The following is a 56,257-nucleotide window of genomic DNA, read 5'->3' as shown; positions in this document are numbered from 1 at the left end:
AACGATTCGCCCTACGTGAACATCCTGGTCGCGCGCCCGGACAACAAGGACTCGGCCGACATGCAGAAACTGGCCGAGGCGCTGCACTCGCCGGAAGTGAAGCAATTCATCAGCGAGAAGTACAAGGGCGCGGTGATCCCGGCGTTCTGAAGCTCGGTTGCACTGCTCACGCGCCTGCGTGAGCAGTTCCCCTCAGCGCTCGGCGTCGGCCGCCGCGCTGACCGCCACAGGCGCCGGCTGGTCCAGCGCGTTCAACGCCTGATGGGCATGCCCACCTTCCACATATTTGCCTACCAGCTCCGCCAGTGCCTGGGGTTTGAGCGCCTTGCCGTCCACGCGCCAGCCCGCCAGCAACACGGTGATCATTCGCGTCTTGGGCTTGAACTTGGCATCGGGCTCGAAGAAGCGGGGCTTGCGGAACAGCGGCAGCGGCGCCTCGTCATCCAGCTTGAATTGCACGCCGACGCCACTGCCGACCAGCAAGCGGAAACCGTCGATCAAATGCAGCGGTAACGGCTCCGGGGCATTGGCGAAGCGTACGGTGTGCGCGTCGAAGATCAGCGCGGGCGTGTCTGCGCGGCGCACCAGACGCCAGCCCATCGCGGCGAACAGCACGCCCAGCACGAACAACGTCCCGCCCAGGATATGGAAGAACGTCAGCAACGCGGGTTTGGCGGTAGGCGCGTGGGGCCATAGCGCCACGGCCAGGCCGCCGATGCCGAACGCCAGGCTGAACGCCATGACCAACCGCCCGCGCACCTGCGCGCCCTCATGCAGCACGCAGCGCGCCTGCACCGCCTCAATCCGCGCTTGCAGGTTCTGGCGCAGCTCCGAGCGGTTCTGCACCAGGCGCTCGCCCAACTCGACGCTCAATTGCCGCGCCAGTATCGGCGCGCCGGGCAGCGCCTGTTCGAGGGTGGCCAGGGCCGCCTGCGGCACCACCGGACGCAAGCCGTTGCCGGCGTATACCGCATCCAGCCCCAGGCCCAGCGCCTGGATGCGCTGGATGGTCGGCGGATGCGTGTCGCTGGGGTGGGGCAACTGGGTGTCCAGCTCGCCCTCGGGCAAGCGCGGCGGCTGCGTGGCCAAACGCTGCAACAGGGCCTGGAGCACGTCTTCGGGCCAGGCTTCGGGCTGTTGGCACCAGTCGTCCAGGCAAGCCTCCACCACCGCGCCCAGGGCAGTGGTGCGCACCAGCGAATCGACCACGGCCTGGGCGCCCTCCAGGCGCGCCGCAGTGGCATCGGCCAACAGTTCGCGGTTGCGGCTCCAATGGCTGACGGCCCGGTCGAAGCACTGCATGAAGTGCACCGCTAGGCCGTATGCCGGCATGGTCAGCAAACCTTGCAGGAAGCCGCCTTCCATCCGCTCGCCCAATACCCCGACGCTGCGCCAGGCACCGTCGTAGATGGGCATGAAGCGGATGCTGTAGTCGGTGTCCTGGCCCGAGAAGTGCGCCAGCTCATGGCCGATCACCGCATCGGTTTCGCGGGCGTCGAGCAGCGCCAGCAATGGCAGCGGCGCATACAGAGTGCGACCTTGCAGGCGCTGCCCACTCGGGCTCAGCTCGACGTCGCTGGAGGTCACGTAGAAGCCGTCGAGGTAGCCCACCACGATGTGGTCCGGCAGCAGCGCATCGAGGCGCGTCGCCAACCCGCGCACCCGCGCCCACAGGGCCGGTGCCTGGGCCTCGGTCAAGGACGTGCCGAAAATGGCGTGCGGCTCGCTGTCGAACACCTGGCTCATGGCCTTGAGCTGGCGCGGCAGACGGTACAGCGGCCAGAGCATGGCGATCATGACGATGCCCACCAGCATTTGCAGCTTCATCACCCCCGACGAGCTCTGCTCGAGCGTGAACAGCCACAACGCTTCATAGGCGATTTCCAGCACGACCGTGACGGTCAGCAGCAGCATCAAGGCCAGCAGCACCGTCGGCAGGACCTGCCGGCCCACGTAGAACAGGCTGACCAGGCGATCCCTGGAATGCAGCGCGGCCTTGCCCGCCCAGTGCAACGCCAGCAGCGACGCCGCGCCGAGCAGCAGCAACAGGCCCGCAAAGCCTTGCGAGACGCCCGGTAGCCAACCGCCGATGCGCGCGATGGTGACCTCGCGGTCGACCTGGTGCAGCTTGCGTTGCGCCAACGCCTCGGCCAGCGCCGGGGAATGCGCTTGGCCGCCGATGTCGATGCGCTGGCGCGAACCCTCGGCCTGCAACTGCTGCATGTTGAGCACGAAGCCTTGCAGCTCGCTTTGCACCTCCAGGCTTTCGGTGCGCGAGGTGTCGGCGCGATGGCCTTGCCACAGAGCCATCAGGAATAGCAACAGGGGTAGCAAGACTAGCCGCCAGCCTAAGATCCGTTGATCACGCGTCATGCCTACAACCCCCTTATCCTTGCCAACTGCCATTTCATGTACTGCTCCTTTTTTGAGAACCGACTACGCAAGGAGAGCAATGATAATGCAATTGAATAGATCGAAGAGATTCGAACGTTTCGAGCACTGAGCAAGGCGCGTCAGGCATCGATTGAAACAGGGCAGACGACAATCGACTCCCCCGTTGTCGGGCACGCTCGTTCCGATTCGGAAAGGGTCGTCGTAAGTATTAAACTCTGTGAGCTTGATATGATCATTAAATGCTAAGCAATCCCTATACAGTTGGACGCTTAGCGCTGCACAGCGTTTTATTTATTTTCCCTGATAGATTTTAGTCGACTGTATATCCAGTAGGAAACCTTCCCCCTCCAAACTTCAGGAATATTCTTATATAATTTAATTCCATATCTCTTACCATCACTGAATGCATCGAAGTATTCTTTTATTCCTTGCCGATAGATTGATGCACTTTCCGGATTAATTTTGTTAGGTATCTCCTTCTGAAGAATAGCTAGCAAACTATCTTTTTCTTCAACAGTTATTGGATTATTCCACCTCGTGCGCTTACGACTGCCTCCGGCCACGAGCGAACGTTTTGTAGAGCTGCTGGCCAATAGGCTGGGGCCGGGTGTTGGGCTAGGCGGACCTCCTTGGAGAGGTGGGGTAGCAATACGGGAGTTCGTGCTAGGCGCAGGCGCTTGGGAAACTAAGAGAGCGGCAGGAGCAGGTGCGTGCGTAGACTCTTGGAAAGTAGTCTCCCAGTCCGGGGTTACCATCGGCTCGGTCATGAATAGCCTAGTGCCATTTTTACGCGGGGGTGATGGCGTTGATAGACGTGACGATGGTGTGGTCCAGTTGCGATTCGGCATATGTCCACTGTGATCGCTGCTATTGACAGGATCGCCTGCACAATATGCATAGCTGTTCATCGTCATGAACGGGCTTAATGAATCGGGTGAGCAGAACCGCATAAGAACAGGGTTATAGAGCCGGTAACCATTACCGAGCAGATACCCCATTAAAAAATCGTTTCTGACCGCCCCGGTAAAGCCGATCCAGGAGCGTAACCCCTCCTCCACGCCATAGGGGGTATAGACCGCCGCACTTGGACGTTCGTCATCAGCTTCGAAAATCGGTGAGGCTTGCCGGTCGCTTCCCAACAAAAGTGTGCTTTGGGACGCGCCCTGCGAATCGCTCTGCGCGAGTACCGAAAACCCCGCTCTCAAAACCGTTGAGTCACGTTCGCTCTCTATGAGACTGTGTGCATCGTCGTTCTGGTAAAAAATCTTCCGCCTGTTCATGAGGGGCTCCAGGGTGAGGCGATTCCTCACCTTCCGGATTATCCGGAGCCGCCACAACTGGCAAAAATGCCAGCTGGCGGATCAGTCTTGCATGACCAGTTCAGGCAGCCGCTTCACCAGCTTCTCACTACTGAACGGCGCCCGGACGAACCCCCGCTGCCGCCCGTCCGGCCCGACCAGCGCCAGGTTGCCGCTGTGGTCCACGGTATAGCCGGGCTTGCGCGTGTCGGCGGGGATGAACGGAATGCTCAAGGCGTTGGCCAGCGTCTGCGTGTCGCCAATCGACCCGCGCAGGCCGATGAAGTGCTCGTCGAAATAGGCCAGGTACTGCTTGAGCTGGGTAGCGGTGTCGCGCTCGGGATCGACGCTCACCAGCACCACCTGCAAGCGCTCCAGCGCCCGCTCGGGCAGTTGCCGCTTCACCTCGCGCAGCTGCGCCAGGGTGGTCGGGCAGATGTCCGGGCAATAGGTGTAGCCGAAGAACACCAGCGACCACTTGCCCTTGAGCTGACCAAGGTTCACCGGCTGGCCGTTCTGGTCGGTCATGCCGACCTCGGGCAGCGCACGGCTTTGCGGCAGCAGGATGATGCCGGCCGCGGTCAGCGCTTCGGGATTGAGGCGTGCCTTGCCGTTGAGCGCCTGATTGACGATCAGGCCGGCGATCAGCGCCGCCAGGGCGACCAGGACGATGACGGTTTTCTGGGTTCGGCTCATGGCATGGGCTACCGGAAGTAAGGGACGCGCGACACGGTACCTGAGCTGGCCACGGCGGGCCAGGCAGGAGTGCGCAGAGATGGCTAGCGAAAATACCGCTGAAAAAGGAAGTAGGGTGCACCGGCCGGTCTTAGGGCTGCCTGCTCGTAGAGGGAGAAGCGGCTCGCTGACACAAAACATGTTTCAAAACGGTGTACCGTTTGTGAACAAAGCCATCCAATCGCGTGGGCAAGAATGGTTCTCAGCCGTTGGAAGATCGATTGCAGGCCGCATGTTTGCTAGGTTTCAGCCCAAAGGGGGCAACGCTATATATCCCAGCACCTAAATGGTGCAGGGCGTTATGACTAATCGGTCTTAAGCATTTGGTATACCGAGCTACCTTAGTGGCTTCCGTATGTCCTGCCCTACCCCTGGAGTTGTCATGAACATTGCCGCTTTACGCGAGCAGATCACCCAAGCCCACCAACACGAGCGCCAGACCGGCCAGCTCGAGCAACGTCTGGAACAGCAACTGCCCCATTTGCACCCGCTCATCCAACTGCCCGAGCAAGACCCTCGCGGTACACTGGCACGCTTCGTCAGCGCCTACATCGAGCAGGTCCCCGAGTTGCTCGAGGCCGCATACGCAGTGTCGCGCGAAGCGGGTATCGAAGCGCAGATCAAGCCGGTACTGAAGATCGCCGAGGCGTATTTCCTGTTGCCGCCGAGCGAAGTCGAGGGCCAGGTCGGGCTGCAATGCCTGCTGGACGAGGCTTACTTGGCGCACCGTTTGGTGGAGGAGGTCAACGACCTGTACATCCGCCATTTCAGCCAGCCGCTGATTCCGCTGGATACCACGGTCGCCAACCTGATCGCCCATCAGCTGATCGGCGAAACCTTCGCCAATCAGCTCGACGAGGTGGTGCACCACTCGGTCGAGCAGTTGCTCGACGAAGAAAGCTTCGCAGTGGAGTCGGTCGAGCAGTACCGCGACACGCTGTGCAGCCCGGAAACCGGCGCGGCCTGGAAGCGCTGGCCGTGCCTGTCGCGCCAGTGGGGCGTGGCGCTGGACCAGTCGGCCTGAGGTCCGATTGTCAGCCAGCGGCTAAACGGTCCGCAGGCTGCGCCCAAGTGGTAGACACCTGGCCTGGCGTGCAGCCTGACGGCCGTGGCGATCACCTCATGTGGCACCAACTCCGGTTGTCGGTCAGTCAAGGAGGTAGGCGCACCGGAGCGGTCGCACCTACCTGATCGGCTGACATCGGCCCTTTCTGCTTCAATGCCACCCTCGACGTCGATCAAGCACCTGCCGAGCTGCGCATCTGCCCTTCGATGCGCCGCTTCAGGCGCCGTTGCTCGATCCACAAGCGCGAGCCGTGGGCCTGGTTGCTGCGCCCCCAGTCCTCCAGCAGTTCCAGGCAGGCATGGTCGATGTAGCTGACATTGCCCAACGGCACGTGCAGCGTGGTGCCGGCCGGCACGGTTTCCAGCACCTGGGTCAACGCCGGCACCTTGAGGAAGGTCGCAGCGCCGTTCAAGCGCAGCTCCATGTGCCCGGGCCGGTCCAGTTCGACCAGGTTGATCTTCAAGCGCGCCGCTTTCAGCGCCAGGGTCAGCAGGGTCATGGCGAAGCCCAGCAACACGCCGGTCAAGAGGTCGGTAAAGATGATCGCCAAGGCGGTGACGGCGTAGGTCAGCATCGGCATGCGGCCGTACTGGCCCAGGCTGCGCAAGGCCTTGAAGTCCACCAGCTTGACGCCGGTGTACACCAGCACCCCGGCCAGGCTGGCGATGGGAATCTGTTGCAGCACGCTGCTCAGCGCCACCACGAAGGCCAGCAGCCACACACCGTGCAGGATCGCCGAGGCCCGCGTCTGCGCGCCGGCCTGGACGTTGGCCGAGCTGCGCACGATGACGCCGGTCATCGGCAACGCACCGAGTATGCCGCAGAGCATGTTGCCGACGCCTTGGGCCGACAGTTCGCGGTCGAAGTCCGAGCGTTGGCCGCTGTGCATGCGGTCCACCGCAGCGGCGGACAGCAGGGTTTCGGCGCTGGCGATGAAGGCCAGGGCGAAGGCGGCGACCAGCAGGGAAGGGTCGGCGAGCTTGAGCAGGTCGTCGAAGCGCAGCCAGTCGATCGCTTCCGACAGGTCCGCCGGCACCACCACCCGGTTGACGGGCAGGGCCAGCCACAGGCTCAGGCCGGTCATCGCCGCCACACCCAATAGAGCGCCCGGCACGAAACGCAGGCGCTGCGGTCGCCAGCGCTCCCAGCCCCACATCAGGGCGATGGTGCCCAGGCCCAACAAGCCGGCCTGCCACCCGGCGCCCGGGCTTTCCAGCGGCAGCGCCGCCATCACCGTGGCGGGGAAGCCCACGAGGTTCGCCATGCCCGAAGGCTGTGGGGAGGCGTCGAACATCACGTGCACCTGGGACAGCACGATCAGCACTCCGATGCCGGCGAGCATGCCGTACACCACCGCCGGCGCCGTGACCCGGAACCAGCAGCCCAGGCGCAAGCGCCCGGCCAGCAGTTGCAGCACGCCGGCCAGCAACAGGATCGGCCCGAGCATGGCCATGCCGTGTTCGCGCACCAGCTCGAACACCAGCACCGCCAGGCCCGCCGCCGGGCCGCTGACCTGCAGCGGCGAGCCGGCGATGAAGCCCACCACGAGGCCGCCGATGATACCGGTGATCAGGCCCTTGGCCGGCGGCATGCCCGAGGCGATGGCGATGCCCATGCACAGGGGCAGGGCCACCAGAAAGACCACGACCGAAGCCAATAACTCGCGCGGCAGGGCCGCTTTGATCTGTGTGACGTTCACCATGACGCTCCTTTCCTATCTCAATTTCCCGGCCATTCCACTGGCCAGTCGCACACAAGGTTCCCGAACGGCGCGCAGGCGCAAGCCGCCAGGGGGAAATCCGGCAGCACGAACAGGGTCGTTTCAGGGAAAGCGATGGCCGCGCCGTACCCCACGGGTACGGCCGGCTATCAAGGCATGTTCAGCGCGGGTCGCTTAGTAGCGGCCTCTCGGGGTGGCGCAAGGAATCGAATCGCCTTCGGTCAGCGGCAGGAAGCGGTCGCCGGCAGCATCGTAGGCTTCGATCTGGCTGGTCTCGATGTCGTAGATCCAGCCATGGATGTGCAGCTGGCCCGCAGCCAGGCGCGACGCCACCGACGGGTGGGTGCGCAAGTGGTGCAACTGGGCGATGACGTTCTCGCGGGTCAGCAGTTGCATGCTTTCGTGCTCGGTGCCGCAGGAGCAGTTGTCCTCGACCACGGTCCGGGCCACTTCGGCATGGCGCAGCCAGGCGGACACGGTCGGCATCTTGGCCAGCGACTGCGGGTTGAGCACTGCGCGCATGGCGCCGCAGTCGGAGTGGCCACAGATGATGATGTGGTGCACGCCCAGGGCCATGACCGCGTATTCGATGGCGCTGGAAACGCCGCCGTTCATCTGCCCATACGGCGGCACCACGTTGCCGACGTTACGGGTGACGAACAGGTCGCCCGGCGAGCTTTGGGTGATCAGTTCGGGCACGATGCGCGAGTCGGCGCAGGTGATGAACATGGCGCGCGGCTTCTGCGCGGTGGCCAGTTTCTTGAACAGCTCCTGCTGCTCCGGGAAGACTTCGGTGTGGAACCGCAGGAAGCCGTCGACGATGTGTTTCATCGCGCTTTCGGCGCTTTCGACCGGAGCGGCCGGAGCGGCCGGAGCGGCCTTGTTAGGGTCTTTGACGGGCATGGTTCATCCTCTAGGCGGTGGGCGTACAGTCCATGTTACCGGGGAAAAATGAGTGCTATGCGGGGATTTAGATGACACGCACAGGTAATTAATCACAGCCGCTTGGGACTGATTTCCTACGCTATAGAAGAAAACTTAACTGAAACTTAATTGCGACGGCTCTGGAACGTGCGTCCTAGAGCGCTTTGGCGGGAATTTGATAATAGCAAAAAAGTATCAGATGCCAAGGGGTATGAGTGGAATTGTTGGTTGGTAATAGTGCGAATGCAGGCATCAAGGTGACCCACTCAGACAAAACGGGATGTTGGGAAATACCCCACAAAGCGCGAGGTGGTTTTCCGATTTATAGCGGACTTTTCAACGCCCTAAGCTGACATTCCTTATTGCTCAGCCAAGCGTGAACTGCCATGACTCGATACGCCATCCTGCTTCAAGTCATGCTTTGCGGCCTTCCAGCCCTCGTGGTACCGCCCTTGGCCCATGCCGAGCCGGTCGACCTGTTGCACGTCTATTCACAGGCCGTGGTGCAAGACGCCCGGCTGAATGCATCGCGCCATCAGTTCCAGGCTCAGCGTGAAGATGTGGCACAGGCGCAGGCAGGCCTTCTACCTGCGCTTACGCTCGGCGCCACCGCCGAGACCGCCCAAGACGACCTCACTGCAGGCCCACGGACGCGCAGAGGCATTGGGTATCAGGCAAACCTGACTCAACCCCTGGTTCGTCTCGACCGCTGGTATGGCCTCAAGGCCGCCAAAGCCGCCACGAACCAGGCGCAACTGGAGCTTGCCGACAAAGAGCAGGCTTTGATCCTGCGAACGGCCGAACTCTATTTCGACACGCTCAGGGCCATCGATGCCCTGGCCGCCACTGCAGCCGAAGTCAAAGCGCTCCACCGCCAGCAAAGCCAGGCCCAGGCACGGCTGACCGATGGCGCTGCCAACATTACCGATGTGCTGGACGCTAAAGCGGCCTATGACAATGCGCTGGCCAACCATAAGCGCGCCGAACGCGAAGTGGCCGATGCATTCGAAGCACTCAACCGCCTGACTCGGCAGAACCACAGCGAAATCGTCGGCATCACCCACGCACTGCCCATCCAGCCGCTCGAACCCAGCGATCCCGGCGTCTGGGTCGAGCAAGGGCTGCGTGGCAATCTTGCTCTGTTGGCCAGCACCCAAGCCGTTGGCGTTGCCGAGCAACACATCCGCCAGCGGCAGGCAGGTCATGCCCCAACGCTCGATGCCGTAGTGTCGTGGCGCCAGAGCACGCTCGGCCAGCTCGGCTATAGCGACCCATTTGCCGAAACCCGCTTGGCCGTCGAACTCAACATTCCGATCTACCTCGGTGGCCTGACCGCTTCCCAGGTACGCCAGGGTACCGCGCGCCTTTCGCAGCGCCAGCAAGAGCATGAAGACCAGCGCCGCGAACTCGTTCTGCGAATCCGCAACCTGCACCGCGCAGTCAATGCCGATATCGAACAAGTACATGCACGCGGGCAAAGCATCCGTTCGAGTCAGGCGTCACTGAAAGCCAACCAAGTCGGTCGGGTGCTCGGCTCGCGCAACACCGCAGACGTGCTCGATGCTGAACGCCGCCTCTATCGCGCCGTGCGTGAGTACAACGATGCACGTTACGCCTACATCCTCGACACGCTGAGGCTCAAACAGGCGGCGGGCAGCCTCGCCCACCAAGACCTGGTCGAACTTTCCCGGCATCTGCGGGCGCATGGCGATCGCCCGCATGACCTGCTGCCGCCCCCTGCACAAACAGTCGAGCCGCCCGAAACAAGCCGTTCCGGCTAACCCGCCTTGGTTTTTCCTTTCGCCTACCAAACCGTACCGCCCTGCATGGACGTCTCATGACCCAAGATTCTACCGGCCCCCAAGACAGCGGCCTCGCCTGCCTGCTGATCCTGGCTCGCTTTCACGACCTGGCAGCCTGCGCAGACCAACTGCGCCATGAACTCGGCCTTGACCATGCCTGCCTGGACCTTGCGGGGCTGTTGACCGCAGCGGGCAAAGTCGGGCTCAAAGCCAAGCGTGTCCAGACCTGCCCGCGACGCTTGTCCACCACGCCCCTGCCTGCCATCGCTGTGGATCGCGATGGCCAATTCTTCATCATCGCTCGTTGTGAACAGCAGCAGATCCTGATTCAGGACCCGACAGCCCATGGCCCTCAAGTCATCGACCAGGCGACCCTGGAGCAGCGGTGGGCCGGCACGCTGGTGTTGGTACGAACCGAAGCGGCTACGCCTGGCGGACCGGCCTCGCGCTTCGACTTCACCTGGTTCATTCCCGCCATCGTCAAGCATCGCAAGCTGCTGGCCGAAGTGCTGCTGGTCTCGCTCGTGCTGCAACTGTTCGCCTTGCTCACGCCGCTGTTCTTCCAAGTGGTGATGGACAAGGTACTGGTGCACCAGAGCCTCACCACCTTGGATGTGATCGCCCTCGGATTGCTGGGCATCATGCTGTTCGAAACGGCCCTCAGCGGGCTGCGCCACTTCGTCTTCGCCCACACCACCAGCCGCATCGACGTCGAACTCGGCTCGCGCCTGTTCCATCACTTGATCCACCTGCCGCTGGCGTACTTCCAGGCACGTCGGGTCGGCGATTCGGTGGCGAGGGTCCGCGAACTCGAAACCATCCGCAACTTCCTCACGGGCAACACGCTGACGGTCATGATCGACGTGCTGTTTTCGGTGGTCTTCATCGGTGTGATGTTCCATTACAGCGGCTGGTTGACCCTGATCGTGGTCGTCTCGCTGCCGCTGTATGCGCTGATTTCGCTGTTGGTGACACCGGTACTGCGCCAACGATTGCAGGAGAGCTTCAACCGCGGCGCCGACAATCAGGCGTTTCTCGTCGAGACCGTCACCGGCATCGACACGCTCAAATCGATGGCGGTCGAGCCGCTGGTGCTCAAGCGCTGGGACGGTCAGCTCGCGGCCTACGTGGCGGCCGCCTTCAAGACCCAACTGCTGTCGAATCTGGTCAACGAAAGCGTAGGGCTGATCGGCAAGCTGGTGACTGTCGCCACCCTCTGGTTGGGCGCAAAACTGGTCATCGAAGGGCAAATGACCGTTGGCCAGTTGATCGCCTTCAACATGCTGGCAGGCCGTGCGGCGCAGCCGATCATGCGTTTGGCGCAGCTGTGGAGCAATTTCCAGCAGACCGGGGTTGCCGTGCAGCGCCTGGGCGACATCCTCAATGCCCGCAGCGAGTGCTCGACCTCGGCGCGCAGTGCATTGCCGCCATTGCAAGGACGTGTCGAATTCGACCAGGTGCATTTCCGCTACCGCGCCGATGGCTCGGAAGTCCTGCGCGGGGTAAGCCTGGAGATCTCAGCGGGCGAGGTGATCGGCATCGTTGGCCGCTCCGGGTCCGGCAAGAGCACCCTGACTCGGCTGCTGCAGCGGCTGTACGTGCCCGAGCGCGGGCGAGTGCTGGTCGACGGCATGGACCTCGCGCTCGCCGAGCCCAGTTCCCTGCGGCGACAGATCGGCGTAGTCCAGCAGGACAACATGCTGTTCAACCGCAGCATTCGCGAGAACATTGCTCTCAGCGCCCCTGGCCTACCCCTGGAGCAAGTCATGCAGGCGGCTCGTCTGGCCGGAGCACACGATTTCATTCTGGAGCTCAGCGAAGGCTACGACACGCTGGTGGGTGAGCACGGCGCGTCCCTGTCCGGGGGCCAGCGCCAGCGTATCGCCATCGCCCGCGCCTTGATCGGCGATCCGCGCATTCTGATTTTCGACGAAGCCACCAGCGCGCTGGACTACGAGTCCGAACGCATCATCCAGCAGAACATGCGCTCGATATGCCAGGGCCGCACCGTGCTGATCATCGCCCATCGCCTCTCGGCGGTGCGTGAGGCCCATCGCATCGTCGTGGTGGAGCGTGGACAGATCGTCGAGCAGGGCAGCCATGCCGAGCTGCTCGCCCTGGAGGCGGGCCACTACGCGCACTTGCACCGGTTGCAACATGCCGATGGGCCTGCGATGGCCAATGGGGTGCGCCCATGACATTCGACACCACACTCTGGCAGCGTTACCGCCTCGCCTGGAAACAGGCATGGGCACAACGCAAAACCGGCGCCGCACCCGCCCGGCTGCGCCATGAGATCGACTTCCTGCCCGCCGCACTGGCGCTTCAGGACGCGCCGCCGCACCCCGCACCGCGCGGGTTCGCCTGGGGCATCATGGCGTTCGCGGGCCTGGCGCTGCTGTGGGCGTGCCTGGGCCGAATCGATGTGGTCGCGGTGGCCAGTGGCAAGGTGGTTCCCAGTGGTCGGACCAAGCTGATCCAGCCCAGCGAAACCGCCGTGGTCAAAGCCATCCATGTCACTGACGGCCAACGCGTGGAAGCCGGTGAGTTGCTGCTGGAGCTGGACCCGACCACGGCCGATGCCGAAGTGCGCCGCAGCGAAAGCGAGTTGATGGCCGCCCGCATCGATGTGGCCCGAAGCACGACACTGCTCGACGCGATCGCCAATGGCCGGGCACCCCAAGCCCTGCAAGGCGATCTGTCCACGGTCGACGCCCCTCCGGCTCGCGATGCCCTGCACTGGGTACAAGGCCAATATCAGGAGTACCGCAACAACCTCGACCAGGCCGAAGCCGAGGTTCAGCGCCATGCCGTGCAGATCCAGGCGGCCCAGGCCCAAGTGGCCGGGCTGCGCAAAACGCTGCCGATCGCCGCGCAACTGGCCGAGGATTACCGTCACCTACTGGCGCAGCAATACGTCGCTCGCCACGAATACCTCGACAAGCAGCAAGCCCACCTCGACCTACAGCGCCAGTTGCAGCTGCAGCAAGACAGCGTGCGCCAGGCCAATGCGGCCCAAGCCGAAGCCCGCAAACGCCGCGAAGGTGTGGTCGCGCAGGCTAGACGCAACATGCTCGACCTGCAGCAAACCGCCACGCAGAACGTCGCCAGCCTGCGCCAAGCGCTGGCCAAGGCGCGCTACCACGAAGCGCGCACGCACCTGCTAGCGCCTGTGGCCGGCACCGTACAGCAACTGGCCGTACACACCGTCGGCGGCGTGGTCACTCCCGCCCAGGCGTTGATGGTCATCGTCCCGCACGACCAGCCGGTCGAGGTCCAGGCACTACTGGAGAACAAGGACGTCGGTTTCGTCCAGGCCGGCCAGACCGTGACGGTCAAGGTCGAGACCTTCACCTACACCCGTTACGGCACCGTCGAGGGCGAAGTGCTGAGCGTGTCGCGCGACGCCATCGAGGATGAGCGCAAAGGACTGGTGTACAGCAGCCGGATTCGGCTGGCGCAGGACCACTTGCAGGTGAAGGGCAAGGAAGTGCCGTTGGCGCCAGGTATGGCGGTAAGTGCGGAGATCAAGACGGACCAGCGCAGTGTGATCAGTTATTTCCTGAGTCCGTTGCAACAGCATGTGCAGGAGAGTTTGCGGGAGCGGTGAGCCCAATGAGCGCTTTATCTATGATCCTGGTGGTTTTGATCACATGTTAATGGTTATAGAAAAGCTGCACGCTACCCAAAGACATACACTTTAAGACTAAGGAGTTTCGGATGATCGAATACATACAATTTTGGCTGTGGATAATTAAAGGAACATTTCTTTGGCTGATATTACCTGCGCCGCTAGACATCCTGCAGCCGTTTGAGAAGATAGAAGATGCACGCGTAAGCAGCGCCGAATTTGTTGCACACAGGGAAAAACATTATGCGTTTTCTTTAGCGTTCGTTCGGCCTGACAAGATAAGCGACATCGACAAGCAAGAAAAGATCACCGGCACGGCTTATGAGCACGGCACTCCCATTAGTGTTCAAATCACGGTACATAGAAATAACCGAATATTTCTCAATCAAGAATTTTTTGTCGATGGCACTTACTGGACTCGAACTTATTCGCTTGGCGGACGTACATTTCATGCTGACATGAGGCTGGTCCATACAGTCAAGCTACCGCCTGGCGATTACAAAGTTGCCATGAGATTTACAGATAAAAACCTGACATTTGAAAATATCGAAATGTATGGCTTATACAGGAGCTTCCGTTCAAATAAAAATTAGTCCCAAATTACTTTCATTCGAGTAGGCATAGCATTCTCTCATAATAAAGGTGCGCCTCATAGATAATCGGCTCTCTAAAACTCTTGGCAGTTATGATTTATTTACGGCAAACGCCCGATCGTGAAGATTATTTTACAACATCTTAGTTGTATTGAATAAGGCAAAGGCTGAGACCAGCAATCTTGCTTTCAATTTCACCCACTCCCGAAGCTCTCTATAGGATCACTATGAAAACATAATTAGGTGCCATGACCGCTCTAACACGCACAACATACCAAAAACCAAAATCACGCACCTCAAGTATATCGACAACTCAGCACTTCAATCTTTGAAACCAGTTAATTGAGAATAAAATGAGCAAAGAAAGCCACTCTCTAACGATAAAAATAGCAACAATTGGAGCAAAATACGAACATCAAATAGACAGCGAAAAGCACAATAAAGGGGACGTAACCGAATCGACAGCTGGTCATATGTGGTACTCTTTTAATGATGGAGTAAGCTCGTCTGTAAGCTCCGGATTCCAATCTAAATCTGGAACTCCGTATGGCGCAGGAGATGTATCTATCTACGACGACCAAGCTTATCGAGAAACCGCGAAAGAAATAACTATCAGTATAAGTGCATCCCAATACAATACACTTATCGATTTCTCAAAACATCCAGAAAACTATGGATTTAATACCAACCGGTATAACGCCCTTACTAATAGCTGTATAGATTACACTTATGCCGCGCTTACCGCTATTGGGCTAAACCCCAAAAATGAGCAGGGTGACATACTTCCAGTCTTCAACGACGATAACATTAAAGAACTATTCTACACCCACGGCGCCAACATCATCCGTGACGACCTGGTTCGCCGGGGCGACTACTACGAAGATAAAGATGGCCAGAAATGCATCTGGCTCAATCAATCCGATGTACGCAAACCACCAGAGTCTTCCAGCCCGGTAGAGCTCGACATCACCCCTTCCCCCCAACCGCAGCAACGCATCGAAAACGAAACCCAAGCCCAGGACGACGTCGCCAGCGGCCACGTGTCCCGCTCCTCTACCCACCGTATTTCCGCCCCAGGCGGGCTGCTGAACGCGACCGACTTCGCCTCCACCCAAATGGCCGGGCTCGCCACCGGCGGGGTGCGTCCGGGGGAGGTCCAGCTTGATGAAAACGTGCGGCCCAACGCGCACTTGTCCTCGTTCTACACCACTCCAGAAGCGCAACAGCCCAACTTCGGCCTGCGCAATGCCATGGTCCTCAACGGCCTGTCGTCCATGGCGGCATTCAATACCTACGTCGACCCTTTACTGCTCGATCTCACCGGCGGCGGCGTGCACATGACCGACCTCACCGACGCCGTGCTGTTCGACACCGACCACAGTGGCACGCTCAAACGCAGCGGCTGGGCGGACCGCACGACGGGGATGCTGGTGATCGACGACGGTAGCGGGCAGATCGGCAATGTCAGCCAGATGTTCTCCGAGTACTACAAGGGCCAGGCAGGCGCCGAGGGCGCAGCGGGTGAGAAACGCTTCAAGCACGGCTTCGACGCCTTGGCCAGCGAAGACGGCAACCAGGATGGCGTCATCGACGCCAGCGATCCGATCTGGCAACAGCTGCGCGTGTGGGTCGACGCCAGCCACGACGCCAAGGTCGATGCCGGCGAATTCAAGACGCTCGACGAACTGGGCATCACTCAAATCAGCGTGCGGCCGGCGTCGACCGAGCAGCGAACGCTCGATGGCAACCGCGTGCTCGCCAGCGGCACCTTCACCCTCAACGGTAACCAGCAGGAAATACTGGCCGTAGACTTCCTCGGTGAGTCGATCAGCAACACGGTTGCCCATGAAGAAGGAGCCCTGCGCATCACCTCGACCACCGCGGGGGCCAACAGCCGCACCACCAAGGCCTTTTCCAGCCTGAGCGCTACCGGGGTTTCATTGGATGCGGCCGCGCTGGGTGTGGACAACCTGCTCGGCGGCCAAGGCGACGACACCCTGAATGCCGCGCCCGCCGGTAGCTGGTTGGCAGGCGGAGCGGGCAGCAACACGTACAACGGCGGGGCTGGAGATGACGTCTTCGTCATCAGCGCATCGGACGACCCGGCCAATCTCCACGGCAATGGCGGTCGCGACACTGCCATCGTGGTCGGCAAGCAGGGCGTCACGTTGAACCTGGCAAAAGCCGGATTGACCATCGCCCAAGGCGGCGATGGCAACGACAGGCTCATCAGCGGCGGCCATCTCGGTGTGTTCCTCAAAGGCGGCACGGGCCATTCGACGCTGATCGGTGGCGCCGGCACGGATGTGCTGGTGGGCGGCACCGGACACAACACCATCATCGGTGGCAGCGGAAAAGCGATCATCTACGCTGGCCCCAACGGCGACACCATCTACGGCGCGCAAAGCGGCAGCGTGATCCATGCCGGAGGCGGGGCCGACCAGATCTACGGCGGCGCCAGCGACGACGTGATCGAAGTGGGCCACGGCAATGCCAGCATCGACGGCGACGGTGGGATCAACCTGGTCACGTTGCACGGCACCCACGGCGAATACGAGATCACGCGCAGCGCCGAAGGTTATGTAGTGGCCGACAAAGTGGCCGGTCGGGACGGCACCGTCACCTTGAAGAACGTGCAGAAGCTCAATTTCTCGAACATTTCCGCCGTCGACTTGCAAACCCCCAACGCCATGCCGGTGCCGGACGTACTGAAGGTCGACCACGAAGGTGCTCCCTTCGAGCGCACACGGGCGCACCTGATCAGCGCGGCAAGCCTGCTGGCCAACGATTTGCTGCTGGGCAGCCAGGGCGGCCTGCGCCTGGAAAGCGTCGGCGAAGCCACAGGCGGGACGGTGAGCCTGAACGAGCAGGGCGACGTGTTGTTCACACCACAGCCCGGTTACACCGGCGCCATGAGCTTCAAGTACGGCATCGTCGATGCCCAGGGAAATCCGGCGGCCTCGGTGGTGGCGTTGAGCAATGGCGAAACCGCGCCGATGCGCGCCAGCGTCGCGCTACTGGATGCGCAGTTGCCCAGCGACCCTCTGGCAGCGCAGCAGTGGTACTTGAGCGACAGCAACATCCTGCCGGTCTGGCAGGACTACACCGGCAAGGGCGTGCGCATCGGCATGTTCGAACCGGGCGGCGAGTTCGCCACGGCACCGGAAATCTTCGACATCCAGCACCCTGACCTTGCCGCCAATGTCGACCAGGCCTGGCTCGCCTCGCAACGCGACAAGGGCGTGCTTCCCGCCCTGGCTTCCAACCACGCCACCATGGTCGCCGGGGTGATGGTCGCAGAGCGCAACGAACAGGGCGGCGTAGGCGTCGCCCATGGCGCGACTCTCGGCGGCTTCTACCTGGCCAACCGGGGCGACGACCTGACCGGGCTGGGCAACATGGTGAACTTCGATGTGGCCAACCACAGTTGGGGGTTCAAGACCGACTTCGCCCTGGGCAACGTATCGCGCGGCAACGTCAACACGGCCAGTGCGTTGTTGTCCACCGTACGCACTGCCGTTCACAACGGCCGCGGCGGTCTAGGCACGGTGATCGTCACCGCCGGTGGCAACGAGCGGGCGAAAGGCGGGAGCGCACAGGGCTCGTTGACCAACAACAACCGTTTCTCGATCCAGGTCGGAGCCATCAATGCCAAGGCCGACCTGTCGACCTTGCAGCTGGGGTCGGCACCCTTCTCCAACCCCGGCGCCAGCTTGCTGGTATCGGCGCCCGGCAGCAACGTGCTGTCCACCAGCCGGCAATTGCAGACCGAACGCGGCTCCACGTTCGGTAACGACTACAGCAGCATGCAGGGCACCAGCTTCGCCGCGCCGATCGTTTCCGGCATTGCCGCGTTGGTGCTGCAAGCCAACCCCAACCTAGGCTACCGCGACGTCCAGCAGATCCTGGCGCTATCGGCCACACGCCTCGACGACCCTGCCACGCAGTGGACGCACAATGGCGCGCGTCACTGGAACGGCGGCGGGCTGCACGCCAGCCACGATTACGGTTTCGGCAAAGTGGACGCCCGTGCGGCGGTTCGGCTGGCCGAAACCTGGATCGCGAAACAGGTAGGCGCCGATGAGGCCGTGTTGACGGCCAGCAGCGGGGAGCTGGCGCAAGCACTCGGCGCCGGCGGCAGCCTGCGCAACGAACTGCAGGTGGCGGCTGGGCTGAATGTCGAGCACGTCGAGGTCGAGCTGGACGCGACACTGGGTCGGCTGGGCGATCTCGGCCTGGTGCTGGTTTCGCCGAGCGGCCAGCGCAGCGTATTGCTCGACCGCCACGGCAAGGTGCCACAAGGCACGGCCGGTGCCAGCGATACCGATAACGGCAGCACCCGCTCCGGCGCCTTCGTCTACAGCTTCATGAGCACCCACCATCTGGGCGAGCGCTCTGCCGGCACTTGGGCGCTGGAGCTGACCGACGCTGCCGGCGGTGAGCCTGTCACCCTCAACAACTGGGCGCTGCGTTTGTACGGCAGCGCTGACGATGCGCACGACACCTATTTCTACACCGATGAGTTCCCCGTCGCCCTGCAAAGCCAAGCCGAGCGCGGTGCACTGGACGATTCGGTCAATGGCACGCCAGGCGGGCGCAATACGCTGAATTTTGCGGCAGTCAGCGGTAATGTGGACGTGTCGCTGGAAACCGGCGTGGCCAATGTAGCCGGCGCAGCGCTCGCCTTGACCAACCCAGCCACCGTGCACAACGTGATCGCCGGCGATGGCAACGATACCCTGGTGGCCGGCCCTGGGGACGCGCTCCTTCACGGCGGGCGCGGTATCAATAACCTGACTGGTGGCAATGGGCAGGACCTGTTCGTGGTGCAGCGGCGCGAAGGCGGCCAAGACACGATTCATCACTTCGAAACGAACAAGCCGGAGGTGATCGACCTGGTCGGCTTCACCGGTAAATCGTTCGCTGACCTGGTCATGACGCAGCAAGACGCGGACGTTCGAGTCGACCTCGGCGGCGGGCAGCACCTTCTGCTCAGTGGCCAGACCCTAGAAAGCCTCAACGCGGCGCACTTCAACTTCCAAGACCGCTTTGCCCCTCCTGCCCGTTACATCGACAGCCTCGAGACCGGCAACGAGCCAACGCCGCAGACCGGTACCGTCGTGCTCAATGGCGGCGCGAAAGGGGTCAGCCTCGACACAGGAGCGGATGGCCAGTTCGTGTTCTCTCTGGCCGGCACGATCTATAGCCCGGATGGAGCGCCTGCGGATCGCTTCGTGGTCAGCCACCAACCCAATGCCAAAGACTACGGCAACGCCCTGCGCGGTTTCCGCCATGGTGTCGACAAGATCGATTTGAGCCAGGTCGGCGTGACGCGTTTCGAAGAGCTGAGCATCGTCAAGCAGGAACGTGGCAACTTCAACGGTCTGGCGCAGATTCACGGGGTCGATGTCAGCACGCAGGTACTCAGAAGTGCCGAACAACCGGTGAAGCTGCTCTATCTCGATACCCTCGAGGTCTCGCAACTCGATGCCAACGACTTCATCTTCGCTACCGCGCACCTGCCGTTGGAAAGCGGGCAACCCGAAGCGGCGCCGCTGCAACATGCTGTCGCCACACCCGTACAGCCTGAGACATCCGAAACTACAGACATACATGACCCTCTTCCTGCCGATGGACCGGCACCAGGGCAAACGCTTCTTGGCGCAGGCCTCGCCCGCGCCCGCCCCATGACGTCCGAGCTTGCAGATACAACCCGCAACCTTTGGATCGATGTCGAGGCGGAATCGGACGTTGCAGCGCGTCTGGCCGCTGTGAACGAGCGAATCGAGTCGACACGCGCACGCCCCTTCGATCAGTCGATCGACGAGCACCTTGCCGAGCGGCGTGCGCTCGGCCCGGTAGGTCCAAAAGCGCTCGCCCCCAGGGACATCGGCAAAGTGGGTCCAATCTTCGAGGCTCTGAGATTGGATGACAGCAATACCGCTAGCACCCTGCTGGATCCGCTGCAGCTCGATCGACGAAGGGCCGAGGCTTGGACGAACACTGCGGGCGGTGCAGACACCGCTCGGTGGCGCCAGGAGGATCTGGCGCTGACTTCCGATCAACTGCTGCAGGCCATGGCCGCCTTTGCTCCCACGCCCTCGGCGCTGCCCAACTTCGACGCAGCACACGCACAAACCCTGCAGCCGGTGCTTGCGGCCAATTGGCAATGAGCTGACAGTGAATTGCAGGTGGCCTTGGCGCTCGGAGTCGAGCCCGAGGTGCCTGCTCGACCACGGTTGAAACCTCTTCAATCGCAAGGTGCAGACGGCCACGGCCTTTTCAGGGCGTGGCCAGCCCGACCGACCTGTGCTCAGAACAGCGCCATCTGCGCCCCCGGCACCGCAAACGCCGAACAGTCCAGCGCCAACGCCTCGCGCCCCGCGAACCCCAACCGCCGCGACGCCTTGCGAAAGCGCTGCTCCAGCAATTCGGCGAACACCCCCTCGCCACGCATGCGAGCGCCGAAGCGACCGTCGTACAGCTCACCGCCGCGGCTCTGGCGAATCAGGCTCAGCACGTGGTTGGCGCGCTGCGGGTAATGGTCGTGCAGCCATTGCTCGAACAGCGGCGCCACTTCCAACGGCAGGCGCAGCAGCATGTAGGCCGCGCTCTGCGCGCCAGCGTCGCGGGCCGCTTGCAGCAGGTGCTCGAGTTCGCTGTCGTTGATCATCGGGATCATCGGCGAGCAGATCACGCCTACCGGCACGCCTGCTTCGTGCAATACACGAATGGCGCGCAAACGTGCCTGGGGCGCGGCGGCACGCGGTTCGAGCACGCGCTTGAGGCCGTCGTCCAGGGTGGTGAGGCTGATCATCACCCGCACCAGGCGCAGGCGCGCCAGTTCCACCAGCAGGTCGAGGTCGCGCAGCACCAGCGAACCCTTGGTGACGATGGTCACCGGATGGCGGAAGCGCAGCAGCACTTCCAGCAGGCGCCGGCTGAGCCTGTGCTCACGCTCGATGGGCTGGTAAGGGTCGGTGTTGGCGCCCAGGTTGATCGGCGCGCACACGTAGCCGGGGTTGCTCAGTTGCCGTTCCAGGACTTCGGCGGCATTGCTTTTGGCGATCAGCTTGGTTTCGAAGTCCAGCCCCGGCGAGAGGTCCCAATAGGCGTGGCTGGGGCGGGCATAGCAGTAGATACAGCCGTGCTCGCAACCCCGGTAGGGGTTGATCGACCGATCGAACGGCAAGTCGGGGGAGGCGTTGCGGGCGATGATGGTCTTGGCCTGCTCGATGCGCACTTCGGTGCCCTGGGTGAGCGGCACTTCCTGATGCCAACCGTCGTCCACGGCGTGGGACTGGCTGGGTGCGAAGCGATTGTGCGGGTTATGGGCCGTGCCACGGCCCTTTTGCGGAGCAGGAGGAATCATGTCGACCTATAACTGTATGCGCATACAGTACCGGGTATCGCCCAGACCCTCCAGCCCCGCCGATCAGCTCGCCTTTGGCTCAGGCGACGGCTTTCACTCAGCCGGCGTCAAGCCGTGCCACGCCATGAAAGCCTCGGCGTTGGCTTCGCGCCCCAGAAACGCCCGCATGCCTTCGCGCAGCGGTTGGGCCGCGCCTGCGTCGAGCAGTGTGGCCTGCAAGGCCTGCCCCGTGGCTCGGTCGAGCAGGCCGTTGGCCTGGAAGCGCGAGAACAGATCGAACGCGTGCACGTCGGACCAGACATAGGCGTAGTAGCCGGCATCGTAGTAGCCCAGCAGATGGTCGAAGCCGTGCGCAGGGTGCTCGTGCTCGTCGAGTGGCCAGTAGCCGCAGCGGTCGCGCGCCTGCCGCAAGCGCTCCTCTAGGCTGCGGCCATCGTGCGGGGTGGCGTGCAGGTCGAGGTCGAACAGTGCCAGGCTCAGGTCTTCGACGGCCTTGTCGAATTCGGCGCGGCGCAGGCTTTCCAGCAGCGCCGCAACCTGCGCTTCCTGCAACTGTCCGCCATGCTGGTGGTGGCTCGAAATCGACACCAGGTAGGCCGGGTTCCAGGCCCAGCGCTCGATCAATTTACTGATCACCTCGACGCCATCGGCGCCCAGGCCGGTAACGTTGGAGTTGACGTGGTTGGTGGTGCGCACCAGCAGGTGCTGCAACGCATGGCCGAATTCGTGGAACAGCTTGCGCAGCGCCAGGTGGTCGAGCAATGGCTCGCCACCGTCGACCGCCGCCGGCACATCGCTGAACACCATGGCCACCGCAGGGTGGAACACCCCTTCGGCATCGACCCGGCGGTTGTGCACGTAGCGGGTTTCCACGAGGTCTGGCTGCTTGCCGGGGTACTGCACCGCATCGAGGTACACATACCCTACGTGGGCATGGTCGAGCCAGACCTCGAACGCTTGCACGCTGTCCTGCCACACTGGAATCGCCACGTCCGGACGCACCAACTGCAACCCGAACAGCCGCTCGGCCAGTGCGCACAGCGCCTCGACCACCTTCGACAAGGGGAAGTGCTCGCGCAGCACGTCCATGCCCAACGGTGCGGTGCGCCGATGCGCCAGCGTCTGCACGTAGTACCGGTCCCAGGGCTGCAAGGTGCCGAGGCCGAACTCGTCCGCCAGGCTTTGCAGCTCGGCGCGGCGTTGCAGCATGACCGGCCGCATGCGATCGGCCAGGTCGTGCAGGAACGCCAGCACCGCATCGAGCGAGCCTGCGCTCTTGCTTTGCAGGCTCAGCGCCGTGTGATCGGCGAAGCCCAGCAGCTTGGCGCGCCGGTCGCGCAAGTCGGCCATCTGCAACAGCAGTTGGCCATTGTCGGTCTGTCCCTCGGCACCGACGCCGCGCTGGTGATGCCGGCGGTATACCGCCTCGCGCAGGTCGCGGTCGGCGGCTTGTTCCAGCACCACTTGGGTAGTGGCCTTGTCGGTGCCGATCAGCCAGCCCTCGGTGCCGGCCTGGCGCGCCTTGTCCGCCAACTCGTCCAGCACCCTGGCCGGCAGCCCTTGCAGGCGCTCGGCCTCGGTGACGGGAGTGCCGCTCAATTGCAGATTGGCGGCGAACTGCATGGCCCGTTGCAGCACCTGTTGCTGCAAGTCCACGATCTGCTGCCGGGTTGGTTCGTCGAGGGCCGCGCCTTGCAGTGCGAAGGCCTGTCGATACCAATCCAGGACGGCCCGCTCGTGGGCGTCCAGGCCCTGTCCGGAAGGGCTGTCGGCCAACCGCTGGTACAACGCCTGCAACTCGCCACTGGCGAGCTTTTCGTCGAATCGGCCGAGCAGACGCGGGTAGCTTTGCTGGAACAGCGCGACCCAGTCCTGGCCACGATAGGTCAAGGGCGACAGGCCGATCAGCACTGCCAACAGCTGCGCGTCGAGGGCATCGATGGCCAATACCAAGTCGTCCCAGGTGGGCAGTTCGCGCTGCGTCTCGATCAGACGGGCGATGCCGTCGCGGTGGGCGTCGAGCGCGTACTCGAAGGCTTCGCGGGCGTTATCCAGGGTCACGGCCGGGTAGTCGACCGGCACTTCGCTGGGTTGCAGGAGGGGATTGTCGTGCGTCATGGGCAAGCTCGCTCATACGGATTGGGAGCGCGAGAGCCTGCATAAGGGTGTGCATGGGGCGGCGGTGACTATCTGGCACCCCAGGCAAAGGGCGGCGTGAAAGAAGGGCCGCCCTGGAGGAGCGGCCCTGCACGACTCACTGCGGCGGCTTCTTCAGCTTCGGATTGGGGAAGAACTGCACGGCCTGCACCTGCACCGGCGCCGCCTTGGGCGCCAGGTGGTTGACCCGCGTGCCCAGCTCCTTGGGCACCGACAGACCTTGCTCGTTGAGCGTGTCGCTGAAACCGCAGGCCACACATTCGCGGTGTGGCGTGCCGTCTTCGTTCCACATCATCAGCTTGTCCGGCTCGCTGCACGCCGGGCAGACCGCCCCGGCGATGAAGCGTTTCTTGGTTTTCATGGCAACGCCCTCGCTCATGCCGCCGCGGCCTCGCTCAGCCCGCAATGGCGCAGTAAGGCATCGATCGACGGCTCGCGTCCGCGGAAGTCGACGAACAGCACCATCGGCGCCAACGACCCGCCACGGGCCAGGATCGCTTCGCGGAACGCGCGGCCGGTGTCGGCGTTGAGCACGCCGTCTTCCTCGAAACGCGAGAAGGCGTCGGCCGACAGCACTTCGGCCCACTTGTAGCTGTAGTAACCGGCCGCATAACCGCCGGCGAAGATGTGCGCGAAGCTGTTGGGGAAGCGGTTGTAGGCCGGCGGCCGCATCACCGTGACTTCGTCGCGCACGCCTTCGAGCACGTCCAGCACGCTGCGGCCGTCGCCGTGGGTGGCGTGCAGCTCGAAGTCGAACAGCGAGAACTCCAGCTGGCGCACCATCATCATGCCCGACTGGAAATTCTTCGCCGCGAGCATCTTGTCGAGCAGGTCTTGGGGCAGCGGGGCGCCGGTCTGGTAATGCGCCGACATCAGGGCCAGGCCTTCGGGCTCCCAGCACCAGTTTTCCATGAACTGGCTGGGCAGCTCGACCGCGTCCCAGGCCACACCGTTGATGCCCGAAACGCCGGCGTGCTCGATGCGGGTCAGCAGGTGGTGCAGGCCGTGGCCGAACTCATGGAACAGCGTGGTGACTTCGTCGTGGGTCAGCAGCGCGGGCTTGCCGGGTTCGGCCGGGGTGAAGTTGCACACCAAGTTGGCCACCGGATTTTGCAACTCGCCAGCGGCGGTACGGCGGCGGTCGCGGGCGCCGTCCATCCAGGCGCCGCCACGCTTGTTGGCGCGGGCGTAGAGGTCGAAGAAGAAACGTCCGACGTGCTGGCCGTTCTCGCTGATCTCGAACAGGCGCACGTCCGGGTGCCAGGTGTCGAAGCCCTTGAGTTCGGCGATCTCGATGCCGTACAGGCGCTGGACGATGGCGAACAGACCCGAGAGCACCGTGTCGATGGGGAAGTAGGCACGCAGCGCTTCCTGCGACACGCTGTAACGCTGCTCGCGCAGCTTTTCGCCGTAGTAGCCCACGTCCCAGCTGGCCAGCTCCGGGCAACCCTGCTCGGCGGCGTAGGCCTTGAGCTGGGCCAGGTCCTGGGCGGCGAAGGGTTTGCTGCGCTTGGCCAGGTCGCGCAGGAAGCTCAGCACCTGGTCGCTGCTATCGGCCATCTTGGTGGCCAGGCTCAGTTCGGCGTAGTTGCCGTAGCCCAGCAGCTGGGCCAGCTCCTGGCGCAGGTCGAGCAGCTCGTGCATCACCGGGCCGTTGTCGAACTGGCCGGCGTTCGGGCCCTGGTCGGAAGCGCGGGTGCTGTAGGCGGCGTACAGCTCTTCGCGCAAGGCGCGGTCGCTGGCGTAGGTCATCACCGCGTAGTAGCTGGGGAATTCGAGGGTGATCAGCCAGCCGTCGAGGCCTTTGGCCTGGGCGGCGGCGGCCATCTGCGCCTTGGCCGAGTCCGGCAGGCCGGCCAGCGCCGTTTCGTCGGTGACGTGCTTGCTCCAGGCCTGGGTGGCGTCGAGCAGTTGGTTGGAGAAGCGGCTGCCCAGTTCGCTGAGCTTGCTCTGCACCTGGGCGTAGCGCTGCTGCTGGTCGGCGGGCAGGTCGATGCCCGAGAGGCGGAAGTCGCGCAGGGCCTGTTCGAGGATGGTCTTCTGCGCCACGTCGAAGCCGGCGGCTTCGGGGCTGTTGGCCAGGGCCTGGTAGGCGTCGAACAGCGCGCGGTTCTGCCCCAGCTCGGTGGAATAGGCGCTCAACGCGGGCAGGCAGGCCTCGTAGGCTTCGCGCAGCTCTGCGCTGTTGCACACGGCGTTGAGGTGGCTGACCGGGCTCCAGGCGGCGCCCAGGCGGTCGTTCAGTTCGTCCATCGCCAGCACCAGGCCTTCCCAGGTGGGATGTTGGCCTTGGCTTTCGAGGATGCGCGCGATGGCCGCGCGGTTGTCGGCCAGGATCTGCTCGACCGCTGGCAGCACGTGCTCTGCGCGGATCGACGAGAAGGGCGGCAGGTCATAGGACTGCAAAAGCGGGTTGGTCGCACTCACGGTTTGGCACCTTGGCAGAAGAAACACTGCCCCATCTTAATTACAATCGACGCAGACCGCAGCAAGCAGCCTGCCTATGAGTCCGCAAGAGAGGCACTATTTCCATGGCCATTCGCTCGTTTTCCCAGCACACCCCGGTTCTGGGCGCCCGCGCCTTCGTCGACCGTTCGGCGGTCGTCATCGGTGACGTCGAGATCGGCGCCGACAGCTCGGTGTGGCCGCTGACCGTGATCCGCGGCGACATGCACCGCATCCGCATCGGCGCGCGCACCAGCGTGCAGGACGCCAGCGTGCTGCACATCACCCACGCCGGTCCCTTCAACCCCGAAGGCTTCCCGCTGCTGATCGGCGACGACGTGACCATCGGCCACAAGGTCATGCTGCACGGTTGCACCCTGGGCAGCCGCATCCTGGTGGGTATGGGCAGCACGGTGATGGACGGGGCCGTGGTCGAAGACGAGGTGGTCATCGGCGCCGGCAGCCTGGTGCCTCCGGGCAAACGCCTGGAAAGCGGCTTTCTCTACGTGGGCAGCCCGGCCAAGGCCGTACGCCCGCTGAACGACAAGGAGCGGGCCTTCTTCACCTACAGCGCCGGCAACTACGTCAGGCTCAAGGACCAGCACCTGGCCGAAGGTTTCGACCGGCCCGAGTGACGCCCCACGCGTCGACGCATTCACCGATTGGACACGCCCCCATGCATCAGCAAAACATCCTGTTCGACCTTGACGGCACGCTCACCGACCCGCGCCTGGGCATCACCCGCTCGATCCAGTACGCGCTGGCCAAGCTGGGGATCGACGAGCCCGACCTGGCGCGCCTGGAGCACTTCATCGGCCCGCCGCTGTTGCAGGCCTTCATGCACAACTACGGCTTCGACGAGGCCAAGGCCTGGGAGGCGGTGAATTTCTACCGCGAGCGCTTCCGCGTCACCGGTCTGTACGAAAACCAGGTCTATGCCGGGGTGCCGCAACTGCTGGCGGCACTGGGCGAGCAAGGCCGCACGTTGTACATCGCCACCTCCAAGCCCTGGGAATTCGCCCGCGAGATCGCCCGGCATTTCGCGTTCGACCGGCATTTCAAGGTCATCTACGGCAGCGAATTCGACGGCACGCGCACCAACAAGGTCGAGCTGATCCGCCACCTGCTCGACGAGGAAGGCCTGGACCCGGCGCATACCCTGATGATCGGCGACCGCAAGCACGACCTGATCGGCGCCCACAGCAACGGCTTGCAGGCCGTCGCCGTGGGCTATGGCTTCGGCAGCCCGGAGGAACTCCAGGCCCAGGCCCCGGCCTTCCATTTCGCCACCCTGGCCGAGATGCACCAGGCGTTCGTCAGTCGCTAATGCCCGCGCGCGGCGGCGCCAGCCGTTGCAGCCGCTCGTTGCGCGCCGCGGCCGGTAGCCGGCCCAGGGCAGCGACCTGTCGGTGGAAACGGCCCCAGTCGCCGCCCACCTGGCGGTACAGCGCGGCGAAGGCCGGCACCCATTGGTCGTACAGGCCGAAGGGGAGCAGCTTGGCGTTGTTCAGCGGGCCGTAGACCCAGGCGTCGTAACGACCGTCGCCGTGCCATGGCCCATCGCGCAGCTGCCGGTACTCGGCACGCAAGCGGGCGAACTCCGCCGCCTTGGCCGCGCGCTTGGCCGAGTCGTCGCTCGGCCCGGCATAGATCGCTTGCAAGCGCTCGCGGCTGCGCAGCACCAGGGCGACGAACTGTTCGCGCTGCTGCCGGGCGCTGTCGCTGGGCGCCGCCAGCCCTTGGGCGGCGCGCCACTGGCGGGTGCCTTCCTGCTCGACGAAGGTGGCGTAGGACTCGTTGAAGGCGGTGTCGTCCTGTACGTACACCTGCTGGTGCGACAGCTCGTGGAAGATCAGCGTGGCCAGGCGCTCGTCGCCCCAGCCGAGCATCGAAGAGAGGATCGGGTCGTCGAACCAGCCTAGGGTCGAGTAGGCCTCGACCCCACCCACGTAGACGTCCTGACCCTGCTGGCGCAACAACGCTGCCGCACCGCGCGCCGCGCCCTGGCGGTAGTAGCCGCGATAAGCCACGCAGCCGGCGATGGGGAAGCAGTGGGTGGTCGGCTGCAACGACAGCTCGGGCGTGGCGAACACGTTCCACACCACGAAGGGCCGGCCCAGATCGGCATACACCCGGTAGCTGCGGTTGTCGGGCAGTTGCAGGTGCGCGCTGGCGAACGCGCGCGCCGCTTCGGCGCGTTGCAGGTGCTGGCGCAGGGCAGGGCGGGTCTTCGGATCGTCGATCACCCGGGCCACCGGCTGACGGGCGCGCAGCAGTTGCCACTGGCCTTGGGCCAGCTGGCCGTAATACCCGAGCGAGCTGCAACCGCTCAGCAGAAGCAGCACCACGCCGGGAACAAAGCCCCTGAAAACGTAGTCCAGAAGCCCGCGGCCAGGGCGCTCGAACGCAACGCAACGAAGTTTCAAGGGTGTCGATCCCGCTCAATGGCCAATGCATCGAAGACTATCTTGCCTTGGGGAAGCTTTGCCATGCGTATGCTCATCACCGCCAGCGGCCTGTTGCTGATTTCCGCCTGCTCCACGCTGCCCGATCCCGATCCGCAGCAAGCCTGGATCGACCTCGCACCGCACGCAGACACCTCGCTCGACGCCGTGCAGGTGGACGACCGCGACTGGCAGGACGCCCGTTACTTCGAAGTGCCGCCGGGCAAACACGAGCTGACCGTGCGCTACCAATTCGCCGTCTCGCCGAGCAACATCGGTGCCGGTGAAGCGCCGTTGCAGCGTGACTGCCAGCTCAACCTGTCGTTCGCCGACTTCAACGCCGGCGAGCGTTACCGCCTGCAAGCCGGCAGTACCGGCTTCCATCCGTGGATCAAGCTGTACGACGAGCGACAGCAAATGATCGGCCAAGGTTCGCCGGCCGGTTGCCAGCGCACCTGAGGCATACGACAAGGGCTATGCTCGACACGTCATCCTTCAGGAGCTTGACCATGCGCCAGCCCATGATGCTGATCGCCCTCACCGTACTGGGAGGATGCGCCAGCCCGCTGCCGCCCGTCGATCCGAAACAGGCGTGGGTCGACCTCTACACCATCACGCCCGGCCGGCTGCTGATGGCCGACCGCTTGGACGGGGAACGCTTGGAGGATGGCCGCTACTTCCAGGTGACTCCGGGCAGGCACGAGCTGGTCGTGCGCTTCGATTACGAGATGAATTCGGGCGGTTTTTCCCTCGATCCCACCGATCGCACCTGCTACCTCACCGTGCGTTTCGACCGCTTCGACGCCGGCCAGCGCTACCGCCTGGAAGCCCGCGCGCCGGCCATGCAGCCGCGCGTCTACCTGTACGACGCACAACGGCGGGTGCTGGTCGACGAACCGAGCCGGGTGTTCTGCATCCCTTGAATGGGGTCGGCGGGTGTCGCAGGAACGCGATCAGGCGTTACTGATCGTTCTTCTGGTAGATGATCTTCTTGCTGCCGTTCTCACAGCTGCCCACCACCATGTTGGGGTCGGTCACTTCGCCGTTGGGTACGATTTCCAGGGTGTAGGACGTGACGCCACTGGCCTGGATCTTGGCTTCGATCTCGGTCTTGAGCTCGTCGCACGGCTTGGGCGCCGCCACGGCGAGGGTGGACATCAAAGAGGCCAGCACTGCGAATGCGAGGCGGGTCATGGAACGGCTCCGGTGATGGCAGTCTGGCTGCCGATTCCGTGTAGACCACGGGAAGCCGTTCCAGTTGCGGGCCTTGGGCCCTAGACCAAAGCCTTAGGCGACCAGGCTGGCGTCCAGGCTGATCTTGGCGTTTAGCACTTTAGACACCGGGCAGCCTTCTTTGGCCTTGTTGGCGATCTCCTTGAACTGCTCTTCGGTCGCGCCCGGCACCTTGGCTTTCAGGATCAGGTGCACGGCGGTGATGGCGAAGCCTTCGCCTTGTTTTTCCAGGGTCACTTCGGCCTTGGTGTCGATGCGCTCTGGCGTCAGGCCGGCGTCACCGAGCATCAGCGACAGGGCCATGGAGAAGCAGCCTGCGTGTGCAGCGCCGATCAGTTCTTCGGGGTTGGTGCCCGGCACGTCTTCGAAGCGGGTGTTGAAGCCGTAGGGGTTTTCCTTCAGCGAGCCGCTCTGGGTGGAAATGGTGCCTTTACCGTCTTTGATGCCGCCTTGCCAAACCGCCGATGCTGTCTTTTTCATGATGCCTCCTGGGCATGGATAGGTACCCAAATTCTGAGGACATCCCTTACGGCAAGTTCAGAGCAATCCCCGTTCGGCCATTGAATCGACCGATTCCGCCCATACAACGTCATAAGGCCTCAGGCCAACCATTTCTAGCGGAGGCTTTCATGACGGCATCGTCCGGCTTCAAATATTCAGTGCTCGATCTTGTGCCCGTGCGCGACGACGCAGGCCCGGCACAGTCGCTGCACAATTCCCTCGACCTCGCGCGCCACGCCGAGCGCCTGGGCTACAACCGCTTCTGGGTCGCCGAACACCACAACATGGATGGCATCGCCAGTTCCGCCACCGCCGTGCTGATCGGCTATCTGGCGGGCGGCACTTCCACCATCCGCGTTGGCTCGGGCGGGATCATGCTGCCCAACCACGCGCCTCTGGTGATCGCCGAGCAGTTCGGCACCCTCGCCAGCCTCTACCCAGGCCGCATCGATCTGGGCCTGGGCCGCGCGCCCGGTTCCGACCAGATGACCGCCCGTGCCCTGCGCCGCGAGCGTTCCGGCAGCGCCGACGATTTCCCCGACGACGTCGAGGAGCTGTCGCGCTACCTCGGACCCCGCACCGACGACCAACGGGTGATCGCCGTGCCGGGCTACGACACCGACGTGCCGCTGTGGCTGCTGGGTTCGAGCCTGTTCAGCGCACAACTGGCCGGCATGCGCGGCTTGCCCTATGCCTTCGCCTCGCATTTCGCGCCGCGCCTGATGCACGAGGCGGTGCGCACCTATCGCAACCACTTCAAGCCCTCGACCGTGTTGGACAAGCCTTACGTCATGCTCGGCGTGCCGATGGTGGTGGCCGACACCGACGAACAGGCCGAGTACCTGGCCACCTCGGTGTACCAGCGCATTCTCGCGCTGATGCGCGGGCAGAGCCTGATGCAGCGCCCACCGGTGGCGAGCATGGACGGCCTGTGGCTGCCCCACGAACGCGAGGCGGTCAGCAGCTTCCTGGGCCTGGCAATGATCGGCAGCCCGCAGAAGGTCAAGGCGAAGGTGGATGTCTTACTGGAGCAGACCGGCGCGGACGAGCTGATCTTTACGTGCGATCTGTATGAGCATGCCGACCGGGTCCGGTCGTACGAACTGCTGGCGCAGGCGCTGACACAGCACTGATGGGAAACGAGCGCCGGCCCATGGCGCTGTGGCCATGGGTCGGTGCTCGTTTCAGTCGCGGCGGTAGACGATTTCTTTGGTATTGCCTTCGCAACTGCCTACGACCTTGCCTTCCGGTGTGCCTTTGTCGACCACATCCAGGGTGTAGTTCTGCACACCTTTGGCATCGAGCTTGGCGGCGATTTCCGCCTTGAGCTCTTCGCACGGCTTGCCCGCTGCCATCGCACCGGTCGCCAACATCATCAGGCCAGAGGCCACGAGCCATTTTTTCATCGCAGTTTTCCTTGAGCGGATGAGATGGGATCAAAGCGCTGCCCCAGGGCAGCGGACCAACCGGGTGGCCGAGCGCGGTCCAGCCGAACTCAGCTGTTGGCGATCTTGAAGCCGACTTTCAGGGTGACCTGGAAATGGCCGACCTTGTTGTCTTCGATGTGGCCACGGGTTTCGGTCACTTCGAACCATTCCATGTTCTTCAGGCTGCTGCTGGCTTCGTCCAACGCGTTGTTGATCGCGTCTTCGATGCTGGTGCGCGAAGAACCTACCAATTCGACTTTCTTGTAAGTGTGATGATCACTCATGAACATGCTCCTTGGGGTGGCGTTGACTAGTGCCCGATCGTGCGGGCCTGGTTTATCTGCGAGCCGTGTCCGAGGGGAAAAGTTCGATTGCACTTTCCGCTAAGGCCACAGTCGCATTTCCTACAGCCCATCACCGCTAAGGAGCACCACTATGTCCCGCAAATCCGCGCGTAACACTTCGCTGGAAAGCATGCAGGCCGAGATCGAAAACCTGCTCAGCACCCTGGAAAGCCTCAAGGGCGACGCGACCGAAGAATCGCAGAAAACTCTGAAGGCACTGCGCAGCAACGCCGAAAGCGCCCTGCGCCATTCGCGTAGCGTGATCGGCGACGCCTACGAAGAAGTGAAGACCCGCACCAAGGAAACCAGCATCGCCACCCGCGACTACGCCAAGGAAAACCCGATGGTCACCGCAGGCGTTGCCGTCGGCGCACTGGGCTTGCTGGCCGCCTGGCTGATCTGCCGTCGCGACTAATCGAGCTGGCGCTGCAACTCGCAGCGCAGCCACTGCGCCAGTTGCTCGGCGCGCCCGTCTGCGGCGCGCCGTGGCACCCACAGCGCCAAGGCTGCACGGGTGGGGATGAAGCCCCACGGTGCAGCCAATCTTCCGGCGCGGATGTCGTCGGCCACCAAGGGTTCCGGCGCGATCGCCACACCCAGCCCCGCCACGGCCGCTTCGAGCAGGTAGTACAAATGCTCGAAGGCCTGACCCCACTGCAGCTCCTCGCTCGCCAACCCCTGTCGCTCGGCCCAGTTCGGCCAGGCCTGGGGCCGTGAAGTGGTATGCAGCAGCGGCTGCTCCAGCAAGGCGTGGGGCGGTGCTTCGTGCAACCGCGCAAATCCGGTGAAATGCGGGCTCAGTACCGGGCCGATGCGTTCCTCCAACAGCACATGCACCTGCATGTCGGCCGGCCACGGCGGCTCGGCGTAGACCAGCAGTGCGTCCAGCCCCGGCCGCCGTGGGTCGAGATCGCCTTCGCCCGCCGACAGGTGCAGGCGCAGTTCGGGCAGGTCGGCCCTGAGCCGACCCAGGCGTGGTATGAACCAGCGCGCCAACAGGCTGCCCGAACACCCCAGCACGAACGGCGCGTCGCGCTCGTCCCGGCCCAATTGCGTACAGACGTTGCGCAGACGGTCGAACGCCTCGCTACTGACATCGCGTAGACGCCGCCCTGCATCTGTGAGTTTGATGCCACGCCCATCCTTGACGAACAGGGCCACGCCCAAATGCCCCTCAAGCACCTTGATCTGCCGGCTGACCGCGCCATGGGTCACGTTAAGCGCCTCGGCCGCCTGGCTGACGCTGTTCAGCCGGGCGGTCGCCTCGAAGGCCCGCAAGGCATTGAGCGGAGGAAGTTCATCGCGCATGGATAGGTGAGTTTTCCTGACAGGTCGCTGCAATCTTATCGGTTTTCACTCGGGACGTGCGTGGTTAAAGTAGAGCCATCACTCAAGTCATCACACCCTGGAGCACCCATGACCCAGACTCAATACCGCGCCGGCCCCGACGCCGACGGCCTGTTCGGCTCGTTCGGTGGCCGCTACGTAGCTGAAACCCTGATGCCACTGGTGCTCGATCTCGCCCGCGAATACGAAGCGGCCAAGACCGACCCGGCCTTTCTCGAAGAGCTGGCTTACTTCCAGCGCGACTACATCGGCCGCCCGAACCCGCTGTACTTCGCCGAGCGCCTGACCGAGCACTGCGGCGGCGCAAAGATCTTCTTCAAGCGCGAAGAGCTCAACCACACCGGCGCGCACAAGGTGAACAACTGCATCGGCCAGGTGCTGCTGGCACGGCGCATGGGCAAGAAGCGCCTGATCGCCGAAACCGGCGCCGGCATGCACGGGGTGGCCACCGCCACCGTCGCCGCACGCTTCGGCATTCCCTGCGTGATCTACATGGGCGCCACCGACATCGAGCGCCAGCAGGCCAACGTGTTCCGCATGAAGCTGCTGGGCGCCGAGATCGTGCCCGTCACCTCCGGCACCGGCACCCTCAAGGACGCCATGAACGAGGCGCTGCGCGACTGGGTCACCAACGTCGATAACACGTTCTACCTGATCGGCACTGTGGCCGGCCCGCACCCGTATCCGGCCATGGTCCGCGATTTCCAGGCCATCATCGGCAAGGAAACCCGCGCCCAGATGCAGGAAAAGGAGGGCCGCCTGCCCGACAGCCTGGTCGCTTGCGTAGGCGGTGGCTCCAACGCCATGGGCCTGTTCCATGAGTTTCTCGACGAGGCCAGCGTGGAAATCATCGGCGTCGAAGCCGGTGGCCACGGCGTGAGCACCGACAAGCACGCGGCCAGCCTCAACGGCGGCGTGCCGGGCGTGCTGCACGGCAACCGCACCTATCTGTTGCAGGACGACGACGGTCAGATCACCGATGCCCACTCGATTTCCGCAGGCCTGGACTACCCCGGCATCGGCCCGGAACACGCCTTCCTGCACGAAGTGAAGCGCGTCGAATACGTCAGCATCACCGATGACGAAGCGCTCGACGCCTTCCACGCCAGCTGCCGCCTGGAAGGCATCATTCCGGCGCTGGAAACCGCCCACGCCCTGGCCGAAGCCATGCGCCGCGCGCCGACCCTGCCCAAGGACCACCTGATGGTGGTGTGCCTGTCCGGGCGCGGCGACAAAGACATGCAAACCGTGATGAACCACATGGCCGCCCAGGAGAAACAGGCATGAGCCGTCTCGAACACCGCTTCGCCGAGCTCAAGGCCGAAGGCCGCGCGGCACTGGTCACCTTCGTCACCGCCGGCGACCCCGGCTACGACGCCTCCCTGGCCATCCTCAAGGGCCTGCCCGAGGCCGGTGCCGACGTGATCGAGCTGGGCATGCCCTTCACCGACCCGATGGCCGACGGCGTGGCGATCCAGCTGGCGACCCTGCGCGCCCTGGAAGCCGGGCAGAACCTGGCGAAAACCCTGCAAATGGTTCGCGAATTCCGTGTCGGCAACCAGACCACGCCGATCGTGCTGATGGGCTACTACAACCCGATCCATCGCTTCGGTGTGGAGCGCTTCGTCGCCGACGCCAAGGACGCCGGGGTGGATGGCCTGATCATCGTCGACCTGCCGCCCGAGCACGACGGCGAACTGGCGACCCCCGCCCAGGCCGCCGGCATCGACTTCATCCGCCTGACCACGCCGACCACCGACGATGCGCGTCTGCCGCGCGTACTGGAGCGTAGTTCGGGCTTCGTCTACTACGTGTCGGTGGCGGGTGTGACCGGCGCAGGCTCAGCGACGAGCGAGCACGTGGAAAGCGCCATCGCCCGTCTGCGCCGGCACACCGACCTGCCGATCAGCGTGGGCTTCGGCATCCGCACACCTGAGCAAGCTGCGGCTATCGCCCGGTTGGCCGATGGCGTGGTGGTGGGTTCGGCCCTGGTCGACAAGATTGCCCAGGCCGATAACGCCGACCTGGCAGTGGACGATGTGTTGAGCCTGTGCTCGGCCTTGGCCAAAGGTGTGCGCAACGCACGCTAGGCCGCTTGCGTCCTCGCACGGGGCGGGCAACGGTTCAGGTTGCCTGCCCCGTGTCGTTTCAGCGCGTGAACAGCGCCAGGTTCAACGGCCTGACCGCGCCCATCCAGATGGCGTGGTCACGGTGGTCGGCCAGGTCGTCGCCGGTCAGCGGGTGCAGAAACACCACCAGCCCGCCGCGGTTGAGCGCCAGCCACGGCAGCACCACACCGATCAGCTCCGGAGCGAACGACAACTGGCAGCTCCAGTCCGGGTGCGGGCCCACAGGCCGCCGGTGCATGTGCCCCATGCCCACCGCGAACAGGCGCGCCGCCTCTTCGCACACTGCGCGTGCCTGGTCGAAGGTCGAGGCGTCGTAGTACACGTGGGCGTGATAGCCCTGGATTCTTTGCACGGTCGCTCCTCAAGTCCGTAGCCGAAGGCCAGTATCACTGAAGCGCGCGTTCCTGCTCCAGCCAGTCGACGAAACGTTCGATCAGCGCCCCGCGACGCTTGCGTGGCGGCAGCAGCACGTAATAGCCGCGCGCCGAGCGCAAGCTGCCGTGCAATGGCCTGCACAGCAAGCCTTGCTCGACCAGCCCGTCCACCAGATGCCGCCAACCGATGGCCACGCCCTGGCCGGCGATGGCCGCCTGAATCAGCAGGGTGTAGTTGTCGAAGCGCAGCTGCCCAGGCGGCGGTGGGGTGGTGACGCCATAACCGCGGAACAGCCCGGCCCAGTCGAACCAGCGGCTGGCCTGCTCGCCGCGCAGGTGCAGCAGCGGCAAGCGCTGCAAGGCGGCGGCCGACATCGCCTCGCCGCCGCTCAAACGCGGGCTGCACACCGGGTAGACCTCTTCGTCGAACAGCCAGCGGCTTTCCCCCTGGTGCGGTCGCCCGTCGCCGAACAGCACCGCCACGTCGATGTCGGGCCGCAGCATGGCCTGGCTGCGCTCGCCGGTGACCAGGCTGACGTCCACCTGTGGATAAGCCGCGTGGAAGCGCGCCAGCCGCGGCATCAGCCAGAAGGCGGCGAAGGCGAAGTCGGTCGCCACCTGCAACACTTCACGTTGCCCACGGCCCCGCGCCTTGGCCACACCTTCGTCCATGGCCTGCAAGCCCAGGTGGATCTGCTCGAACAAGGCATCTCCCGCTTCGGTCAGCTCGATGCCGCGGTAGACACGGTCGAACAACCGCGTTTCGAGCTGTGCCTCCAGGCGCTTGATCTGCTGGCTGACGGCCGGCTGCGTGGTCCCCAGCGCCACGGCGGCGGCGGTGAAGCTGCGCAGGCGGGCGGCGGCTTCGAAGACCCGCAAGGTATCCAACGACAGCCCGGCAAGGTGTTCGAACATAAGCATGGCTAATCCCAGTCATTGCCCGCGTTGGGCTTTACCTCAGTTATCCACAGCTCCATCCTCGTCGGCAAGCACTCCCCATAACCCGCAACGATGGAAGGCAGCCGTGAAGCGACCCAATATCCTGTTCATCATGGCCGATCAGATGGCGGCGCCGCTGCTGCCGATCTATGGCGCCTCGCCGATCAAGATGCCGCACCTGGCCACGCTGGCCGAACGGGCCGTGGTGTTCGATTCGGCCTACTGCAACAGCCCGCTGTGCGCGCCGTCGCGCTTCACCCTGGTCAGCGGCCAGTTGCCCAGCCGCATCGGCGCCTACGACAACGCCGCCGATTTTCCGGCCGACATCCCTACCTACGCCCATTACCTGCGCCGCCTGGGCTACCACACGGCGCTCTCGGGCAAGATGCACTTCTGCGGGCCCGACCAACTGCACGGCTACGAGCAGCGCCTGACCAGCGACATCTACCCGGCCGACTACGGTTGGGCGGTGAACTGGGACGCGCCCGACGTGCGCCCCAGCTGGTACCACAACATGGCCTCGGTGCTGCAAGCCGGCCCTTGCGTGCGTACCAACCAACTGGATTTCGACGAGGAAGTGGTGTTCAAGGCGCGCCAGTACCTCTACGACCATGTGCGCGAAGACAGCGGCCGACCCTTCTGCCTTACCGTGTCGATGACCCACCCCCACGACCCGTACACCATCCCGCGCCACTACTGGGACCTGTACCAGGACGTGGACATCCCCATGCCCCGCGAGACCCTGGCCCAGGATCGGCAAGACCCGCATTCCCAGCGCCTGCTCAAGGTCTATGACCTGTGGGACAAGCCCCTCCCCGAAGACAAGATCCGCGACGCGCGGCGCGCCTACTTCGGTGCCTGCAGCTACATCGACGGCAACATCGGCAAGCTGCTGCACACCCTGGAAGAATGCAGCCTGGCCGAGGATACGATCATCGTGTTCTCGGGCGACCACGGCGATATGCTCGGCGAGCGGGGGCTGTGGTACAAGATGCACTGGTTCGAGATGTCCGCCCGCGTACCGCTGCTGGTGCACGCGCCCGAGCGCTTCGCCGCCGCCCGGGTCGCCGCCTCGGTCTCGACCTGCGATCTGCTGCCCACGCTGGTGGAGTTGGCCGGCGGTAGCGTGGAGGCGAACCTGCCCTTGGACGGTCGTTCGTTGCTCGGCCACCTGCAAGGGCAGGGCGGGCACGACGAGGTGATCGGCGAGTACATGGCCGAAGGTACGGTCGGCCCCTTGTTGATGATTCGCCGTGGCGACTACAAGTTCGTCTACAGCGAAGACGACCCTTGTCTACTCTTCGATCTGCAACGCGACCCGCACGAGCGGGAGAATCTTTCCGATAGCCCGGATCACCAGGTGCTGCTGCATGCCTTCGTCGACGAGGCCAGACAGCGTTGGAACGTGCCCGCCCTGCGTCAGCAGGTGCTGGACAGCCAACGCCGTCGGCGCCTGGTGGGCGAGGCGCTGGCCCTCGGCACACTGACCAGTTGGGACCACCAGCCCAGGGTCGATGCCAGCCAGCAGTACATGCGTAACCACATCGATCTCGACGACCTCGAGCGCAAGGCACGTTATCCACAGCCCGCCCCCCTGGATTGAACAGAGAGACTCCCATGAACGCAGGTTCCACCCTTTTGCTGACCCTGGCCCTGGGCTTGGGCGCCACCGCCGCCCAGGCCGACGAAGCCGCGCAATGCGCCACGGTCAAACTCGCCGACCCCGGCTGGAGCGACATCGCCTCGACCAATGCCATCGCCCGCCTGCTGCTGGAAAACCTCGGCTACCAGGTCAAGATCGACAGCCTGGCCGTGCCGATCATCTACGGCGGGCTCAAAGACGGCAAAGTCGATGCCTTCCTCGGCAACTGGATGCCCGCGCAGCAGGGCTTCTACGACAAGTTCGTCGCAAGCCACCAGGTGCAGCAGCTCTCGCGCAACCTCGACGGCACCGAGTTCACCCTGGCCGTGCCGGAGTACGTGTGGGAAGCCGGTGTGAAGGATTTCGCCGACCTGCACAAGCACGCCGGCCAATTCGGCCAGAAGCTCTACGGCATCAGCGCCGGTTCCCCGGCCAACCTTTCGCTCAAGGAAATCATCGACAACGACGATTTCGCATTGGGCAAGTGGAAGCTGGTGGAGTCGAGCGAGCAGGCGATGCTGACCCAGGTCGACCGCGCTGTGAAGGGCAAGAAGTTCATCGCCTTCCTCGGCTGGACGCCGCACCCGATGAACGTGCAGTTGAAGATGCGCTACCTCACCGGCGGCGAAAAATGGTTCGGCGGCAAGGGCCAGGTGCATACCCTGGTGCGCAACGGTTATGCCGAGCAGTGCCCCAACCCTGCCAAACTGCTGAGTAACCTCAGCTTCACCCTCGACATGGAGAACGCGATCATGGCCGAGGCGGTGGAGAAGAAAGTCAGTTTCGACGTGGCGGCGAAAAACTGGATCAAGGCGCATCCCGACGTGCTCGATGCCTGGCTGGCGGGTGTGACCCGCAAAGCGGGCGGGGAAGGGCTGGCTGCGGTGAAATCGGCCCTTTGACCTTGGCCGACGCACACATCCGGCTTGCCCGGATGGCGTGCGCCGTTCACCCTCTGCCTACCCCTGCCCAACGGATCGCTGCGCCATGCCCCGCCTGACCCGACTGCTGCCGTTTCTCGCCTGGTTGCCGCGCCAGAACCGCCGCAGCCTGGCCCAGGACCTGCTGGTGGGCCTGAGCGGCGCCATTCTGGCGCTGCCGCAATCGATCGCCTATGCGCTGATCGCCGGGCTGCCGGCCGAATATGGCCTGTATGCGGCCATCGTGCCGGTGGTCGTGGCCTGCCTGTGGGGTTCGTCCTGGCACCTGATCTGCGGCCCCACTGCGGCGATTTCCATCGTGCTGTACGCCAGCATCGGCCCGCTGGCGGTGAGCGGCAGCGCCGACTACGTCACCCTGGTGCTGTTGCTGACCTTCCTGGCGGGGGTGTTCCAGTGGCTGCTGGGCCTGTTGCGTTTCGGCACGGTGGTCAATTTCGTCTCGCAGTCGGTGGTGCTGGGCTTCACCTTGGGCGCGGCGGTGGTGATCGCCTTGGGTCAGTTGCCCAGCCTGCTGGGCCTGGACCTGCCGAGCGAGAACACGGCACTGAGATCGTTGCAGGCCTTGCTCAGCCATGCCGGGGAGGTGGATGGGCCCTCGTTGGCGCTAGGGCTGGCGACGCTCCTGCTGGGTCTGGCCTTCAAGCTGCTGCGCCCGCGCTGGCCGGGCCTGTTGATCAGCCTGGTCACGGTCAGCCTGGTGGCCTGGCTGCTGCCGGACTGGTTCGGCCAGGTACCACGGGTGCCGGCGTTCAGCGGCCAGTTGCCGCCCTTGAGCCCGTTACCGTTGCTCGACGTCGAACTGATCCTGCGCCTGCTGCCCAGCGCGGTGGCGGTCGGCATGCTCGGTTTGGTCACCAGCCTGTCCATCGCCCGGTCGCTGTCGGCGCGCTCCGAGCAGTTGGTCGACGCCGACCGGGAAATTCGTGGGCAAGGGCTTTCCAACATGGTCGGGCCTTTGTTCTCCGGCTACCTGTCGGCCGGCTCCTTCACCCGTTCGGGCCTGAACCTGGACGCCGGCGCGCGCTCGCCCATGGCCGGGGTGTTTTCCGCATTGTGGGTAGGGCTGTTCGCGCTGGTCGGCGCGGGGTTGATCGCACACCTGCCGATTCCGGCGATGGCCGGCAGCATCCTGTTGATCTGCTGGGGCTTGCTCGACCTTCGCGCGGTGCGCGCGCTGTTCCGGGTCAGCCGTTCGGAGTTTCTGGTGATGGCCCTGACCGCCGCCGCGACCTTGCTGCTGGAGCTGCAAACCGCGATCTATGCCGGGGTGCTGGCGTCGCTGTTCTTCTACCTCAAGCGCACCTCACGGCCTCGCTTGCAGCAGTGCCGCGACGGCGAGGTGGACGTGCTGCGCGTGGGCGGGTCGATCTTCTTCGGCGCGGCGCATTACCTGCAAGTGCGGCTGCAACGCTGCCAAGGCCCGCACGTGGTGATCGAGGCGCAGCAGATCAATTTCATCGACTACTCGGGGGTCGACATGCTGCACCGCGAGGCGCGCCGCTTGCAGCGTGCCGGGGGCAGCCTGACGCTGCGCCGTGCGCCGGTGCAGGTGGTGGAGGAGTTGCAGAAGCTCGAAGGGGCTGCGGGTTGTCCGATCCTGTTCGAAAGCTGAACAGGCCCGGAGCAGGGGCTGGGCTCAGGCGCGCGCCAGTTGTCGGCGCAGCTCGTCCAGCACCGGCGCGGTCTGCGGGCGCACACCGCGCCACAGGTAGAACGCTTCGGCCGCTTGCTCCACCAGCATGCCCAGGCCGTCGAGCGTCTTCGCTGCGCCCAGGCGTTCGGCCCATTGGCAGAAGGGGGTCGGCTCCTTGCCGTACATCATGTCGTAGCACACCGTGCGTCCCGGCTCGACCAGGCTGTCGGCCAGCGGCGGCAGTTCGCCGGCCAGGCTCGCCGAGGTGGCGTTGACGATCAGGTCGACCGGTTCCTGCAACCAGGCGAAGCCGCTGGCCACCACCGGGCCCAGGTCGGCGAAGGCCTGGGCCAGTTGCTCGGCCTTTTCCACCGTGCGGTTGGCGATCACCAGCGATTGCGGGCGCAGCGCCAGGATCGGCTCCAGCACGCCACGCACCGCGCCGCCCGCACCGAGGATGAGGATGCGCTTGCCGGTCAGGTCGAGCCCGGCGTTGCGGGTCAGGTCGCGGACCAGGCCAGCGCCGTCGGTGTTGTCGCCATGCAGGCCGCCGTCTTCGCGCTTGCTCAGGGTGTTCACCGCCCCGGCGCGTTGGGCGCGGGCGCTCAAGCTGTCGCACAGGCGGTAGGCTTCTTCCTTGAACGGCACAGTGACGTTGGCACCGCTGCCGAGCTTGAAGAAGCCCAAGGCGCAGTCGGTGAACTCGTCGAGTGGCGCCAGCAGTGTGCTGTATTCGAGGGCCTCGCCGGTCTGCGCGGCGAACAGGCGCTGGATCAGCGGCGATTTGCTGTGGCCGATCGGGTTGCCGAAGACGACGTATTGATCCATGGGCAGGGTTCCTTGGTTATCCACAGGTGGCCTCACCGAGCCAGTCGCGGTCTTGCAGGAAGTACTCGGTCAGCCGGGCCTCTTCGCTGCCCGGTGCGGGTTTCCAGTCGTAGCCCCAGCGCACTTGCGGCGGCAGCGACATGAGGATCGACTCGGTGCGGCCACCCGATTGCAGGCCGAACAGCGTGCCGCGGTCGTAGACCAGGTTGAACTCGACGTAGCGGCCGCGGCGGTATTCCTGGAATTCGCGTTGCTCGGGCGTGTAGGCCAGGTGCTTGCGGCGCTGCACGATCGGCAGGTAGGCCTCGACATAGGCATCGCCGATGGCGCGGATGAAGGCGAAGCAGGTGTCGAAGCCCCATTCGTTCAGGTCGTCGAAGAACAATCCGCCGATGCCGCGCGGCTCGCCGCGGTGCTTGAGGTGGAAATAGCGGTCGCACCAGGCTTTGTAGCGCGGGTAGACGTCGGCGCCGAAGGGCGCACAGGCCTGTTCGGCAACGCGGTGCCAGTGGACGCAGTCTTCTTCGTGGCCGTAGTACGGGGTCAGGTCGAAGCCGCCGCCGAACCACCACACGGCCTCCTCGCCCTCTTTCTCGGCGATGAAGAAACGCACGTTGGCGTGGGAGGTAGGAACGTGCGGGTTGTAGGGGTGGATGACCAGGGACACGCCCAGCGCCTCGAAGCCGCGACCGGCCAGTTCCGGGCGGTGGGCGCTGGCCGAAGGGGGCAGGCCGTTGCCGAACACGTGGGAGAAGTTCACCCCACCTTTTTCGATCAACTGGCCTTCGCCGATGACCCGGGTTCGGCCGCCGCCGCCCGCTTCGCGCACCCAGGCGTCTTCGACGAAGCGGGCCTTGCCGTCCTCGTGCTCGAGGGCGGCGCAGATGCGGTCTTGCAGATCGAGCAGGTAGGCCTTCACGGCCTCGGTACGGCTGGACATCGGATCACCTGGCAGGGGCAGAAAATTTCGCCGGGTAGCATACCACCCGGCCAAGACGCGTCGCAGTTGACGGGCATCAAGCAAAGGCGTCCGATAGAGGGCTCGTTTCCCCCTCTATCCAGGAGTGCACGATGGCCCAGCGAATCCAGTTCAGCCAGCATGGCGGCCCCGAAGTCCTGCAATGGGTCGAGTTCGACCCGGCGCCACCGGCCGCGCAGCAGGTGCGTGTGCGCAACCATGCCATCGGTCTGAATTTCATCGATACCTATTTCCGCGGCGGGCTCTACGCGCCGCCGTCCCTGCCGTCCGGGCTGGGCAACGAGGGTGCCGGAGTGGTCGATGCCGTCGGTGAGGGCGTTACCCGTTTCAAGGTCGGTGACCGCGTGGCCTATGCCACCGGGCCCTTGGGCGCCTACAGCGAACTGCACACCCTGCCCGAAGCCAACCTGGTGCACCTGCCGGACGGCATTGGCTTCGAGCAGGCGGCGGCCGTCATGCTCAAGGGTCTGACCGTGCAGTACCTGCTCAAGCAGACCTACGCCGTGAAACCGGGCGAGACCATCCTGTTCCACGCCGCCGCCGGCGGCGTGGGCTCGCTGGCCTGCCAATGGGCGGCAGCGCTGGGGGCCAAGGTCATCGGCACCGTCGGCAGCGCCGAGAAAGCCGAACGGGCCAAGGCCCTGGGCGCTTGGGCGACCATCGACTACAGCCGCGAAGACGTGGCCCAGCGCGTGCTGGAGCTGACCGACGGGCAGAAGGTGCCGGTGGTATACGACGGCGTCGGCGCCGACACTTGGCTGACCTCGCTCGACTGCCTGCAACCGCGCGGCTTGATGGTCAGCTTCGGCAATGCGTCGGGGGCGGTCAGCGGCGTGAACCTGGGCATCCTGTCGCAAAAGGGCTCGCTGTACGTGACCCGGCCGACCTTGGCGACCTACGCCAACACGGCGGAAAACACCCAGGCGATGGCCGACGACCTGTTCGCCATGATCGAAAACGGCAAGCTCGGCGTGGACATCCAGCAGCAGTACCCGCTGCGCGAAGCGGCCAAGGCGCAGACCGAGCTGTCGGCACGGCGCACGGTGGGCTCCACGATTCTGCTGCCTTGAGGTGTGGGGCGGCTTTGCCGCCCATCGCGGTTGATCGGAGCGCCGAGTCGGCCGTTTCCACTAGCCCGGCCTTACGGTTTCGCCGGTGATCAGGTTGCGGATCACGCTCGGGTTCTTGCGCCCGCCCAACGCACCGCCCAGCACATGGTCGAGCTGCCCGTGGAAATACTGCTCGACCCGCAGCCGGGTCTTCGCCGCCGGGCGACCGCCTGGGTTGGCGGAGGTGGAAATCAACGGCCCCACCAAGGCGCACAGTTCACGCACCACCGGGTGGTCGCTGACGCGCAGGGCCACGCTGTCGTGCTCGCCAGTGACCCATTCGGGCAACAGGTCCTGATGTGGGACCAGCCAGGTGTTGGGCCCTGGCCAAGTCGCGGCCATGCGCTCGATCCAGTCCTCGGGGAAGTCTTCGAAGAGGAAGTCGAACTGGCGAATGTTGTCGGCCACCAGGATCAGACCCTTGTGCACAGGCCGCGACTTGAGCGCCAACAGGCGATACACCGCCTCTTCGTCCCAAGGGTCGCAGCCCAGGCCCCAGACCGCTTCGGTCGGATAGGCGATCACCGCGCCCGCCCGAATCTCACGCGCGGCTTGTTGCACACGCCAACTGCTCACCATTGCTGTCTCTCCGCATTCAAGGCCGAGGCGCAGTTTACTTAGCCGGAGCGGGCAAACCAACGACCGGCTTCACAGCTGACTTTGCCGTCGATCTCGAGTTCGCTGAGGCTGGCCAGTACTTGGCTCAGCGGCTGGCCGCAGCGCGCGGCCAACGCCTCGCTGGTATGCGGTGCGGCATGCAGCAGCGTCAGCAGGGGATGGGCCTCGGATTTCTCGGGTTGGGGCGTGGGTACGGGCGCCGGCGGCAGGTTCTGCCAGCCGCGCAGGCTGTCGAGGATCTGCTCGACGTTCTCCACCAGCAGCGCGCCGTCGCGGATCAACTGGTGACAACCCTTGGAGCCTGGATGGTGGATAGAGCCGGGAATGGCATACACCTCGCGGCCCTGCTCGGCGGCGAGCCGCGCGGTGATCAACGAACCGCTGGCCAGCCCCGCTTCGACCACCAGCACACCGAGCGAAAGCCCGCTGATGATCCGGTTGCGCCGCGGGAAGTTGGCAGGCATGGGACCGGCGTCGAGCGGATAGTCCGACAGCAGAGCCGAACCGCTTTCGGATATGCGGCGCGCAAGCTCGCGGTGGCGCTGTGGATAAAGTTTTTGCAGACCGCTGCCGAGCACCGCCAACGTGCGCCCGCCGACGTCCATGGCCGCTTGATGCGCAGCGCCGTCGATGCCCAGCGCCAAGCCGCTGGTGATGGTGAATCCGGCCTTGGCCAGGCAGCGTGAAAACGCGGCGGCTGTATCTCGCGCCGGTGGCGTGGCGCGGCGGCTGCCGACCACGGCGAGCTGCGGGGTTTCCAGCAGCGCCGGATCGCCTGCGAGGAAAATCAGCGGCGGCGCATCGTCGATTTCGCGCAGCAACGCCGGGTAGCGAATGTCGTCCCACATCAACAAATGCTGGGCCGGACGCTCTAACCAGGCCATCGCGGCACTGCTCGCCGCACGTAGTTCGGGACTGCGCCGCGCCTCGCTGCTGGCAACGGGAATGCCTAACGAGCGCCAGGCCGAAGCGGGTGCCGAGAGTGCCGAACCGGCATCGCCGAAGGCTGCGATCAGCGCTTGGAAGCGGCGCGGGCCGATCTCGGGCAGGCCATGCAGACGCAGGCGCGCCTCCAATTCGGCCGGTGGGCAAGTCGGGGAATATGCAGGTGGCATGGGCGATCTTCCTTGATCCAGAGAGGTCGAACTGGAGGGCACAACCTGTGGATAACTCTGTTGATAATGGTCTGAAAACCTGTCGATTGGATGGGCATCAAAACGACCTGTGACACCCTAGCCGACCTTTGCCAGGTGCCGAACGCCACGAATCCCTTTATTATGTGTGCTCAGTTTTCAACCAAACGTACAGTGACTGCCTGACCCTATGGCCATTTTGAACATCCTCGAATTTCCGGACCCGCGCCTGCGCACCCTCGCCAAACCGGTGACCGCGTTCGACGACGACCTGCGCCAGCTGATCGATGACATGTTTGAAACCATGTACGAAGCGCCGGGCATCGGTCTCGCCGCCACCCAGGTCAACGTGCACCTGCGCCTGGTGGTGATGGACCTGAGCGAAGACCGCAGCGAACCGCGGGTCTTCATCAACCCCGAAGTCGAAGAGCTGACCCACGACATGGGCCAGTACCAGGAAGGCTGCCTGTCGGTGCCCGGCTTCTACGAGAACGTCGACCGCCCGCTGCGCGTGCGCATCAAAGCGCTGGGCCGCGACTTCCAGCCCTACGAGCTCGAAGCCGAAGGCCTGCTGGCGGTGTGCATCCAGCACGAGCTGGACCATCTCAACGGCAAGCTGTTCGTCGACTACCTGTCGCAACTCAAGCGCGACCGGATCAAGAAGAAGCTGGAAAAGCAGCACCGCCAGCAGGCTTGAGCCCCTACCTTCCAGAAGGCTTGCCGCGGCAAGCCTTTTTCTTTTCCGAAGCGAGAACGCGATGCGCATTGTCTTTGCGGGCACCCCCGAGTTTGCCGCCGAACACCTCAAGGCCCTGCTCGACGGCCCTGACCAGGTGGTAGCCGTCTATACCCAACCGGACCGCCCCGCCGGGCGCGGGCAGAAACTCATGCCCAGCCCGGTCAAGCAACTGGCCGTGGCCCACAATATCCCCGTGCTGCAACCGCCGACTTTGCGCAACGCCGAGGCCCAGGCCGAACTCGCGGCCCTCGCCCCCGACCTCATGGTCGTGGTCGCCTACGGCCTGATCCTGCCCCAGGCCGTGCTCGACATCCCGCGCCTGGGCTGCATCAACAGCCATGCCTCGTTGTTGCCCCGCTGGCGCGGTGCGGCGCCGATCCAGCGCGCCGTGCAAGCCGGCGATGCCGAGAGCGGCGTGACGGTGATGCGCATGGAAGCCGGCCTGGACACCGGGCCGATGCTGCTCAAGACGGTCACGCCGATCGGCGCCGACGACACCGGCGGCAGCCTGCACGACCGCCTGGCCGAGCTGGGCCCGCCCGCCGTGCTGCAGGCCATCGCCGGCCTGGCGGAGGGCTCACTGCACGGCGAGGTGCAGGACGATGCCCTGGCCACCTACGCGCACAAGCTCAACAAGGACGAAGCGCGCCTGGACTGGAGCCGTCCGGCCGTGGAGCTGGAACGCCTGATCCGCGCCTTCAATCCCTGGCCGATCTGCCACACCACGCTCGACGGCCAAAGCCTCAAGGTGCTTGGCGCGCAGTTATGCACAGGCCAGGGCGCACCCGGTGAAATCCTCAGCGCCAGCAAGCAGGGCCTGGTGGTCGCCTGCGGCGAGCAAGCATTGAGCCTGACCCGTCTGCAACTGCCCGGCGGCAAGGCCCTGGCCTTCGCCGACCTGTTCAACAGCCGCCGCGAGCACTTCGCCGACGGCAAGGTGCTCGGCCAATGAACCCACGCCTGGCTGCCGCCCGCGCACTCGCCGCCGTCCTCAGTGGCAAGGCGTCGCTGAACAGTTCCTTGCCCGCACAACTGGACAAGGTCGAGGAACGCGACCGCGGCCTGACCCAAGACCTGGCCTTCGGCACCGCCCGCTGGCAGCCGCGCCTGGACCTGCTCGCCGCGCAATTGCTGCAGAAACCGTTCAAGGCCGCCGACGCCGACGTGCAGGCGCTGCTGCTGGTGGGCCTGTACCAGTTGTTCTACACGCGCATCCCGGCCCATGCCGCGTTGGGCGAAACCGTCGGTTGCGCCGACAAGCTGAAAAAGCCTTGGGCCAAGGGCTTGCTCAACGCCGTGCTGCGCCGCGCGCAACGCGAAGGCGAAGCCTTGCTCGCCGACCTCGAGCGCGACCCGGTGGTGCGCACCGCCCACCCACGTTGGCTGCAGAAGTCGCTCAAGGCGTTCTGGCCGCAGCAGTGGGAAGCCATTTGCGCCGCCAACAACGCTCACCCGCCGATGATCCTGCGGGTCAACCGTCGCCACCACAGCCGTGATGCCTATCTGGCCCTGCTCGCCGAAGCCGGCATCGCCGCCAGCGCCTGCCGCTACAGCCGCGACGGCATCGTGCTGCAAGCGCCGTGCGACGTACGCGGCCTGCCAGGCTTCGCCGAAGGCTGGATCAGCGTGCAGGACGAAGCCGCGCAGCTGTCCGCCGACCTGCTGGAACTGGCTCCCGGGCAACGCGTGCTCGATGCTTGCTGCGCCCCGGGCGGCAAGACCTGCCACCTGCTCGAAGCCGAACCGGGCCTGGCGCAGATGGTGGCCATCGACCTCGAAGCCAAGCGCCTGACGCGCGTGCGCGAAAACCTCGACCGTCTGCAGCTCGACGCCCAGTTGATCGCCTGCGATGCCCGCGACACGGCCAGTTGGTGGGACGGCAAGCCGTTCCAGCGCATCCTGCTCGACGCCCCGTGCTCGGCCACCGGCGTGATCCGCCGCCACCCGGACATCAAGCTGACCCGCCAGGCCGACGACATCCCGGCGCTGGCCAGCCTGCAAGGCGAGCTGCTCGACGCGCTGTGGCCCACGCTGGAGGTAGGCGGCATGCTGCTCTACGCCACCTGTTCCAGCCTGCCCACCGAGAACACCGAGGTGGTCGCCGCGTTCCTCGCCCGCACCCCCGGTGCCCGCGAGCTGGACCTGGCCACCGACGCCGGCCTGCGCCAACCCCATGGCCGCCAGCTGCTGGCCCAGGAAGGCGGCCACGATGGGTTCTACTACGCCAAACTGATCAAGATCGCCGCCACGCGCGGATAACCACGAAGGGCAAGACAACCGATGAAGATCATCATCCTCGGTGCCGGTCAGGTGGGCGGTTCCCTGGCGGAAAACCTGGCCAGCGAAGCGAACGACATCACCGTGGTCGACACCGACGCCGAGCGCCTGCGCGACCTCGGCGACCGCCTCGACATCCGCACCGTGCAGGGCCGCGGCTCGCTGCCTACGGTGCTGCGCCAGGCCGGCGCCGAAGACGCCGACATGCTGGTGGCGGTGACCAACAGCGACGAAACCAACATGGTCGCCTGCCAGGTGGCCTACACCCTGTTCCACACCCCGACCAAGATCGCCCGGGTGCGCGAAGCGGCCTACCTCACGCGCCGCGAGCTGTTCGACAACGAGGCCATCCCGGTCGACGTGCTGATCAGCCCCGAGCAGGTGGTGACCAATTACATCAAGCGCCTGATCGAGCAGCCCGGCGCCTTGCAGGTGATCGACTTCGCCGGCGGCAAGGCCCAGCTGGTGGCGGTCAAGGCCTACTACGGCGGGCCGCTGGTCGGCCAGCAACTGCGCCAGATCCGCGCCCACATGCCCAACGTCGACACCCGCGTGGCGGCCATCTTCCGCCGCGACCGTTCGATCAAGCCGCAAGGCGACACGGTGATCGAGGCCGACGACGAGGTGTTCTTCATCGCCGCCAAGCGTGACATCCGTGCGGTGATGGGCGAGCTGCGGCGCATCGACGAGAGCAACAAGCGGGTGGTGATCGCAGGCGGCGGGCAGATCGGCGAGCGCCTGGCCGAGGCCATCGAAAGCCGCTACCAGGTCAAGATCATCGAGATGAACCCGGCACGCTGCCGGCACCTGTCCGACACCCTGGAAAGCACCGTGGTCCTGCAAGGCAGCGCCTCCGACCGCGACCTGATGCTCGAAGAGAACATCGCCGAGGCCGACATCTTCCTGGCCCTGACCAACGACGACGAAGCCAACATCATGTCGTCGCTGCTGGCCAAGCGCCTGGGCGCGCGCAAGGTGATGACCCTCATCAACAACCCGGCCTACGTCGATCTGGTGCAGGGCGGCGAGATCGACATCGCCATCAGCCCGCAACTGGCGACCATCGGTACGCTGCTGGCGCACGTGCGCCGTGGCGACATCGTCAGCGTGCACTCCCTGCGCCGCGGTGCGGCCGAAGCCATCGAGGCGGTGGCCCATGGCGATGCCAAGTCGAGCAAGGTGGTGGGCAAGGCGATCGCCGAGATCACGCTGCCGCCGGGGACGACCATCGGTGCGATCATCCGCGCCGAAGAGGTGCTGATCGCCCATGACGTGACGGTGATCGAGAGCGGCGATCACGTGATTCTGTTCGTTGTGGATAAAAAGCACATACGCGACGTGGAAAAGCTGTTCCACGTGGGATTGAGTTTCTTCTAACAGGAGCCCGAAGATGCGCGAGTCGCTGGAAAAGATGCTGGCCAAGGGTGTGGATAACCCGCTGCTGCGTTTCGGCCTGGGCAAGGCCTGGCTCGACGAAGGCAACGGCGCCGAAGCGGCGCTGCACCTGGCCCGTTGCGTGGCACAGGATCCGAAGTATTCGGCGGCGTGGAAACTGCTCGGCAAGGCCCATCAGTTGCAAGGCGACTCGGCGGCGGCACGTCAGGCTTGGGAGGAGGGCGTGTCAGCGGCCCAGGCCCACGGCGACAAGCAGGCCGAAAAAGAGATGACGGTCTTTCTCAAGAAGCTGAACAAGCCCCTATAGAGGCCGATACCTGACCGTCAGGCATTTAGGGCTTGCGTCAATAGCCGATACAAGGGGCACATCACCCTGTGGGAGCGCCCAACCGGCCGCTCTCACAACGGCAGCGCTGGCTACTATCCGTTGGCGACAGGCAACACAATCCTTGTAGGAGCGGCCGGTTCGGCGCTCCGATCAGCCGCGATGGCCGGCACAGCCGGCCCAAATCGGGCCACACCGTCGACCTGCTGAATCACAATGGCTGACAGGGAAAACCCTGTAGTGTGCGATTGGCCATCCCGCCCTCAATACCAACGCGCCTCACCCGCCGGCCGCTTCTTGAAGCGCTTCATGCTCCACATGTACTGGCTCGGATACGCGCGCACGTAGCGCTCCACCACCTGGCTCATGGCTGCCGCCGACTCGGCGGCGTCCAGGCTGTACATGGCCTCGGGCGCCGCTTCCAGGATCACCTTGAAGCCCGAGCCGTCGGGCAGGCGCAAGGCATGCAGGAACACCCCGACCGCCTTGCCGCCGGCGAGCATGTTCGGCACGAACTTGCTGGTCAGCGCCTGGGTGCCGAGGAAGGGCACGAACACGCCGGCCGATTCCGCCGGTTCCGGGTCGGCGGGAATGCCCACCTGGCCGCCGCGCCGCACTTCCTTGATGACGCTCAAGATGCCTTCCTTGGTGGACGGCGCCACGCGGTTGCCCATCTGCACCCGCTGCTCGCGCAGCAGGTCGTCCACCGCCTTGAGCTTGGGCGGGCGGTAGAAGATGATCGGTTTGCACTGGTTGCAATAGAAGTGGTTGAGCACTTCCCAATTGCCCAGGTGGCTGGTGATGCCCACCACGCCCTTGCCCGAAGCCAACGCCTGGTGCAGCACCTCGAGGCCTTCGACTTCCTTGACCAGGTCGATGGAGCGTTGCGGGTGCCAGATCCAGGCACAGGCGCTTTCCACGAAGGACTTGCCGATGTCGCGCAAGGCGCGGCCGACCAACTGCTCGCGCTCGGCAGGGTCCATTTCCGGGAAGCACTTGGCCAGGTTGATGCGCACCACGTTGCGCGAGCCGGTGGGCAGTTTCCACATCAGCCAGCCGAGGCCGGCGCCCACCCGCTGTACGCCGCCCCAGGGGAGCTTGGCCAGCAGGCGCAAGGCTCCGACCATCACGGCGCCTTTGAATTTTTCCACAGGGCATTCCTCATAGCTGCAAGCGGCGCATTGTACCTGTCAGCGCACCAGCTCGGCGTAGCGATCGCAGTCGGTGGTGTGGTCCATGACCATGCCGGTGGCCTGCATCAGCGCGTAGCAGATGGTGGGGCCGACGAAGGTGAAGCCGGCTTTCTTCAACGCCTTGCTCATGGCCACCGATTCTTCGGTGAAGGTCGGGATGTCGCTGTGCCTGGCGAAATGGTTGACCTTGGGCTCGCCGCCGACGAACGACCACAACCACTCGGCAGGGTTATCCACAGCCAGCCAGGCCTGGGCGTTGCGCCGTGCGGCGTTGAGCTTGAGGCGGTTGCGGATGATGCTCGCGTCCTGCATCAATTCCTCGATGCGTGTATCGCTCATCTGCGCCAGGCGCACCGGGTCGAAGCCGTACAGCACTTCGCGGTAGCGCTCGCGCTTGCGCAGGATGGTGATCCACGACAGCCCCGCCTGGAACCCTTCGAGCAAAAGCATCTCGAAGAGCAACGCCGGATCACGCCGCGGCGTACCCCATTCATGGTCGTGATAGGCCTGATACAACGGATCGTCGGTACACCAAAAGCAGCGTGGCATAAGGCTCCAATACGTAGAGGGCGAGGCGAAACGGGTTATACTCCCGCTCTTTACATCCGCATCCCCAGATACAGGTGAATTTCGTGAGCCAGCCTACGCCAGCCGTGCGTACCTTCCAAGACCTGATCCTCGCCCTGCAGAAGTACTGGGCCGAGCAAGGTTGTGTGGTGCTTCAGCCCTACGATATGGAAGTAGGCGCCGGCACTTTCCACACCGCCACTTTCCTGCGCGCCGTCGGCCCGGAAACCTGGAACGCGGCCTACGTGCAGCCGAGCCGTCGGCCCGGCGACGGGCGTTACGGCGAGAACCCCAACCGCCTGCAGCATTACTACCAGTTCCAGGTGGTGCTCAAGCCCAACCCCGCCAACTTCCAGGAGCTGTACCTCGGCTCGCTGAAGTCGATCGGCCTGGACCCGCTGGTCCACGACATCCGCTTCGTCGAAGACAACTGGGAATCGCCGACCCTCGGCGCCTGGGGTCTGGGTTGGGAAATCTGGCTCAACGGCATGGAAGTCTCGCAGTTCACTTACTTCCAGCAGGCCGGCGGCATCGAGTGCTACCCGGTCACCGGTGAAATCACCTATGGCCTGGAGCGTCTGGCCATGTACATCCAGGGCGTCGATTCGGTCTACGACCTGGTCTGGGCCGACGGCCCGTTCGGCGTGGTCACCTATGGCGACGTGTTCCACCAGAACGAAGTGGAGCAGTCGACCTACAACTTCGAGCACGCCAACGTCGAGAAGCTGTTCGAACTTTTCGACTTCTACGAAAGCGAAGCCAACCGCCTGATCAAGCTCGACCTGCCGCTGCCGACCTACGAAATGGTCCTCAAGGCGTCGCACACCTTCAACCTGCTCGATGCCCGCCGTGCCATTTCGGTGACCGAACGCCAGCGCTACATCCTGCGCGTGCGCACCCTGGCCCGCGACGTGGCGCAGAGCTACCTGATGGCGCGGGCGCGCCTGGGCTTCCCCCTGGCGACCCCGGAACTGCGCGACGAAGTGTTGGCCAAGCTGGAGATTACAGAATGAGTACCCACGATTTCCTGGTTGAGCTGGGTACCGAAGAGCTGCCGCCCAAAGTCCTCGCGGCCCTGGGCGATGCATTGCTGGCCGGTATCGAGAAAGGCCTGCAGGCCGCTGGCCTGAGCTTCACCGGCAAGCACGTGTACGCCGCACCGCGCCGCCTGGCCGTGCTGATCCGCGCGCTCGACCTGCACCAGCCCGACCGCAGCATCAACATCGACGGCCCGCCCCGTCAGGCCGCCTTCGACGCCGACGGCAACCCGACCCAAGCGGCACTGGGCTTTGCCAAGAAGTGCGGCGTGGAGCTGGCCGAGATCGACCAGAGCGGCCCCAAGCTGCGCTTCTCCCAGCACATTCCCGGCAAGGCCACCCGCGACCTGCTGCCGACCATCGTCGAAGACTCGCTCAACGACCTGCCGATTCCCAAGCGCATGCGCTGGGCCGCCAGCCGCGAAGAGTTCGTGCGTCCGCCGCAGTGGTTGGTGATGCTACTGGGCGATGACGTGGTCGACTGCACCCTGCTGTCGCAGAAGGCCGGCCGTCACTCCCGTGGCCACCGCTTCCACCATCCGGAGCCGGTGTTGATCACCAGCCCGGCGAACTATGCCGAAGACCTGCTCAAGGCCTCGGTCATCGCCGACTTCGCCGTGCGCCGCGACCTGATCGCCGAACGCACCCACGCGCTGGCCCGCCAGCAGGGCGGCAGCGCCATCGTGCCGCCTGCGCTGCTCGACGAAGTCACCGCCCTGGTGGAATGGCCCGTGCCGCTGGTGTGCTCGTTCGAGGAACGTTTCCTCGACGTGCCGCAGGAAGCGCTGATCACCACCATGCAGGACAACCAGAAGTACTTCTGCCTGCTCGACGACGACGGCAAGTTGCTGCCGCGCTTCATCACCGTGGCCAACGTCGACAGCCGCGACCCGCAGCAGATCGTCCAAGGCAACGAGAAGGTCGTGCGCCCACGCCTGACCGACGCCGAGTTCTTCTTCAAGCAGGACAAGAAGCAGCCGTTGGAAACCTTCAACGAGCGCCTCAAGAACGTGGTCTTCCAGGCGCAGCTGGGCAGCGTCTACGACAAGGCCGTGCGCGTTTCCAAGTTGGCGGCGCTGATCGCCCCGCGCATCGGCGGCGACGCCCAGCGCGCGGCCCGCGCGGGCCTGTTGAGCAAATGCGACCTGGCCACCGAGATGGTCGGCGAGTTCCCCGAGATGCAAGGCATCGCCGGTTATTACTACGCCATCAACGATGGCGAGCCGGAAGACGTCGCCCTGGCGCTGAACGAGCAGTACATGCCGCGCGGTGCCGGCGCCGAATTGCCGGAAACCCTGACCGGTGCCGCCGTGGCCATCGCCGACAAGCTTGACACCCTGGTCGGCATCTTCGGCATCGGCATGCTGCCCACCGGCAGCAAGGACCCCTATGCCTTGCGCCGCGCGGCGTTGGGTGTGCTGCGCATCCTCATCGAGAAGAAGCTCGAACTCGACCTGATCGAGGCCGTGCAGTACGCCGTCGCGCAGTTCGGCAGCACGGTCAAGGTCCAGGGTCTGGCCGAACAGGTGCAGGAGTTCATCTTCGACCGCCTGCGCGCGCGTTACGAAGACGAAGGCATCGATGTCGCCACCTACCTCTCGGTGCGCGCCCTCAAGCCGACTTCGGCACTGGACTTCGACCAGCGCGTCCAGGCCGTGCAGGCTTTCCGCCGCCTGCCCGAAGCCGAGGCACTGGCCGCAGTGAACAAGCGCGTGTCGAACCTGCTGAGCAAGGCCGAGGGCGCGATCTCGCCCCAGGTCGAGCCCAAGTACTTCGACAATGCCAACGAGTTCTCGCTGTACTCGGCCATCCAGCAAGCCGACCATGCCGTGCAACCGATGGCCGAAGCCCGCCAGTACAGCGAAACGCTGGCGCGCCTGGCCGCGCTGCGCGAGCCGGTGGACGCCTTCTTCGAAGCGGTGATGGTCAACGCCGAAGACGCCAAGGTACGCGCCAACCGTTACGCCCTGCTCAGCCGCCTGCGCGGTCTGTTCCTGGGCGTGGCCGACATCTCGTTGCTGGGGTGAGCCTTGAAGCTGCTGATACTTGATCGGGACGGGGTGATCAATTTCGACTCCGACGCGTACATCAAGTCGTTGTCGGAGTGGATCCCCATCCCCGGCTCGATCGAGGCCATCGCGCGGTTGAGCAAGGCCGGTTGGACGGTGGCGGTCGCCACCAACCAATCGGGCCTGGCGCGCGGCTATTACCCGGTCGAAACCCTCGACGCCATGCACGCGCACCTGCGCGAGCTGGTGGCAGAGGAGGGCGGTACGCTGGGGTTGGTCGTCTACTGCCCGCACGGGCCCGACGAAGGCTGCGCCTGCCGCAAGCCCAAGCCAGGCATGCTGGTGACGATTGCCGAGCATTACCAACATCCGCTCGAAGGCGTCTGGTTCGTCGGCGACAGCCGCGGCGACCTCGACGCCGCCCTGGCGGTCGGCGCCCAGCCGGTGCTGGTCAAGACCGGCAAGGGCGAGCGCACGTTGGGCAAGGGCGTGCCGACCGGCACCCTGATTTACGACGACCTGGCCTGCGTGGCCCAGGCCCTAATTTAAACGGTGCGCCTCATGGCGCACTTTTTCTCAGGCGGGCAGGCCCCGCAACGGTACATGCCACTATGTCGATCCTGCAGGCGATCAGAGTCTTTCTTTTTTACCTGCTGCTGGGCAGCAGCTCGCTGCTGTGGTGCACGTTGAGTTTCTTCGTCGCGCCGTTCCTGCCGTTCCGCCAGCGCTACCGCTTCATCAACGTCTACTGGTGCCGCTTCGCCGTGTTGCTAGCGCGGGTGGTGCTGGGCATCCGCTACAAGATCACCGGCGCCGAGCATGTGCCGGATACGCCCTGTGTGATCCTGTCCAACCACCAGAGCACATGGGAGACCTTTTTCCTCTCGGCCTATTTCTCGCCGCTGAGCCAGGTGCTCAAACGTGAGCTGCTGTACGTGCCGTTCTTTGGCTGGGCCA

At 64.5% G+C, this 56,257-nt stretch carries 51 protein-coding genes and 1 pseudogene (2 of these 52 only partly in view); 29 read left to right on the top strand and 23 right to left on the bottom strand.

The annotated features are described in order from the left end of the window. Positions 1 to 150 carry the 3' end of a MetQ/NlpA family ABC transporter substrate-binding protein gene (locus B4M43_RS11815; RefSeq protein ID WP_296267198.1) on the top strand. The gene continues 621 nt to the left of window position 1, outside the view, so only the last 150 of its 771 coding nucleotides appear in the window; its start codon lies beyond the left edge, outside the window; its stop codon occupies positions 148 to 150. A 42-nt stretch (positions 151 to 192) separates the two neighbouring features. Here B4M43_RS11815 and B4M43_RS11810 read toward each other — a convergent pair whose 3' ends face one another. From B4M43_RS11810 to B4M43_RS11800, 3 genes are all read right to left on the bottom strand, one after another. After that, a complete protein-coding gene (locus tag B4M43_RS11810) occupies positions 193 to 2,310 on the bottom strand; it encodes a M48 family metalloprotease (protein ID WP_296267195.1) in 2,118 nt (705 codons plus the stop codon). Positions 2,311 to 2,681: 371 nt separating this feature from the next. Further along, the gene (locus B4M43_RS11805) at positions 2,682 to 3,674 is read right to left on the bottom strand and encodes an RHS repeat-associated core domain-containing protein (RefSeq protein WP_296267193.1); all 993 of its coding nucleotides are present in this window, start codon (positions 3,672 to 3,674) and stop codon (positions 2,682 to 2,684) included. 81 nt (positions 3,675 to 3,755) lie between these two features. Then, positions 3,756 to 4,388 (bottom strand): SCO family protein, encoded by a 633-nt coding sequence (locus B4M43_RS11800; protein ID WP_296267191.1) that lies wholly within the window; start codon positions 4,386 to 4,388, stop codon positions 3,756 to 3,758. A 421-nt stretch (positions 4,389 to 4,809) separates the two neighbouring features. Here B4M43_RS11800 and B4M43_RS11795 point away from each other — a divergent pair, with 421 nt between their 5' ends. After that, positions 4,810 to 5,451 (top strand): hypothetical protein, encoded by a 642-nt coding sequence (locus B4M43_RS11795; protein WP_296267189.1) that lies wholly within the window; start codon positions 4,810 to 4,812, stop codon positions 5,449 to 5,451. Between the two features lie 214 nt (positions 5,452 to 5,665). Here B4M43_RS11795 and B4M43_RS11790 read toward each other — a convergent pair whose 3' ends face one another. Both B4M43_RS11790 and B4M43_RS11785 read right to left on the bottom strand, forming a co-directional pair. Further along, positions 5,666 to 7,195, bottom strand: a complete 1,530-nt coding sequence (locus B4M43_RS11790) for a SulP family inorganic anion transporter (RefSeq protein WP_414707831.1) — start codon at positions 7,193 to 7,195, stop codon at positions 5,666 to 5,668. 192 nt (positions 7,196 to 7,387) lie between these two features. Next, positions 7,388 to 8,116 carry a carbonic anhydrase gene (locus tag B4M43_RS11785; protein ID WP_296267187.1) on the bottom strand — a complete coding sequence of 243 codons (729 nt, stop codon included), beginning with the start codon at positions 8,114 to 8,116 and terminating at the stop codon, positions 7,388 to 7,390. Between the two features lie 407 nt (positions 8,117 to 8,523). Between B4M43_RS11785 and B4M43_RS11780 the strand changes: the two genes are divergently transcribed. The 5 genes from B4M43_RS11780 (at position 8,524) to B4M43_RS11760 (ending at position 20,336) form a co-directional block, all read left to right on the top strand. Next, positions 8,524 to 9,918, top strand: coding sequence for a TolC family outer membrane protein (locus tag B4M43_RS11780; RefSeq protein WP_296267186.1), 1,395 nt, complete (start codon positions 8,524 to 8,526; stop codon positions 9,916 to 9,918). A 56-nt stretch (positions 9,919 to 9,974) separates the two neighbouring features. After that, a complete protein-coding gene (locus tag B4M43_RS11775; protein ID WP_296267184.1) occupies positions 9,975 to 12,137 on the top strand; it encodes a type I secretion system permease/ATPase in 2,163 nt (720 codons plus the stop codon). Continuing rightward, a complete protein-coding gene (locus B4M43_RS11770) occupies positions 12,134 to 13,549 on the top strand; it encodes an HlyD family type I secretion periplasmic adaptor subunit (protein ID WP_296267182.1) in 1,416 nt (471 codons plus the stop codon). Before B4M43_RS11775 ends, B4M43_RS11770 begins: the two co-directional genes overlap by 4 nt. Before the next feature lie 110 nt (positions 13,550 to 13,659). Continuing rightward, positions 13,660 to 14,163: a DUF5625 family protein gene (locus B4M43_RS11765; protein WP_296267181.1), complete on the top strand. Its 504-nt coding sequence runs from the start codon at positions 13,660 to 13,662 to the stop codon at positions 14,161 to 14,163. A 353-nt stretch (positions 14,164 to 14,516) separates the two neighbouring features. Next, positions 14,517 to 20,336 (top strand): S8 family serine peptidase, encoded by a 5,820-nt coding sequence (locus B4M43_RS11760; protein WP_296267180.1) that lies wholly within the window; start codon positions 14,517 to 14,519, stop codon positions 20,334 to 20,336. A gap of 140 nt (positions 20,337 to 20,476) precedes the next feature. Here B4M43_RS11760 and B4M43_RS11755 read toward each other — a convergent pair whose 3' ends face one another. The 4 genes from B4M43_RS11755 to prlC all read right to left on the bottom strand — a co-directional run bounded on the left by B4M43_RS11755 (position 20,477) and on the right by prlC (position 26,119). Further along, complete coding sequence (locus tag B4M43_RS11755; protein ID WP_296267179.1) at positions 20,477 to 21,535, bottom strand: PA0069 family radical SAM protein; 1,059 nt, start codon at positions 21,533 to 21,535, stop codon at positions 20,477 to 20,479. Positions 21,536 to 21,628: 93 nt separating this feature from the next. Beyond that, positions 21,629 to 23,653, bottom strand: coding sequence for a M3 family metallopeptidase (locus B4M43_RS11750; protein ID WP_296267178.1), 2,025 nt, complete (start codon positions 23,651 to 23,653; stop codon positions 21,629 to 21,631). Between the two features lie 136 nt (positions 23,654 to 23,789). Beyond that, entirely contained in the window at positions 23,790 to 24,071 is a 282-nt protein-coding gene (locus B4M43_RS11745) for a YheV family putative zinc ribbon protein (RefSeq protein WP_296267176.1), read from the bottom strand. Next, entirely contained in the window at positions 24,068 to 26,119 is a 2,052-nt protein-coding gene (gene prlC / locus B4M43_RS11740; RefSeq protein ID WP_296267174.1) for an oligopeptidase A, read from the bottom strand. The genes B4M43_RS11745 and prlC overlap by 4 nt, the downstream gene beginning before the upstream one ends. A gap of 104 nt (positions 26,120 to 26,223) precedes the next feature. Between prlC and B4M43_RS11735 the strand changes: the two genes are divergently transcribed. Together B4M43_RS11735 and B4M43_RS11730 are read left to right on the top strand one after the other, a co-directional pair. Next, positions 26,224 to 26,772: a gamma carbonic anhydrase family protein gene (locus B4M43_RS11735; protein WP_296267173.1), complete on the top strand. Its 549-nt coding sequence runs from the start codon at positions 26,224 to 26,226 to the stop codon at positions 26,770 to 26,772. A 41-nt stretch (positions 26,773 to 26,813) separates the two neighbouring features. Next, positions 26,814 to 27,464, top strand: coding sequence for an HAD family hydrolase (locus tag B4M43_RS11730; RefSeq protein WP_296267171.1), 651 nt, complete (start codon positions 26,814 to 26,816; stop codon positions 27,462 to 27,464). Here the strand turns inward: B4M43_RS11730 and B4M43_RS11725 are convergent. Continuing rightward, positions 27,454 to 28,563, bottom strand: a complete 1,110-nt coding sequence (locus B4M43_RS11725; protein WP_296267169.1) for an aminopeptidase — start codon at positions 28,561 to 28,563, stop codon at positions 27,454 to 27,456. The genes B4M43_RS11730 and B4M43_RS11725 overlap by 11 nt on opposite strands. 63 nt (positions 28,564 to 28,626) lie before the next feature. On the opposite strand from B4M43_RS11725, the gene B4M43_RS11720 reads away from it, so the two are divergent. Both B4M43_RS11720 and B4M43_RS11715 read left to right on the top strand, forming a co-directional pair. Then, positions 28,627 to 29,040, top strand: a complete 414-nt coding sequence (locus B4M43_RS11720; protein WP_296267167.1) for a hypothetical protein — start codon at positions 28,627 to 28,629, stop codon at positions 29,038 to 29,040. A 50-nt stretch (positions 29,041 to 29,090) separates the two neighbouring features. Beyond that, positions 29,091 to 29,504 (top strand): hypothetical protein, encoded by a 414-nt coding sequence (locus tag B4M43_RS11715; protein ID WP_296267165.1) that lies wholly within the window; start codon positions 29,091 to 29,093, stop codon positions 29,502 to 29,504. 37 nt (positions 29,505 to 29,541) lie between these two features. On the opposite strand, the gene B4M43_RS11710 is transcribed toward B4M43_RS11715, so the two are convergent. Together B4M43_RS11710 and B4M43_RS11705 are read right to left on the bottom strand one after the other, a co-directional pair. Then, positions 29,542 to 29,775 (bottom strand): DUF1161 domain-containing protein, encoded by a 234-nt coding sequence (locus B4M43_RS11710; protein ID WP_296267163.1) that lies wholly within the window; start codon positions 29,773 to 29,775, stop codon positions 29,542 to 29,544. A gap of 93 nt (positions 29,776 to 29,868) precedes the next feature. Continuing rightward, positions 29,869 to 30,294 (bottom strand): OsmC family protein, encoded by a 426-nt coding sequence (locus tag B4M43_RS11705; RefSeq protein WP_296267161.1) that lies wholly within the window; start codon positions 30,292 to 30,294, stop codon positions 29,869 to 29,871. Between the two features lie 149 nt (positions 30,295 to 30,443). On the opposite strand from B4M43_RS11705, the gene B4M43_RS11700 reads away from it, so the two are divergent. Further along, positions 30,444 to 31,448, top strand: a complete 1,005-nt coding sequence (locus B4M43_RS11700; protein ID WP_296267159.1) for an LLM class flavin-dependent oxidoreductase — start codon at positions 30,444 to 30,446, stop codon at positions 31,446 to 31,448. Positions 31,449 to 31,499: 51 nt separating this feature from the next. Here B4M43_RS11700 and B4M43_RS11695 read toward each other — a convergent pair whose 3' ends face one another. Beyond that, positions 31,500 to 31,721 (bottom strand): DUF1161 domain-containing protein, encoded by a 222-nt coding sequence (locus B4M43_RS11695; RefSeq protein WP_296267157.1) that lies wholly within the window; start codon positions 31,719 to 31,721, stop codon positions 31,500 to 31,502. Between the two features lie 89 nt (positions 31,722 to 31,810). After that, complete coding sequence (locus B4M43_RS11690; protein ID WP_296267156.1) at positions 31,811 to 32,026, bottom strand: dodecin; 216 nt, start codon at positions 32,024 to 32,026, stop codon at positions 31,811 to 31,813. A 151-nt stretch (positions 32,027 to 32,177) separates the two neighbouring features. Between B4M43_RS11690 and B4M43_RS11685 the strand changes: the two genes are divergently transcribed. After that, entirely contained in the window at positions 32,178 to 32,501 is a 324-nt protein-coding gene (locus tag B4M43_RS11685; RefSeq protein ID WP_296267154.1) for a DUF883 family protein, read from the top strand. Here the strand turns inward: B4M43_RS11685 and B4M43_RS11680 are convergent. Then, positions 32,498 to 33,394, bottom strand: coding sequence for a LysR family transcriptional regulator (locus B4M43_RS11680; RefSeq protein WP_296267152.1), 897 nt, complete (start codon positions 33,392 to 33,394; stop codon positions 32,498 to 32,500). The two genes, B4M43_RS11685 and B4M43_RS11680, sit on opposite strands and share 4 nt — an antisense overlap. 108 nt (positions 33,395 to 33,502) lie before the next feature. Between B4M43_RS11680 and trpB the strand changes: the two genes are divergently transcribed. Next, complete coding sequence (trpB, locus tag B4M43_RS11675) at positions 33,503 to 34,720, top strand: tryptophan synthase subunit beta (protein WP_296267150.1); 1,218 nt, start codon at positions 33,503 to 33,505, stop codon at positions 34,718 to 34,720. Further along, entirely contained in the window at positions 34,717 to 35,523 is an 807-nt protein-coding gene (gene trpA, locus B4M43_RS11670) for a tryptophan synthase subunit alpha (protein WP_296267148.1), read from the top strand. The genes trpB and trpA overlap by 4 nt, the downstream gene beginning before the upstream one ends. 58 nt (positions 35,524 to 35,581) lie before the next feature. Here the strand turns inward: trpA and B4M43_RS11665 are convergent, their stop codons facing one another. Then, the gene (locus B4M43_RS11665; RefSeq protein ID WP_296267147.1) at positions 35,582 to 35,914 is read right to left on the bottom strand and encodes a DOPA 4,5-dioxygenase family protein; all 333 of its coding nucleotides are present in this window, start codon (positions 35,912 to 35,914) and stop codon (positions 35,582 to 35,584) included. A 34-nt stretch (positions 35,915 to 35,948) separates the two neighbouring features. Then, positions 35,949 to 36,851, bottom strand: coding sequence for a choline sulfate utilization transcriptional regulator (locus tag B4M43_RS11660; RefSeq protein WP_296267333.1), 903 nt, complete (start codon positions 36,849 to 36,851; stop codon positions 35,949 to 35,951). A gap of 109 nt (positions 36,852 to 36,960) precedes the next feature. Here B4M43_RS11660 and betC point away from each other — a divergent pair, with 109 nt between their 5' ends. The 3 genes from betC to B4M43_RS11645 all read left to right on the top strand — a co-directional run bounded on the left by betC (position 36,961) and on the right by B4M43_RS11645 (position 41,070). Continuing rightward, positions 36,961 to 38,478, top strand: a complete 1,518-nt coding sequence (betC, locus tag B4M43_RS11655) for a choline-sulfatase (RefSeq protein ID WP_296267145.1) — start codon at positions 36,961 to 36,963, stop codon at positions 38,476 to 38,478. A gap of 14 nt (positions 38,479 to 38,492) precedes the next feature. Then, positions 38,493 to 39,419, top strand: a complete 927-nt coding sequence (gene choX / locus B4M43_RS11650; RefSeq protein WP_296267143.1) for a choline ABC transporter substrate-binding protein — start codon at positions 38,493 to 38,495, stop codon at positions 39,417 to 39,419. A gap of 85 nt (positions 39,420 to 39,504) precedes the next feature. After that, a complete protein-coding gene (locus tag B4M43_RS11645) occupies positions 39,505 to 41,070 on the top strand; it encodes a SulP family inorganic anion transporter (protein WP_296267141.1) in 1,566 nt (521 codons plus the stop codon). A 24-nt stretch (positions 41,071 to 41,094) separates the two neighbouring features. Here B4M43_RS11645 and aroE read toward each other — a convergent pair whose 3' ends face one another. Both aroE and hemF read right to left on the bottom strand, forming a co-directional pair. Then, complete coding sequence (aroE, locus tag B4M43_RS11640; protein WP_296267139.1) at positions 41,095 to 41,919, bottom strand: shikimate dehydrogenase; 825 nt, start codon at positions 41,917 to 41,919, stop codon at positions 41,095 to 41,097. Positions 41,920 to 41,935: 16 nt separating this feature from the next. Further along, positions 41,936 to 42,859 (bottom strand): oxygen-dependent coproporphyrinogen oxidase, encoded by a 924-nt coding sequence (gene hemF / locus B4M43_RS11635; protein ID WP_296267136.1) that lies wholly within the window; start codon positions 42,857 to 42,859, stop codon positions 41,936 to 41,938. 131 nt (positions 42,860 to 42,990) lie between these two features. On the opposite strand from hemF, the gene B4M43_RS11630 reads away from it, so the two are divergent. Further along, complete coding sequence (locus B4M43_RS11630) at positions 42,991 to 43,968, top strand: NADPH:quinone reductase (protein ID WP_296267134.1); 978 nt, start codon at positions 42,991 to 42,993, stop codon at positions 43,966 to 43,968. 60 nt (positions 43,969 to 44,028) lie between these two features. Here B4M43_RS11630 and B4M43_RS11625 read toward each other — a convergent pair whose 3' ends face one another. Further along, positions 44,029 to 44,586, bottom strand: coding sequence for an L-threonylcarbamoyladenylate synthase (locus B4M43_RS11625; RefSeq protein ID WP_296267132.1), 558 nt, complete (start codon positions 44,584 to 44,586; stop codon positions 44,029 to 44,031). Between the two features lie 38 nt (positions 44,587 to 44,624). After that, positions 44,625 to 45,740: a DNA-processing protein DprA gene (gene dprA, locus B4M43_RS11620; protein ID WP_296267130.1), complete on the bottom strand. Its 1,116-nt coding sequence runs from the start codon at positions 45,738 to 45,740 to the stop codon at positions 44,625 to 44,627. A gap of 208 nt (positions 45,741 to 45,948) precedes the next feature. Between dprA and def the strand changes: the two genes are divergently transcribed. From def to B4M43_RS11595, 6 genes and pseudogenes are all read left to right on the top strand, one after another. Beyond that, positions 45,949 to 46,455 (top strand): peptide deformylase, encoded by a 507-nt coding sequence (def, locus tag B4M43_RS11615; RefSeq protein ID WP_296267128.1) that lies wholly within the window; start codon positions 45,949 to 45,951, stop codon positions 46,453 to 46,455. Next, positions 46,437 to 46,538: pseudogene (locus B4M43_RS21135) on the top strand (hypothetical protein); the annotation flags it as partial. The gene def and the pseudogene B4M43_RS21135, both read left to right, overlap by 19 nt. Continuing rightward, positions 46,517 to 47,449, top strand: a complete 933-nt coding sequence (gene fmt, locus B4M43_RS11610) for a methionyl-tRNA formyltransferase (protein WP_296267126.1) — start codon at positions 46,517 to 46,519, stop codon at positions 47,447 to 47,449. The pseudogene B4M43_RS21135 and the gene fmt, both read left to right, overlap by 22 nt. Continuing rightward, positions 47,446 to 48,756, top strand: coding sequence for a 16S rRNA (cytosine(967)-C(5))-methyltransferase RsmB (gene rsmB / locus B4M43_RS11605; RefSeq protein WP_296267124.1), 1,311 nt, complete (start codon positions 47,446 to 47,448; stop codon positions 48,754 to 48,756). Before fmt ends, rsmB begins: the two co-directional genes overlap by 4 nt. A 21-nt stretch (positions 48,757 to 48,777) precedes the next feature. After that, complete coding sequence (gene trkA / locus B4M43_RS11600; RefSeq protein ID WP_296267122.1) at positions 48,778 to 50,151, top strand: Trk system potassium transporter TrkA; 1,374 nt, start codon at positions 48,778 to 48,780, stop codon at positions 50,149 to 50,151. 13 nt (positions 50,152 to 50,164) lie between these two features. Beyond that, complete coding sequence (locus B4M43_RS11595) at positions 50,165 to 50,476, top strand: tetratricopeptide repeat protein (protein ID WP_296267120.1); 312 nt, start codon at positions 50,165 to 50,167, stop codon at positions 50,474 to 50,476. 281 nt (positions 50,477 to 50,757) lie between these two features. Here B4M43_RS11595 and B4M43_RS11590 read toward each other — a convergent pair whose 3' ends face one another. Then, positions 50,758 to 51,645, bottom strand: coding sequence for a lysophospholipid acyltransferase (locus tag B4M43_RS11590; RefSeq protein WP_296267119.1), 888 nt, complete (start codon positions 51,643 to 51,645; stop codon positions 50,758 to 50,760). A gap of 39 nt (positions 51,646 to 51,684) precedes the next feature. Then, on the bottom strand, positions 51,685 to 52,236 hold the full coding sequence (locus B4M43_RS11585; protein ID WP_296267116.1) for a DNA-3-methyladenine glycosylase I: 552 nt from the start codon (positions 52,234 to 52,236) through the stop codon (positions 51,685 to 51,687). 83 nt (positions 52,237 to 52,319) lie between these two features. Between B4M43_RS11585 and glyQ the strand changes: the two genes are divergently transcribed. The 4 genes from glyQ to B4M43_RS11565 all read left to right on the top strand — a co-directional run. Beyond that, positions 52,320 to 53,267 (top strand): glycine--tRNA ligase subunit alpha, encoded by a 948-nt coding sequence (gene glyQ / locus B4M43_RS11580; protein WP_296267115.1) that lies wholly within the window; start codon positions 52,320 to 52,322, stop codon positions 53,265 to 53,267. Further along, the gene (gene glyS, locus B4M43_RS11575) at positions 53,264 to 55,318 is read left to right on the top strand and encodes a glycine--tRNA ligase subunit beta (protein ID WP_296267113.1); all 2,055 of its coding nucleotides are present in this window, start codon (positions 53,264 to 53,266) and stop codon (positions 55,316 to 55,318) included. The genes glyQ and glyS overlap by 4 nt, the downstream gene beginning before the upstream one ends. 3 nt (positions 55,319 to 55,321) lie before the next feature. After that, on the top strand, positions 55,322 to 55,849 hold the full coding sequence (gene gmhB, locus B4M43_RS11570; protein ID WP_296267111.1) for a D-glycero-beta-D-manno-heptose 1,7-bisphosphate 7-phosphatase: 528 nt from the start codon (positions 55,322 to 55,324) through the stop codon (positions 55,847 to 55,849). 62 nt (positions 55,850 to 55,911) lie between these two features. Then, positions 55,912 to 56,257, top strand: partial view of a lysophospholipid acyltransferase family protein gene (locus B4M43_RS11565; RefSeq protein WP_296267109.1) — the start only. Its footprint extends 425 nt past the window's final position; 346 of the gene's 771 nt are visible here — the first part of the coding sequence; its start codon is at positions 55,912 to 55,914; its stop codon lies beyond the right edge, outside the window.

Source organism: Pseudomonas sp. UBA6562 (assembly GCF_002434265.1).
Lineage (GTDB): Bacteria > Pseudomonadota > Gammaproteobacteria > Pseudomonadales > Pseudomonadaceae > Aquipseudomonas.
The sequence above is the reverse complement of the archived record's forward strand: the minus strand, read 5'-3'. Positions and strand labels throughout refer to the sequence as shown.

What these genes read in the sequence shown, in the direction of transcription:
- B4M43_RS11735 (WP_296267173.1), top strand. Translation starts at nt 26,224, where the DNA reads ATGGCCATTCGCTCGTTTTCCCAGCACACCCCGGTTCTGGGCGCCCGC.
- fmt (WP_296267126.1), top strand. Translation starts at nt 46,517, where the DNA reads ATGCGCATTGTCTTTGCGGGCACCCCCGAGTTTGCCGCCGAACACCTC.
- B4M43_RS11800 (WP_296267191.1), bottom strand. Translation starts at nt 4,388, where the DNA reads ATGAGCCGAACCCAGAAAACCGTCATCGTCCTGGTCGCCCTGGCGGCG.
- B4M43_RS11745 (WP_296267176.1), bottom strand. Translation starts at nt 24,071, where the DNA reads ATGAGCGAGGGCGTTGCCATGAAAACCAAGAAACGCTTCATCGCCGGG.
- B4M43_RS11805 (WP_296267193.1), bottom strand. Translation starts at nt 3,674, where the DNA reads ATGAACAGGCGGAAGATTTTTTACCAGAACGACGATGCACACAGTCTC.
- hemF (WP_296267136.1), bottom strand. Translation starts at nt 42,859, where the DNA reads ATGTCCAGCCGTACCGAGGCCGTGAAGGCCTACCTGCTCGATCTGCAA.
- trpA (WP_296267148.1), top strand. Translation starts at nt 34,717, where the DNA reads ATGAGCCGTCTCGAACACCGCTTCGCCGAGCTCAAGGCCGAAGGCCGC.
- dprA (WP_296267130.1), bottom strand. Translation starts at nt 45,740, where the DNA reads ATGCCACCTGCATATTCCCCGACTTGCCCACCGGCCGAATTGGAGGCG.
- B4M43_RS11705 (WP_296267161.1), bottom strand. Translation starts at nt 30,294, where the DNA reads ATGAAAAAGACAGCATCGGCGGTTTGGCAAGGCGGCATCAAAGACGGT.
- B4M43_RS11760 (WP_296267180.1), top strand. Translation starts at nt 14,517, where the DNA reads ATGAGCAAAGAAAGCCACTCTCTAACGATAAAAATAGCAACAATTGGA.
- B4M43_RS11775 (WP_296267184.1), top strand. Translation starts at nt 9,975, where the DNA reads ATGACCCAAGATTCTACCGGCCCCCAAGACAGCGGCCTCGCCTGCCTG.
- B4M43_RS11810 (WP_296267195.1), bottom strand. Translation starts at nt 2,310, where the DNA reads ATGGCTCTGTGGCAAGGCCATCGCGCCGACACCTCGCGCACCGAAAGC.
- rsmB (WP_296267124.1), top strand. Translation starts at nt 47,446, where the DNA reads ATGAACCCACGCCTGGCTGCCGCCCGCGCACTCGCCGCCGTCCTCAGT.
- trpB (WP_296267150.1), top strand. Translation starts at nt 33,503, where the DNA reads ATGACCCAGACTCAATACCGCGCCGGCCCCGACGCCGACGGCCTGTTC.
- B4M43_RS11770 (WP_296267182.1), top strand. Translation starts at nt 12,134, where the DNA reads ATGACATTCGACACCACACTCTGGCAGCGTTACCGCCTCGCCTGGAAA.
- B4M43_RS11755 (WP_296267179.1), bottom strand. Translation starts at nt 21,535, where the DNA reads ATGATTCCTCCTGCTCCGCAAAAGGGCCGTGGCACGGCCCATAACCCG.
- def (WP_296267128.1), top strand. Translation starts at nt 45,949, where the DNA reads ATGGCCATTTTGAACATCCTCGAATTTCCGGACCCGCGCCTGCGCACC.
- B4M43_RS11680 (WP_296267152.1), bottom strand. Translation starts at nt 33,394, where the DNA reads ATGCGCGATGAACTTCCTCCGCTCAATGCCTTGCGGGCCTTCGAGGCG.
- B4M43_RS11765 (WP_296267181.1), top strand. Translation starts at nt 13,660, where the DNA reads ATGATCGAATACATACAATTTTGGCTGTGGATAATTAAAGGAACATTT.
- B4M43_RS11720 (WP_296267167.1), top strand. Translation starts at nt 28,627, where the DNA reads ATGCGTATGCTCATCACCGCCAGCGGCCTGTTGCTGATTTCCGCCTGC.
- glyS (WP_296267113.1), top strand. Translation starts at nt 53,264, where the DNA reads ATGAGTACCCACGATTTCCTGGTTGAGCTGGGTACCGAAGAGCTGCCG.
- B4M43_RS11645 (WP_296267141.1), top strand. Translation starts at nt 39,505, where the DNA reads ATGCCCCGCCTGACCCGACTGCTGCCGTTTCTCGCCTGGTTGCCGCGC.
- B4M43_RS11795 (WP_296267189.1), top strand. Translation starts at nt 4,810, where the DNA reads ATGAACATTGCCGCTTTACGCGAGCAGATCACCCAAGCCCACCAACAC.
- B4M43_RS11750 (WP_296267178.1), bottom strand. Translation starts at nt 23,653, where the DNA reads ATGACGCACGACAATCCCCTCCTGCAACCCAGCGAAGTGCCGGTCGAC.
- B4M43_RS11780 (WP_296267186.1), top strand. Translation starts at nt 8,524, where the DNA reads ATGACTCGATACGCCATCCTGCTTCAAGTCATGCTTTGCGGCCTTCCA.
- aroE (WP_296267139.1), bottom strand. Translation starts at nt 41,919, where the DNA reads ATGGATCAATACGTCGTCTTCGGCAACCCGATCGGCCACAGCAAATCG.
- B4M43_RS11700 (WP_296267159.1), top strand. Translation starts at nt 30,444, where the DNA reads ATGACGGCATCGTCCGGCTTCAAATATTCAGTGCTCGATCTTGTGCCC.
- B4M43_RS11710 (WP_296267163.1), bottom strand. Translation starts at nt 29,775, where the DNA reads ATGACCCGCCTCGCATTCGCAGTGCTGGCCTCTTTGATGTCCACCCTC.
- B4M43_RS11625 (WP_296267132.1), bottom strand. Translation starts at nt 44,586, where the DNA reads ATGGTGAGCAGTTGGCGTGTGCAACAAGCCGCGCGTGAGATTCGGGCG.
- B4M43_RS11660 (WP_296267333.1), bottom strand. Translation starts at nt 36,851, where the DNA reads ATGTTCGAACACCTTGCCGGGCTGTCGTTGGATACCTTGCGGGTCTTC.
- trkA (WP_296267122.1), top strand. Translation starts at nt 48,778, where the DNA reads ATGAAGATCATCATCCTCGGTGCCGGTCAGGTGGGCGGTTCCCTGGCG.
- choX (WP_296267143.1), top strand. Translation starts at nt 38,493, where the DNA reads ATGAACGCAGGTTCCACCCTTTTGCTGACCCTGGCCCTGGGCTTGGGC.
- B4M43_RS11685 (WP_296267154.1), top strand. Translation starts at nt 32,178, where the DNA reads ATGTCCCGCAAATCCGCGCGTAACACTTCGCTGGAAAGCATGCAGGCC.
- B4M43_RS11715 (WP_296267165.1), top strand. Translation starts at nt 29,091, where the DNA reads ATGCGCCAGCCCATGATGCTGATCGCCCTCACCGTACTGGGAGGATGC.
- B4M43_RS11595 (WP_296267120.1), top strand. Translation starts at nt 50,165, where the DNA reads ATGCGCGAGTCGCTGGAAAAGATGCTGGCCAAGGGTGTGGATAACCCG.
- B4M43_RS11730 (WP_296267171.1), top strand. Translation starts at nt 26,814, where the DNA reads ATGCATCAGCAAAACATCCTGTTCGACCTTGACGGCACGCTCACCGAC.
- B4M43_RS11790 (WP_414707831.1), bottom strand. Translation starts at nt 7,195, where the DNA reads ATGGTGAACGTCACACAGATCAAAGCGGCCCTGCCGCGCGAGTTATTG.
- B4M43_RS11690 (WP_296267156.1), bottom strand. Translation starts at nt 32,026, where the DNA reads ATGAGTGATCATCACACTTACAAGAAAGTCGAATTGGTAGGTTCTTCG.
- B4M43_RS11630 (WP_296267134.1), top strand. Translation starts at nt 42,991, where the DNA reads ATGGCCCAGCGAATCCAGTTCAGCCAGCATGGCGGCCCCGAAGTCCTG.
- B4M43_RS11695 (WP_296267157.1), bottom strand. Translation starts at nt 31,721, where the DNA reads ATGAAAAAATGGCTCGTGGCCTCTGGCCTGATGATGTTGGCGACCGGT.
- B4M43_RS11785 (WP_296267187.1), bottom strand. Translation starts at nt 8,116, where the DNA reads ATGCCCGTCAAAGACCCTAACAAGGCCGCTCCGGCCGCTCCGGCCGCT.
- B4M43_RS11585 (WP_296267116.1), bottom strand. Translation starts at nt 52,236, where the DNA reads ATGCCACGCTGCTTTTGGTGTACCGACGATCCGTTGTATCAGGCCTAT.